This is a genomic window from Halanaerobium saccharolyticum (assembly GCF_003259895.1).
Lineage (GTDB): Bacteria > Bacillota > Halanaerobiia > Halanaerobiales > Halanaerobiaceae > Halanaerobium > Halanaerobium saccharolyticum_A.
Genome location: NZ_QLME01000002.1, coordinates 1 through 57,671 on the forward strand (window position 1 = coordinate 1; position 57,671 = coordinate 57,671).

General features: G+C 35.0%; 48 protein-coding genes and 2 pseudogenes (1 of these 50 running past the window's edge). 47 read left to right on the top strand and 3 right to left on the bottom strand.

What is annotated here, in order from left to right; all coding sequences use genetic code 11:
• The 24 genes from C7958_RS01640 to C7958_RS01755 form a co-directional block, all read left to right on the top strand.
• Window positions 1-855: IS4 family transposase (locus C7958_RS01640; RefSeq protein ID WP_111570932.1), on the top strand; the 855-nt coding region annotated here is incomplete at its 5' end.
• Between the two features lie 337 nt (window positions 856-1,192).
• Entirely contained in the window at window positions 1,193-2,590 is a 1,398-nt protein-coding gene (locus C7958_RS01645; RefSeq protein ID WP_111570933.1) for a PTS transporter subunit EIIC, read from the top strand.
• A gap of 973 nt (window positions 2,591-3,563) precedes the next feature.
• Window positions 3,564-5,456, top strand: coding sequence for an oxidoreductase (locus C7958_RS01650; RefSeq protein WP_111570934.1), 1,893 nt, complete (start codon window positions 3,564-3,566; stop codon window positions 5,454-5,456).
• 235 nt (window positions 5,457-5,691) lie between these two features.
• Window positions 5,692-7,146: a glycoside hydrolase family 1 protein gene (locus C7958_RS01655; protein ID WP_111570935.1), complete on the top strand. Its 1,455-nt coding sequence runs from the start codon at window positions 5,692-5,694 to the stop codon at window positions 7,144-7,146.
• A 298-nt stretch (window positions 7,147-7,444) separates the two neighbouring features.
• Window positions 7,445-8,794, top strand: coding sequence for an alpha/beta hydrolase-fold protein (locus C7958_RS01660; RefSeq protein WP_111570936.1), 1,350 nt, complete (start codon window positions 7,445-7,447; stop codon window positions 8,792-8,794).
• A gap of 33 nt (window positions 8,795-8,827) precedes the next feature.
• Window positions 8,828-11,875 (top strand): glycoside hydrolase family 3 N-terminal domain-containing protein, encoded by a 3,048-nt coding sequence (locus tag C7958_RS01665; protein WP_111570937.1) that lies wholly within the window; start codon window positions 8,828-8,830, stop codon window positions 11,873-11,875.
• A gap of 189 nt (window positions 11,876-12,064) precedes the next feature.
• Complete coding sequence (locus C7958_RS01670; protein ID WP_111570938.1) at window positions 12,065-13,039, top strand: Rpn family recombination-promoting nuclease/putative transposase; 975 nt, start codon at window positions 12,065-12,067, stop codon at window positions 13,037-13,039.
• A 209-nt stretch (window positions 13,040-13,248) separates the two neighbouring features.
• Window positions 13,249-14,241 carry an aldo/keto reductase gene (locus tag C7958_RS01675; RefSeq protein ID WP_111570939.1) on the top strand — a complete coding sequence of 331 codons (993 nt, stop codon included), beginning with the start codon at window positions 13,249-13,251 and terminating at the stop codon, window positions 14,239-14,241.
• A gap of 223 nt (window positions 14,242-14,464) precedes the next feature.
• A complete protein-coding gene (hisZ, locus tag C7958_RS01680; protein WP_111570940.1) occupies window positions 14,465-15,730 on the top strand; it encodes an ATP phosphoribosyltransferase regulatory subunit in 1,266 nt (421 codons plus the stop codon).
• Window positions 15,730-16,371, top strand: coding sequence for an ATP phosphoribosyltransferase (gene hisG / locus C7958_RS01685; protein ID WP_111570941.1), 642 nt, complete (start codon window positions 15,730-15,732; stop codon window positions 16,369-16,371). The genes hisZ and hisG overlap by 1 nt, the downstream gene beginning before the upstream one ends.
• On the top strand, window positions 16,364-17,665 hold the full coding sequence (hisD, locus tag C7958_RS01690; protein ID WP_111570942.1) for a histidinol dehydrogenase: 1,302 nt from the start codon (window positions 16,364-16,366) through the stop codon (window positions 17,663-17,665). Before hisG ends, hisD begins: the two co-directional genes overlap by 8 nt.
• A gap of 52 nt (window positions 17,666-17,717) precedes the next feature.
• Window positions 17,718-18,824, top strand: a complete 1,107-nt coding sequence (hisC, locus tag C7958_RS01695) for a histidinol-phosphate transaminase (protein ID WP_111570943.1) — start codon at window positions 17,718-17,720, stop codon at window positions 18,822-18,824.
• A 12-nt stretch (window positions 18,825-18,836) separates the two neighbouring features.
• Window positions 18,837-19,424 (top strand): imidazoleglycerol-phosphate dehydratase HisB, encoded by a 588-nt coding sequence (hisB, locus tag C7958_RS01700; RefSeq protein WP_111570944.1) that lies wholly within the window; start codon window positions 18,837-18,839, stop codon window positions 19,422-19,424.
• The gene (hisH, locus tag C7958_RS01705; RefSeq protein ID WP_111570945.1) at window positions 19,425-20,030 is read left to right on the top strand and encodes an imidazole glycerol phosphate synthase subunit HisH; all 606 of its coding nucleotides are present in this window, start codon (window positions 19,425-19,427) and stop codon (window positions 20,028-20,030) included.
• A complete protein-coding gene (hisA, locus tag C7958_RS01710) occupies window positions 20,031-20,759 on the top strand; it encodes a 1-(5-phosphoribosyl)-5-[(5-phosphoribosylamino)methylideneamino]imidazole-4-carboxamide isomerase (protein ID WP_111570946.1) in 729 nt (242 codons plus the stop codon).
• Entirely contained in the window at window positions 20,752-21,528 is a 777-nt protein-coding gene (hisF, locus tag C7958_RS01715; protein ID WP_111570947.1) for an imidazole glycerol phosphate synthase subunit HisF, read from the top strand. Before hisA ends, hisF begins: the two co-directional genes overlap by 8 nt.
• A gap of 69 nt (window positions 21,529-21,597) precedes the next feature.
• Complete coding sequence (gene hisIE / locus C7958_RS01720; protein WP_375669742.1) at window positions 21,598-22,230, top strand: bifunctional phosphoribosyl-AMP cyclohydrolase/phosphoribosyl-ATP diphosphatase HisIE; 633 nt, start codon at window positions 21,598-21,600, stop codon at window positions 22,228-22,230.
• Window positions 22,231-22,401: 171 nt separating this feature from the next.
• Window positions 22,402-23,901, top strand: a complete 1,500-nt coding sequence (locus C7958_RS01725; protein ID WP_111570949.1) for a GGDEF domain-containing protein — start codon at window positions 22,402-22,404, stop codon at window positions 23,899-23,901.
• 143 nt (window positions 23,902-24,044) lie between these two features.
• On the top strand, window positions 24,045-24,530 hold the full coding sequence (tsaA, locus tag C7958_RS01730) for a tRNA (N6-threonylcarbamoyladenosine(37)-N6)-methyltransferase TrmO (RefSeq protein WP_111570950.1): 486 nt from the start codon (window positions 24,045-24,047) through the stop codon (window positions 24,528-24,530).
• 152 nt (window positions 24,531-24,682) lie between these two features.
• On the top strand, window positions 24,683-26,125 hold the full coding sequence (locus tag C7958_RS01735; RefSeq protein ID WP_111570951.1) for a menaquinone biosynthesis decarboxylase: 1,443 nt from the start codon (window positions 24,683-24,685) through the stop codon (window positions 26,123-26,125).
• Window positions 26,112-26,975: a UbiA-like polyprenyltransferase gene (locus tag C7958_RS01740; RefSeq protein ID WP_111570952.1), complete on the top strand. Its 864-nt coding sequence runs from the start codon at window positions 26,112-26,114 to the stop codon at window positions 26,973-26,975. Before C7958_RS01735 ends, C7958_RS01740 begins: the two co-directional genes overlap by 14 nt.
• A 31-nt stretch (window positions 26,976-27,006) precedes the next feature.
• Entirely contained in the window at window positions 27,007-27,615 is a 609-nt protein-coding gene (locus C7958_RS01745; RefSeq protein WP_111570953.1) for a UbiX family flavin prenyltransferase, read from the top strand.
• Between the two features lie 39 nt (window positions 27,616-27,654).
• Window positions 27,655-28,569 (top strand): ABC transporter substrate-binding protein, encoded by a 915-nt coding sequence (locus C7958_RS01750; RefSeq protein ID WP_111570954.1) that lies wholly within the window; start codon window positions 27,655-27,657, stop codon window positions 28,567-28,569.
• A 282-nt stretch (window positions 28,570-28,851) separates the two neighbouring features.
• Window positions 28,852-29,472, top strand: coding sequence for an ABC transporter permease (locus C7958_RS01755; RefSeq protein WP_243834214.1), 621 nt, complete (start codon window positions 28,852-28,854; stop codon window positions 29,470-29,472).
• Window positions 29,473-29,856: 384 nt separating this feature from the next.
• Here C7958_RS01755 and larE read toward each other — a convergent pair whose 3' ends face one another.
• A complete protein-coding gene (gene larE / locus C7958_RS01765; protein WP_111570955.1) occupies window positions 29,857-30,672 on the bottom strand; it encodes an ATP-dependent sacrificial sulfur transferase LarE in 816 nt (271 codons plus the stop codon).
• Window positions 30,673-30,935: 263 nt separating this feature from the next.
• Between larE and C7958_RS01770 the strand changes: the two genes are divergently transcribed.
• The 15 genes and pseudogenes from C7958_RS01770 to C7958_RS01840 all read left to right on the top strand — a co-directional run bounded on the left by C7958_RS01770 (window position 30,936) and on the right by C7958_RS01840 (window position 48,100).
• Complete coding sequence (locus C7958_RS01770) at window positions 30,936-31,895, top strand: NAD-dependent epimerase/dehydratase family protein (protein WP_111570956.1); 960 nt, start codon at window positions 30,936-30,938, stop codon at window positions 31,893-31,895.
• Window positions 31,896-32,051: 156 nt separating this feature from the next.
• A complete protein-coding gene (locus C7958_RS01775; RefSeq protein ID WP_111570957.1) occupies window positions 32,052-34,784 on the top strand; it encodes a sigma 54-interacting transcriptional regulator in 2,733 nt (910 codons plus the stop codon).
• Between the two features lie 291 nt (window positions 34,785-35,075).
• On the top strand, window positions 35,076-35,384 hold the full coding sequence (locus C7958_RS01780; protein WP_111570958.1) for a PTS sugar transporter subunit IIB: 309 nt from the start codon (window positions 35,076-35,078) through the stop codon (window positions 35,382-35,384).
• A gap of 22 nt (window positions 35,385-35,406) precedes the next feature.
• Window positions 35,407-36,735 (top strand): PTS sugar transporter subunit IIC, encoded by a 1,329-nt coding sequence (locus C7958_RS01785; RefSeq protein WP_111570959.1) that lies wholly within the window; start codon window positions 35,407-35,409, stop codon window positions 36,733-36,735.
• Between the two features lie 20 nt (window positions 36,736-36,755).
• Complete coding sequence (locus C7958_RS01790; RefSeq protein ID WP_111570960.1) at window positions 36,756-38,216, top strand: sulfatase-like hydrolase/transferase; 1,461 nt, start codon at window positions 36,756-36,758, stop codon at window positions 38,214-38,216.
• 90 nt (window positions 38,217-38,306) lie between these two features.
• Window positions 38,307-38,633 carry a PTS lactose/cellobiose transporter subunit IIA gene (locus C7958_RS01795; RefSeq protein WP_111570961.1) on the top strand — a complete coding sequence of 109 codons (327 nt, stop codon included), beginning with the start codon at window positions 38,307-38,309 and terminating at the stop codon, window positions 38,631-38,633.
• 44 nt (window positions 38,634-38,677) lie between these two features.
• On the top strand, window positions 38,678-38,932 hold the full coding sequence (locus C7958_RS01800; protein WP_166668436.1) for an HPr family phosphocarrier protein: 255 nt from the start codon (window positions 38,678-38,680) through the stop codon (window positions 38,930-38,932).
• A 39-nt stretch (window positions 38,933-38,971) separates the two neighbouring features.
• Entirely contained in the window at window positions 38,972-40,423 is a 1,452-nt protein-coding gene (locus C7958_RS01805) for a glycoside hydrolase family 1 protein (RefSeq protein WP_111570962.1), read from the top strand.
• A 56-nt stretch (window positions 40,424-40,479) separates the two neighbouring features.
• Window positions 40,480-41,892 (top strand): glycoside hydrolase family 1 protein, encoded by a 1,413-nt coding sequence (locus C7958_RS01810; RefSeq protein ID WP_111570963.1) that lies wholly within the window; start codon window positions 40,480-40,482, stop codon window positions 41,890-41,892.
• Window positions 41,893-42,115: 223 nt separating this feature from the next.
• Entirely contained in the window at window positions 42,116-42,301 is a 186-nt protein-coding gene (locus C7958_RS16045; RefSeq protein WP_111570964.1) for an RNA polymerase factor sigma-54, read from the top strand.
• A gap of 36 nt (window positions 42,302-42,337) precedes the next feature.
• Entirely contained in the window at window positions 42,338-43,993 is a 1,656-nt protein-coding gene (locus tag C7958_RS01820) for a SulP family inorganic anion transporter (RefSeq protein ID WP_243834215.1), read from the top strand.
• A gap of 55 nt (window positions 43,994-44,048) precedes the next feature.
• Window positions 44,049-45,290 (top strand): anaerobic sulfatase maturase, encoded by a 1,242-nt coding sequence (locus C7958_RS01825; RefSeq protein ID WP_111570965.1) that lies wholly within the window; start codon window positions 44,049-44,051, stop codon window positions 45,288-45,290.
• A 44-nt stretch (window positions 45,291-45,334) separates the two neighbouring features.
• Window positions 45,335-45,904, top strand: a pseudogene (locus tag C7958_RS15855) (alpha-amylase family glycosyl hydrolase); the annotation flags it as partial.
• Window positions 45,894-46,280, top strand: coding sequence for an alpha-amylase family glycosyl hydrolase (locus C7958_RS16195; RefSeq protein ID WP_446189079.1), 387 nt, complete (start codon window positions 45,894-45,896; stop codon window positions 46,278-46,280). The pseudogene C7958_RS15855 and the gene C7958_RS16195, both read left to right, overlap by 11 nt.
• Before the next feature lie 119 nt (window positions 46,281-46,399).
• Window positions 46,400-48,100 (top strand): AAA family ATPase, encoded by a 1,701-nt coding sequence (locus C7958_RS01840; RefSeq protein ID WP_111570968.1) that lies wholly within the window; start codon window positions 46,400-46,402, stop codon window positions 48,098-48,100.
• A gap of 51 nt (window positions 48,101-48,151) precedes the next feature.
• Here the strand turns inward: C7958_RS01840 and C7958_RS01845 are convergent, their stop codons facing one another.
• Window positions 48,152-49,288 carry a hypothetical protein gene (locus C7958_RS01845; RefSeq protein WP_243834217.1) on the bottom strand — a complete coding sequence of 379 codons (1,137 nt, stop codon included), beginning with the start codon at window positions 49,286-49,288 and terminating at the stop codon, window positions 48,152-48,154.
• 491 nt (window positions 49,289-49,779) lie between these two features.
• Between C7958_RS01845 and C7958_RS16055 the strand changes: the two are divergent.
• The 3 genes and pseudogenes from C7958_RS16055 to C7958_RS01860 all read left to right on the top strand — a co-directional run.
• A pseudogene (locus C7958_RS16055) lies at window positions 49,780-50,065 on the top strand (alkaline phosphatase); the annotation flags it as partial.
• A gap of 156 nt (window positions 50,066-50,221) precedes the next feature.
• Window positions 50,222-51,085, top strand: coding sequence for an alkaline phosphatase (locus C7958_RS01855; protein ID WP_347877259.1), 864 nt, complete (start codon window positions 50,222-50,224; stop codon window positions 51,083-51,085).
• Window positions 51,086-51,184: 99 nt separating this feature from the next.
• Window positions 51,185-52,381, top strand: coding sequence for a YibE/F family protein (locus C7958_RS01860; RefSeq protein WP_111570972.1), 1,197 nt, complete (start codon window positions 51,185-51,187; stop codon window positions 52,379-52,381).
• Window positions 52,382-52,394: 13 nt separating this feature from the next.
• Here C7958_RS01860 and C7958_RS01865 read toward each other — a convergent pair whose 3' ends face one another.
• On the bottom strand, window positions 52,395-53,540 hold the full coding sequence (locus C7958_RS01865; protein ID WP_111570973.1) for a PQQ-dependent sugar dehydrogenase: 1,146 nt from the start codon (window positions 53,538-53,540) through the stop codon (window positions 52,395-52,397).
• 197 nt (window positions 53,541-53,737) lie between these two features.
• Between C7958_RS01865 and C7958_RS01870 the strand changes: the two genes are divergently transcribed.
• From C7958_RS01870 to C7958_RS01890, 5 genes are all read left to right on the top strand, one after another.
• Window positions 53,738-54,730, top strand: a complete 993-nt coding sequence (locus tag C7958_RS01870; protein ID WP_111570974.1) for a GGDEF domain-containing protein — start codon at window positions 53,738-53,740, stop codon at window positions 54,728-54,730.
• Window positions 54,708-55,292 carry an HD-GYP domain-containing protein gene (locus C7958_RS01875; RefSeq protein ID WP_111570975.1) on the top strand — a complete coding sequence of 195 codons (585 nt, stop codon included), beginning with the start codon at window positions 54,708-54,710 and terminating at the stop codon, window positions 55,290-55,292. The genes C7958_RS01870 and C7958_RS01875 overlap by 23 nt, the downstream gene beginning before the upstream one ends.
• 172 nt (window positions 55,293-55,464) lie before the next feature.
• A complete protein-coding gene (locus tag C7958_RS01880; protein ID WP_111570976.1) occupies window positions 55,465-56,055 on the top strand; it encodes a TetR/AcrR family transcriptional regulator in 591 nt (196 codons plus the stop codon).
• 16 nt (window positions 56,056-56,071) lie between these two features.
• Complete coding sequence (locus C7958_RS01885) at window positions 56,072-56,842, top strand: outer membrane lipoprotein-sorting protein (protein ID WP_111570977.1); 771 nt, start codon at window positions 56,072-56,074, stop codon at window positions 56,840-56,842.
• Window positions 56,843-56,880: 38 nt separating this feature from the next.
• On the top strand, window positions 56,881-57,671 hold the 5' portion of the coding sequence (locus C7958_RS01890; protein ID WP_111570978.1) for a DUF1302 family protein. It continues 304 nt past the right edge of the window; 791 of the gene's 1,095 nt are visible here — the first part of the coding sequence; it begins with the start codon at window positions 56,881-56,883; its stop codon lies beyond the right edge, outside the window.

Sequence of the window (57,671 nt, forward strand, 5' to 3'; positions counted from 1 at the left end):
ATGGCTTTAAGTAATTATCCCTGGGCTGATTTTAGATCAACAAAAGCAGGAATTAAAATACATACTCTCATCATTTATGATGGAGATATTATGCCTGATAAAGTTGAGATCACTCCCGCTAAAGGTGCAGATAAAACTAAAATGGATAACTTAATTGTTCAGGATAAAAACACTCTCCATGTCTTTGACAGGGCCTATGTTGACTATCAGAGTTTTGACAATTACTGTGATGCCGGTATTCTCTTTTTATCAAGGCTCAAAAGTAATGCTAAAATTGAGGTTCTAAAATCTAAAACTGTAATTGTTGATGGCCAGGAAGTTAAAGATTCGATTGTTCTTTTAGGTGACAAAAAACAGGACAAACAGATGGAGAATATCTTGAGAATCTTAGAAATACCTGACAGAGAAAACCATGGCAGTACAATTAGATTAATTACAAACGACTTTGAACATTCTGCAGCATTAATCAGCAGATACTACAGAGATCGCTGGCAGATAGAGATTTTCTTTAAGTGGATCAAACAGCATCTACATGTTAAAGTCTTTTATGGACACAGTGAGAATGCTGTTAAATCACAGATATTTACTGCTTTAATCAGCTTTGTATTACTTACTCTCTTAAAAAGAGAAGCCAATACAGATAAGAGTTTATTTAAGGTGCTTAAATATTTTAAAGCCTGTAAGTTTGAGAGTCTAAAAGCTTTTATCAGAAAGATAAATCGACCACCATCACGCACTTCTAAAGGTCGCAGGGTGATAGATTACGAAAAAATCTATCAGTTAACCGAAAGGCAGGTGATGGCAGGAGATACAGAACTTTTATATTCAACAGAATTCAATCCAGTAATTCTGTAACAAGAACAAATATATTATGGTAAAATGTGGATAAAGGCTATCTCTTAATACTCCATTATCTCTTTTTCAAAAAAAAGGATAGGGTAGTGACTGAATATTCTGTAGATAGTATACTTTACCAATAACTCAAATTTGACAATGCTTAAATATTTTTATGCAATGCTAGTGAAATTTTTTCTTAAAGAACAAAGTCAACAAGAGAATGAAAAAACAAATATATTGATAGGGCAAAACTTAAAAGTGGAGTAAGTATAAACTATATCAAAAGACAAAATGGAGTATAAATTATTTGGTTTAATTAGTTTCTATAATTTAGAATAACACAAGGGGGATTAAGATGAATTATAAAGATACAGGAAAAAGAATTATTAAAGCAATTGGTGGAACAAAAAATGTGAAATCTATAAGTTATTGTGCGACCAGATTACGCTTTAAATTATATGATAACAGTAAAGTTGATATACAATCTCTGGAAGAAGATGATTCAGTTTTAGGAATACGTGAAACAAAAGAAACTTTACAGATTGTAATAGGTACAGAAGTAGGCGAAGTGTATCAGGGAATTGTTGATGAAACCGAACTATTTGGTGAGGGCAGTCTTGAAGATGATAAAGAGATAGATGATGCTGATAAAATGGGCAGTAAAAGTGAGAAGTCTTTATTTGACAAATTTCTAGCAACTATTTCGGCTATATTTACTCCCTATATTCCCGTGCTGGCGACTGCAGGAATTATCAAGGGTTTAATTGCAATTGCAAATAACATAGGGATTTTATCGGCAGAAAGTTCAACTTATGCTATTTTATCTGCTGCTGGAAATTCTTTGATTTATTTTTTTCCAATTTTACTAGCATTTACTGCTGCCAAGGAATTTGAAGCTAACCCCTATACTGGTGCTGTTATAGCAGCTGCTTTAATGGAACCAAATATTACAGGAATTGTAGAGACTGGTAAAGAGATAACATTTTTGGGTATTCCTTTTACTGCAATGAGCTTTGCTTCAACAGTTATACCGGTTATTTTAGCAATGTATGGTTATGCTTATCTGGAAAATTTTTTAAAAAAACATTTACCTAAATCGATGAAGTTTATATTTATTCCTTTAATTTCGTTGTTAGTTATGGTTCCTCTGACATTAATGGTAATTGGTCCAATTGGAGGTGTATTGGCAAACGGGGTTGCTTTTGTTTATAAATATTTAATTGAAACTAACTTAGTGTTAACAGGAGTTATTTTTGGAGCATTTTTCATATTTGTAATCATGACAGGTATGCACTGGGTAGTACTTCCATTAGAACTTCAATATTTAGCAGAACATGGTTATGAATATACCTTAGCCACAGGCGGTTTAGGAAACTATGCTCTGCTGGGTATATGTTTTGCTGTCTGGTTAACAACTGAAAATAATAAGTTGAAGAGTGTAGCGGGCTCGGCTGCTTTTGTTAACTTTCTATCTGGAGTTACTGAACCGGGAATTTATGGCGTGCTTTTTAAAAAGAAAAAATATTTTATTGCCTTAATTGCTGGTGGTGCTCTGGGAGGATTGGTAAGTGGTCTTCTGAATGTCTATGTGACAGCGTTTGCTTTTTCAGGATTATTCGGATTCCCTGCATTTATGGCAAGTCCAAAAATTGTCGGGTATGTGATTAGTATAGTAGTTTCATTTTCAGTAGCTTTTGGTTTAACCTATTTCATGGATAGGAGAGAAAATAAAAAAGCAGAAAAAGAAGTTTAGTTTACCTAAATAGTAAGTGGCTAAACTAAGGATACCATGGTATCTTTAAGGCGTTTGCTTATTATGAAAATTGTTTAAATTGGAATATAATAGGAGGTTGTTTATGTTAGGTTATAAATAATCACTTATCCGTTTTTCTTTTGACTTCTTCAGGATATTTAGTAGGCATGATATTTTCCTCCAATTTAATTTGGTATTATCTTATTATATCATGTCCGAGAAAAAACTGTTTAATTAATTATACCCGATCCAAACACTGGAGCTATTTACTACAGCTGTACTAAAAATTAAGGAAGAAGAAAATAGAGAGCAAGTTATTTATCCGGTTGCACCTCATTAGTTTGTTGCCAGTACAAAAGCTAAAATTGGGACACAGTATTAATATTAATTACGATTTTAAGATAGAATTTGTGCTTTTGTATACTTCAACTTATCCTAATGCACTTGGCCTAAAGGATGTCCTGGCAGCTAAAAAGCAATGGTAACAGAGTATTTCTTTGCCGATGCACTGGTAAGGGGATACTATCCTGAATATCAAAAAAAATAAATTTAAAAGAAATTAATATTGACATAGAGCCAGATGATCTGAAGATAATTCAGAAAGACACAGTTTATTATATTGGATTTATTATATGAGTCTGGTAGTAATAGCAGAAAAAGATAAGGGAGAAAAAAGCCAAGGTGATACGCTAGAAGGTAAAAATATCTTTATTTAGACTCTTCAGAATGAGGGTGGTAGATTAAATAAGAATATTTTTGTCAAATATATATGATAGATATTAAATACCTTTATTTTGTGTGGAAAATGGTCTTGGTGCTGTAGATAAAATATAAGAAGATTATTTGTGTTGATAAAGATAATGATGGTAATGGAACCTTAAATAGATACCGTAAAGATAGTTTTTACTGGTATAAAAATATTATTGCCAATAAGGAAGAAGATTTGAATTGAAAAGGAGAGTGAGATTTAATAATGAAATACCCTAATTTATTTAAACCTATTAAAATAAATGGGCTTATGCTTAAAAATAGAATTATTGCCACACCTACAGGTGCTTATAATAATGATGATAAAGCCTTGGGTGGGGCAGGACTGGTAATTACTGAAGGTGTTTTTGTAGAACCGGGTAAGTCGAGCTGGTCAAGTGCAGATGATCCCTATGCTTTCGCCAAGTATGAAGTGGAAGGCACCAGAGAAAAATTAATAACTGCCCGCCAAGCAGGTTCCAAAGCTTCACTGGAAATAGCTCATGCTGGACAATATGCCAGAGTTAAAGATTATGCTGTAGGACCGACAGGGTTTGTTCGTGATGATGGTACTGAAGTGATTTCTATGGATGAAAGAATGATGGAAGAAACATTAGAATGGTATGGTAAAACAGCCTGGAATGCAAAGGATATAGGTTATGATATGATTTTTATGCACTTTGGCCATGGCTGGCTGCCGGCACAATTTCTTTCACCACTGTTTAATAAAAGAAGTGATGAATATGGTGGTAGTCTGGAAAACAGAGCCAGATTTCCCCGGAAAATACTTGAACGTGTCAGGGAGGTTGTTGGACCTGATTTTCCTATAGATATGCGAATTAGTGCTTATGAGTGGGTGGAAGGCTCTATTGAGTTTCAGGATGTAGTTGAATTTATCAAAATGGTAGAGCCTCTTATTGACACTGTACAAATTTCTGCAGGACTGGATATTAATCTTGAAGGCAATGTTCATGCATCAACAACAATCTTTGAACCACATATGCCTAATGTTGACTGGGCGTCTGAGGTAAAAGAAAATGTAAATATTCCAGTGTCAGTGGTAGGAGCAATTATGACACCTGAAGAAGCAGAAGAACTGTTAGCAGATGGGAAAGTAGATATGGTTGCACTTGGTAGACCGCTTATAGCTGACCCCGACTGGCCTCAAAAGGCAATGGAAGGAAGAGCCGAAGACATTGTGCCATGTATACGCTGCCTTCAGTGTTATCATATAGCATCAAATCGTAGAAATGTAGGTTGTTCAGTAAATCCACGTTATCGTAATAAAACTAGGATTCCGCAGAAAATTAAAGAAGCTGAAAAAAGCAAAAAAGTAGTAATAGTTGGCGCGGGACCTGGCGGTCTTAAAGCAGCTCAGATAGCAGCTAAAAGAGGACATGAGGTTATTCTTTTTGAAAAGGAAAAAAAGCTTGGCGGTCTTATACGAACTTCCCACTATGAAGAATATAAAATTGATTTAAAGAGATATCTCGACTATATAATACGCCAAGTTAAAGAGTCTGATGTTAATATAAGAACTGGCGTAGAAGTAACCCCCGAAATGGTTAAGGATATTAATCCTGATTCGCTCATTATTGCTGTAGGCTCAGAGCCTGTTATTCCTTCTATTCCTGGTGTGAATAAAGAACATGTTATTACAGCTGTTAAAGCGATATATAATTCTGAACTGATAGGTAATAAAATTGTTATTATAGGAGGAGGGAGTATTGGCTGTGAACTAGGGCTTGAATATTCCTTGCTTAAAGAACATGATGTAAGTATTATTGAAATGACTTCAGAACTGGCTGCTGGTGGAAATGATCTATATCGAATAGGTCTGCGTCAGAAAATGGACAAAGCTGATACCTTAACCCGTTTAACTGAAACAAAGTGCCAAGAAATAACAGAGGATGGTGTAATTGTTGAAGAAAAGGGTTCTAATGAACGATTTATTGAGGCTGATACGGTAATTTTAGCAGTAGGATTAAAACCTGATAAGAAAGCAGCTGAAGCCTTTTATGGTATTACACCTGACACGGCAATGATAGGTGACTGTGAGAGGGCTCGCACAGTTATGGAAGCTACACTTGAAGGTTGTTCAATTGCTCTAAATTTATGATTATGGAATATAAATAAGGAGTCTGGTTTTCAAACTTTTATTAGTATCCTATACAATGAAAGGTTTTGTAAACATGATTAATGGAGTTATTGCACTTGTAATTTCACTTCTAGTTTCCTTTTCTTTAAGTTATGTCTTATTTAAACCGTAGCAGAAAGGGGAACAGGTTAAAAAGCAGGAAGAAAAGTTAGCAGAGTCTGTATAAGAAAATAATATAATAAGAAGGGTGATTAAGATGACAATATTACCAGATGATTTTATGTGGGGAGGAGCAGTTGCAGCCAATCAGTGTGAAGGTGCCTGGGATGAAGATGGTAAGGGCATTTCTATTTCTGATGTCTGTACCGGCGGCTCTCACGAACAATCAAAAAGAATTACCAGAGAAATCGAAGAGGATACTTTTTATCCTTCACATGAGGCTATAGATTTTTATCACCGCTATAAGGAAGATATTGCGCTAATGGCGGAGATGGGCTTTGAGGTTTTTCGTTTTTCCATTGCCTGGACCAGAATCTTTCCGACCGGAATGGAAGAGGAGCCAAATGAAGCCGGTCTGGAATTTTATGATCAAGTAATTGATGAATGTTTAAAACATGATATTGAACCTTTAATAACAATTTCTCATTATGAGATGCCCTTTGCCCTGACTGAAAAATATAATGGCTGGGCAGCGAGAGAGTTAATTGATTTATATGTTAAATACGCAGAGACATTGTTTAAAAGATATAGGGGCAAGGTTAAATACTGGCTGACCTTTAATGAAATTAATTCAGGCACAATGCCCATGGGAGGATTTTTATCACTGGGAATCTTAAATGAAGAAACGACTGATTTTACCGATCAGGTAGATGAACCGCAGTTAAGATTTCAGGGCTTACACCATCAGTTTATAGCTAGTGCTCTGGCAGTAAAGGCAGGTCACAAGATTGATCCTGATTATCAGATTGGAAGTATGAACATTCAGGCAACCTTCTATCCCAGAACCTGTAATCCTGATGATATAATTGAAACTCAAAAGAGAGATCAAATAGTAAACTATTTCTGCGGCGATGTTCAGGTAAAAGGAGAATATCCCTTTTATATTGACCGCTACTTTAAAGAAAATGAGATAGAAGTAGAAATGGAAGAGAGAGATCTTGAAATTTTAAAGGAAGGAACAGTAGATTATTATACTTTCAGCTATTATATGTCCAACTGTGTGACTGCAGATCCAGACCAGGATCAGAGCAGTGGTAATATAATTGGAGGAGTGGAAAACCCCTATCTTGATTCCAGCGACTGGGGCTGGCAGATTGATCCTAAAGGTTTAAGATATACCTTAAATTATTTATATGACCGTTATCAAATACCACTTATGGTGGTCGAAAATGGTCTGGGAGCCAGAGATGAGGTAGAAGAGGACGGCAGTATCAATGATGATTACAGAATTGACTATCTGCGCCGCCATATTGAACAGATGAAAGAAGCAGTTAAAGATGGTGTAGATCTTAAAGCATATACCCCCTGGGGCTGTATTGATCTGGTTAGTGCATCCACCGGAGAGATGAGAAAAAGATATGGTTTTATTTATGTTGACAAACATGATGATGGTTCAGGAACTTTAGAAAGAAAACCTAAGCAGAGTTTTTACTGGTACCAGAATGTTATAGAGTCCAACGGAGAAGAATTAGAGATTGAAAATAAAAAATAAATAAAGATCATTAAATTAACTGCACAAAAAAGAATATAAAGGATGATTTCTCTTCGGTTTAATAATGGAGAGAGATCATCTAAACTTTTTAAATATCACTTTATTTTGTTTTGATTATTCAAAATATTTGCTATATAATGTTAATTAAGAAAAGGAAAATATTCCTAATATAGATAATAATAATTTATACTAATAATATATTTAGATATTTATTATTTTCAAAAATGTTTAATTTGAAAGGGGGAGTATCTCTGCTGTTGTCGTGAACTATGACTAAAACTCAAAGGAGGAGAAGTAAATGAAAAAATTAATTAGTTTTTTTATTGTTCTTGTCTTAATTTTTGGGGGGATGGCAGCTGTTCAGGCAGAAAGTCACAATTATTACAATCGAGTCGATAAGGTATTTGATTGGGGAACAAGTACAACTAAAGTAATAATTAATCTCGGAGAAACAATAAATAATGAAATGGTTGATTGGAATACTTTTGAGGTTCATGTAAAAAGATCTGATCCGAGATTAGAAGATTCATTTTTAGAAGAGGGCCAGCGAAAAATTGAAGCGGCTTATGTTTCAGATTCAAAAGGAGAAAAGTTGGATTCAGGAGAATTTCTAACTTTAGAATTAGAAGTTGGACCAGGATTAAGTCTGGATTCCGCTCTTAATTATATTTCTGATCAGGGTGGGAATAATTGGATTGATGTTAAATACACAATTTCTCAGCTAAAAGATATTGAAGCTGAAACCGGAACTTTAAGTGGAATTGAGATTACAGAGTTAAATAAGATTTTTAGACCTCAGATAGAAAAATTTGTTACTGGCTCTTCATTTTATAATGATTCAATTAATGGTGAGATTGATTTAACCTATGCAGCTTATGAACCTGAAGTTAAAGATATGACTAAAAAGCCCTTGATAGTCTGGCTTCATGGTGGAGGTGAAGGAGGAACTGACTCAACGATTCCTCTAGCAGCAAATAAATCTGTTAATTTTGCTGCTGAAGAAATACAGGATATTTATGATGGTGCTTATGTACTTGTTCCACAAACACCAACCAGATGGATGCATCCAGGAGCTAAGGAAAGAGATTTTGAACATCTGCCTCCCGACTCAGATGAAAATGGTAGGCCGTATACCTCCAAGTATACTAAAGCGCTGATGGACCTAATTGAAAACTATGTAAAATCAAATATGGGGATTGATAGAGATAGAATCTATGTTGGTGGTTGTTCCAATGGTGGTTTTATTACAGTAAGACTTGGTATTGATTATCCAGGTTATTTTGCAGCTCTATACCCCGTATGTCATGGAATGACTTATGAATACTTAACTGACGAAGATATTAATAAATTAGTAGATCAGAATATCTGGTTTGTTTCAGCTGCAACTGATAGTGTCCTTCCTGCTCCCAGTTTTACTATTCCACTCTATGACAGGTTAATAAAAGAAGGGGCTCAAAATGTTCATTTATCTTATCCCAAAAGAGTAATAGATACTTCCGGAAAACATCTAACTGAGAATGGTAAACCATATGAATATAATGGTCACTGGTCCTGGATTTATGTTTATAATAATGATCTGAGTAATGAAATCAATGGAAAAACTACCTATATTCAAAACTGGCTGGCTAACCAGGAATTAGAAGATTAAAATCCTGAATCTTAAATAGAGGAGAGTGTCGTTATGAGAACAAATAGTAAATTAATTTTGATATTTTTTATTTTAGCTGTACTGGTTTTTGTCTGGATGAATAACTCACTGGCTCAGGATTCTGAATACAAAATCACCTTTTATACATCTGGTCTGGAAATAGATAGTAAAATTGTTCAGAGAAATCAAACAATAGAATTACCGGATCCACCCGAAAGAGAGGGTTATGTTTTTGCCGGTTGGTATACTTCCGAATCAGAAGAACAGTATAATGCTTTTGATCCGACTCAAGAAATAAATAGTGATTTAAATCTTTATGCCCAGTGGATTGCAGAAGACCATGTAAATATAATAGAAAGTACTTCAGCAGACAAGACTGTTGAATTAGGATATTCTGATTCTTCAGGAATAGAGATTAGAAGCATGGATGATAATTCTATTGTGGAAGCAGAGGAGTTAGAAACCGGGACTCTGGACTATCCAGTTTATAAGGACCTAAATAAAAATGGAAAACTTGATCCGTATGAGGACTGGCGGTTGAGTGTAGATGAACGTACTGCTGATTTAGCTTCGCAAATGAGCTATCAAGAAATTGCAGGATTAATGTTATACAGCAGCCATCAAACTAGCTGGGAAAACTCTATGCCGACTCAAGCTCAGGTGACTTTTCTGGCTAATGATGATCTCAGACATGTTTTAATGGCAGGAGAAGTACCGGCAGAAGTTGCAGCTCCCTGGAACAATAATATTCAGGCTATTTCTGAAAAATTGGGACTTGGAATTCCCGCAAATAATAGTTCTGATCCCCGCCACAGTGCAGCAGTTGGGGTTGAATATTATTCTGACAATACAGGAACTATTTCACTCTGGCCAAATTCTTTAGGTCTGGCAGCAACCTTTGATCCAGAATTAGTCAAAGAATTTGCTCAGATAGCATCAAAAGAGTATAGGGCACTCGGTATTTCAACTGCTTTATCACCTCAGATTGATATAGCAACAGAACCCCGCTGGAATCGTACAAATGGAACCTTTGGTGAAGATCCAAAACTCGCTGCAGATATGACTGAAGCTTATGTAAGTGGTTTTCAGGGTACATTTGCTGATGGCGAATTAACAGGCTGGGGATATGACAGTGTAAATGCAATGATGAAACACTGGCCTGGTGGAGGAGCTGGTGAAGGTGGACGTGATGCTCACAGTGATTTTGGTAAGTATTCTGTTTTCCCGGGCAATAATTTTGATGCCCATACCATTCCTTTTGTTGATGGAGGATTAGTCGGAGAAAATGGTGATACTACAATGGCCACTGCAGTAATGCCTTATTACACCATTTCTTATAATGTCGATCCATCCGGTAAGGACTTATCCAACGCCTATTCTGAATATATAATTAGTGATTTATTAAGGGATAAGTATAATTTTGATGGAGTAATCTGTACTGACTGGGGTGTTGATGGTGGCCGGGGTTGGGGACCTGCGATAGAACCACTGGACACTGCCGCCAGATCAAAATTGTTGATAGAAGCAGGAGTCAATCAGTTTGGTGGTCGAAACACTTCCCGCTATATTTTAGAAGCAGTAGAATTAGCTGAAGAAGAAGGAACCGAAGAGGAATTTAGAGATCATATGGAATTTGCAGCAGTTAGACTCTTAAAAAATATCTTTAGAACAGGTTTGTTTGAAAATCCATATCTTGATGAAAAAGAATCTTCAGATTTAGTGGGTAATGAGGAATTTGTAGAAAAAGGCTATGAAGCTCAACTTAAATCAATTATAATGCTCAAAAATAAAAATGATTTACTACCTTTAGCAGAAGACACAGCAATATATATTCCGCAACATGAAGGGGAATATATTTTTAAAGGAGCAGAAAATGATTTTACTGTAGTTGACTCTTCTGAGGAAGCTGATCTTGCTGTAGTAACAATGAATAGTCCCCAGAGTCCAATTGAACCACCGATTGGCTGGGCAATGTTTGGCGGTGGCTGGTCACCGGGTGAAAAGGCTCCATATGATTTTGAAGAATACCCCTATGATCATGGATATTATCCTTTAACTTTACAGTACAGTGAATATACAGCTGTAGAAGCCCGAGATGTTTCAATAGCTGGAGATTACAGAAATATAACAGAAATTGAAGGAACAGCAAGCAGTAAATACTTAAATCGAAGTTATAAAAACAGAAAGATGACAGCCACTAACTTCGGCCAGTACCAGCAGCTCTTAGATACCAAAAAGGCTATGGGAGATAAACCTGTAATTACTGTGATTAATTTGGATAATCCAATGATATTTAAAGAAGTTGATCCCCTGGCTGATGCTATTTTACTCCGCTTTACTGCCAGTGATAATGCTGTTTTAGACATTCTAAGTGGTAGAGAAGAACCATCTGGATTATTACCACTGCAGATGCCGGAAGATATGGCAGAGGTTGAAAACCAGGCTGAAGACTTACCAAGAGATATGGAAGTCTATCAGGATTCGGCAGGCAATTATTATGATTTTGCCTTTGGTCTGGATTGGGATGGAGTAATTGATGATCACCGGGTAGAAAAATATCGTCGCGAACCTCTGAAAAAACCTCAAACAGCTGAAAATAGCAACACTACAGCTGATTATGTTACAGTAGAAACTAAGACTCTACCAATGGGACAGTTGGGTAGTGAGTATTCTGCTAAAATAAAAACTAAAGAGCCTGCAAATTTAGAATTGATTAGTGGTGATCTACCGGCTGGATTTGAATTTGAGAATGGAGTGCTTGCAGGAACTCCAGTTGAGAAAACTGATAAGTATGGTGAGCAGCTCAAGCTAAGGGCTGCAGCGGCTGGCAAATTGGATAGAGTATTTAGAATAACTCTGGTAGTTAACGAAACAGGTCCTGTTAATCTGGCTGATCCGAATCAGCTTTCTATCTTAATTAATCTTGCTCAGGCAGAAAATGCAGGCAACTACACAGATCAGGAATGGGAAGAATTAAATGAAGCTCTAAGAAATGCTAAAGCAGTTTATCAAAATGCAGCTGAATTAGAACAAGTTGATCTTGATAGAGCAGCTGAAAGGCTGGAAAGAATAATTAAATAGAAATCAATAAAAATATAAAACATTTAAAAAGCTCCAATTACTCAGTTAAAGTAGTTGGAGCTTTTTAGAGTTAAAAAAACAATTAATAATATTGCTATAATTTACAAATAATGGTATAATATTTATATTATCATTGAACTTGATCGTTAAGTTATGGTAAAATATAAATAGAGAGATGGAGGAAATATATTGGATGTTATAAAAAGTCCACATGATTCTCTTTTTAAAAGAACTCTTGGTGATAAAAAAGTAGCAGTAGATTTTCTAGAAAACTACCTATCAGATAATATTTTAAAAGAAATTGATTTAACAGATATTAAGATAGCTAAAGATAGTTTTATAGATAAAGATTTAGCAGAAAGTTTTTCTGATATTTTATATAATGTAAGTATCGATGGCAAAGACGGGTTTATTTATCTATTATTTGAACATAAAAGCTATTTTGATAAAATGACTCCAATCCAGATGCTGGGCTATATTACAGATATCTGGGAGCTTTATGATAATCAGACTAAAAATGAAAGACTGCCACCTATTATACCGATTCTTATTTACCATGGAAAAAGAAAATGGAATTATGGCAGCAGATTATCTGGGTTAGTTGAAGAGACTTCAGAGGCTATTTCAGATTATATACCTGATCATAAGTACTTACTTTATGATTTTTCCAAATACTCTGATGCAGAGATAAAGGGTCAGATCAAGTTAAGATTATTTTTGAAATTAATATCGCATATTTTTGATGATAATTTTGATAATGGGCTGCGGGAAGTTCTGCCGTTATTAATTGAACTAAGAGAAAAAACAACTGGACTTGAATATATTGAAACCGTTGTGAATTATATTTTAAATACAGGAGAGGAAATTTCTTTAAATGAGTTGGAGCAAAAATCAAAAAACATTTCAACTGAAGGGAGTGCTGTAATTATGACTATAGCAGAAAAGATTTATCATGATGGCAAAGAAGAAGGTAGAGAAGAAGGAAAAATCGAAAATATGCATGAGATGATTGAATTTGCACTTGAGTTGAAATTTGGACTGAAAAGCAAGGATATTATAGAGGATATAAAGGAGATAAATGATTACAATAAATTAGAAGAGATTAAGCATGCTATACGAAATCATGATTCTTTAGAAGAATTTACTGCTAGTTTAAATTTTTAATTTGATAGATTTAGAATTTGCTTTTATAAAATAAAAAACAACATAGTTGGAAAATTATTTAAAACAATAATAACTTCTATTATTAAAGGCGGTTGCTTAATGCAGCTGCTTTTTTCATTATTAAAATTAAGTTTTAAGAATTATTTGTAATCATCTTTCAGATTAAATATAATAATAATAGAAAGTACACAATCCGGGAGGGATAAATAATGGAATATAAAACTATTGGCAAAACAGGTGTAGAGGTTTCTCCACTCTGTTTTGGAACGATGTCCTTTGGTGGAATTGCTGATGAAAATATGTCGCGTAAGATGTTTAAGGAAGCACGTGATCGGGGTATTAATTTTTTTGATTCTGCGGATGTATATAATGAAGGCCGCTCTGAAGAACTACTGGGTAAGTTTATGCAGGAACATAAATGTCGGGATCAGCTGGTTATTACTTCAAAGGTCTTTGGGAAAACGGCGGAAGATGTTAATGCAAAAGGACTTTCTCGCCGTCATATTAAACTGGGAGTAGAAGCCAGTTTAAGAAGATTGAAGACTGACTGGATTGACTTCTATTTTGTCCACAGCTTTGATTCGAAAACAGATATGCTGCAGACTTTAAAAGCAATGGATGATCTGGTTAAAGAAGGCAAGATTCTGTATCCGGCAGTCAGCAACTGGGCAGCCTGGCAGATAGAAATGGCGCTCGGTATTTCTCGTCAGGAGAGTCTGGCCCGTTTCGAGTTGATCCAGCCGATGTATAATCTGGTTAAAAGACAGGCAGAAGTTGAAATTTTACCGATGGCTGTAGCAGAAAACATGGGTGTTATTTCTTATAGTCCCCTTGGTGGTGGACTATTAACCGGTAAGTATGGAAAAGATAAGCGGCCTGATAAAGGTAGACTGGTAGAAAGAGAAGATTATGCAACCCGTTATGGTTTAAAACAGTATTATCAAATAGCAGAGGATTTTAGCAATCACGCTCGAGAAAGAGGTGTTGATCCGGCATCATTAGCAGTTGCCTGGGTAGAGTCCAATCCTGCGATCACTGCTCCAATTATCGGAGCCCGCAACCTGGAACAGCTTAAGGGTTCTCTGGGAGCACTGGATATTGAGATGACTGAGGAATGGAGAAAAGAAATAACTGAACTCTCAATTACTCCGCCGCCGGCAACAGATAGATTAGAAGAACAGAAGAATATAAATTATTTTTAAAGCAATTTAGAGGTCTGTCAGAAGCTTTTTTTCTGATAGGCCTTTTCTAATTTTAATTTCACTGCAAATAGTGTTAAAATTAAGATAGTATAAGAAATTTGTATATAGTATAAGAAATTTCCAAAATAACTTGACAGCTACGGATTATATAATTATAATAGATACAACGCTTTAATACTTTAACATGGTAAAGAACTAAAATAATAAGTGGGAGGCAAAATAAATGAATGCATTTGTAGAAGGTGTCAGAGATATTTTACCGGCAGAACTGCGGAAAAGAAGAGCTATCTATCAGACAATCAGGGAGGTTTTTGAAGCCAATGCCTATCGAGAGGTTATTACCCCAACTCTTGAGTCGTTAGAATTGTATGCAGGTATAGAAGGGCTGGTTGATAAAAGCGAGATGTTTAAAGTAGTTGATGACAAAGGTCAAATTTTAGTTTTAAGACCGGATCTGACAATGCCGATCGCACGACTGGCAGCAAGTCGTTTTCAGGATAGTCCCCGACCACTTAAATTTTCCTATTTAAGTTCGGCTTTTCAGTCAAAAAATTCTCAGAGTTTAAGCCTCAAGGAAAAAACTCAGGCTGGAGTTGAATTGATCGGTTCAGATGGTTTAGAATCTGATTTAGAAATGATCCTGCTTTTAATTAAAACAATGCAGAAAGTTGGAGTTGAAGAACCACTGGTAGATATCGGTCATGCTGATTTAATCAACGAAATTTTTGCGGATTTAAACATTGCGGAAACTGAAAAAAGCGAACTGCGCCAGCTGCTGGCAGCTAAAAATAAGGTTGGAATCAAAAACTATATTAAAGATATTGAACTGACAGAGGATGCAGCAGAGGTTTTATTAAGACTGCCTTCACTCTTTGGTGCTCCCAAAAAAGTGGTTAAAGAATTGGAAAAAATGCCTTTATCAACGGAGACCAAAGATGCTTTAAAGACTTTAGAAAAGTTATTTAATAAACTGGAAGAATTTGAAGCTCTTAAATATATTACCTTTGATCCCATGCTGATTTCCCGTCACGGCTATTATACCGGCCTGATATTTAAAGGCTATGCTAAAGGATACAGCAACCTGCTGGCAAGTGGCGGACGCTATGATAATCTGACAGAAAAATTTGGTGTTGAAGAACCTGCCGTCGGCTTTGCTCTGGAAATAGAAAACCTGCTTGACTATTTAAATCGAACAGAAAATTTCAGTGAAGATCTGGAAAAAAGATTTTTGATTTCCTATCAGCAGGATAAGGACTTTAAACTTGCCTATGAACTGGCGGAAGATTTGCGGAATGCAGGTTTTGTGACAGAAGTATATAACGGTGCCGGCAGAGAATACCTGGATTTTCAGCAGATAGATTTTGTGATTTCTCTGCAGGCTGATCAGCTGGAGTTAAAACAGTATGGCGGTTCCAGTGCAGAAATTGAAAGAAATCAGAAGGAAGCATTAGAGTACCTGATTTTAAATAAAATAGAGGAGTGGGAATAATGGAGAATCTCTGTATTGCCATGGCCAAAGGAAGGCTGGCAAAAAAAGCAGTCAGGCTCTTCCGGAAGGCCGGATATGACTTACCCGAAAATATGCTTAAATCACGCAAATTGATTTTTGAAATAGAAAGCGAAAAATTTGAAATTATTTTAGTTAAGCCAGCAGACGTACCGATTTATGTGGAATATGGGACTGCTGATCTGGGAATTGTGGGCAAGGATACCTTACTGGAAGAAAATCGTGATCTTTACGAAGTTCTAGATTTAGATTACGGAGTCTGTGAGTTTGCTCTGGCTGGACTGCCTGATCGAAAAGATACATTACTGGAGCGTAAGGTAGCCACTAAATATCCTGATTTTACCCGCCGTTATTTCCGCAAAAAGGGAGAACCGGTTGAGATTATTAAATTAAATGGTTCAATTGAGCTTGCCCCTCTGACCGGTCTGGCAGATACCATTCTGGATATTGTAGAAACCGGCAGAACATTAAAAGAAAATGGGCTGGTAGTCTATGAGAGTATTAGAGACCTGTCTGCGCGTCTGGTGGTTAACAAGGTAAGTATGAAAACCAGGCAGGAGGAGATTGCTTCTATTATTGAAGCTCTGGATCAAGTATTAAATGGAGATGATAATGATGCTTAATATAAAAAGGATTAAAGATGGCCGAAAAAATGTGGATCAGGTTAAAAAGATGCTGGATAGTCGTTCTGGTGATAATCTGGCTCAATATCGAGAAATAGCAGCAGGAATTTTAAAAAATGTTCAAAAAAATGGTGACCTCGCAGTTTTAGAATATACTTCGCGTTTTGATGGAGTTAAATTTGAAGCTTCAGAACTGGAGGTAAGTGGAGAAGAAATTGAGGCTGCACTTAAAGAAGTGGATGAGGATTTTAAAGAAGCTCTAAAAAACGCAGCTGCTAATATAGAAGACTTTCATGCTGAGCAAAAGGACAGATCCTGGCAGAAGCAGAAAAAACCGGGGATTATCACCGGTCAGGTCTGCAGGCCGCTAAAAAGAGCAGGAGTTTATGTACCTGGAGGTAGAGCAGCTTATCCATCTTCAGTTTTAATGACAGTTATCCCGGCCAAAGTGGCGGGAGTTGAAGAAATCATAATGCTGACCCCACCTGATAAGGAAGGAAAGGTGAGCCCTGTTATCCTGGCAGCAGCTGAGATTGCAGGTGTTGATCGAATCTTCAAGATTGGTGGGGCTCAGGCCGTAGCTGCAGCAGCCTATGGAACCGAAACTGTGCCGGGTGTTGATATTATTGTTGGTCCGGGTAATATTTATGTTTCAATGGCTAAAGAATTAGTTTTTGGCCAGGTAAAAATTGATATGATTGCTGGACCCAGTGAAATTTTAATTATGGCAGAAAAAGATTCCAATCCGGCCTATATTGCAGCTGATTTAATGAGTCAGGCTGAACATGATCCCCTGGCTTCTTCAATTTTAGTTACCGATGCCCCGGAGCTGATCGGGAAGGTAGAGAAAGAATTAGAAAAACAGATTGAAAAAATGAGCAAAAAAGAAATCATCAAGGAATCACTGGAAGAATTCGGACTGATGATTGAGGTTGAAGACCAGGAAGCAGCAGTGGAAATGATCAATCTGGTTGCTCCCGAACACCTGGAGCTGGCAGTTAAAAATCCATTTGAGCTGCTGCCGGCAGTAGAAAATGCAGGCTCCATTTTTTTAGGAGAATATACTCCGGAGCCAGTTGGAGATTATTATGCAGGTCCAAACCATGTCCTGCCTACAAATTCAACTGCCAGATTCTTTTCACCTTTATCAGTACGGGATTTCGTCAAATATTCTGGTTTTATCTACTACAGCAGAGAGGCACTTAAAGAAGCAAGTGATGATGTGATCTGTCTGGCAGAAGGTGAGGGTCTTGATGCCCACGCTAATTCAGTTAGAATTAGAAATGAAAACTAAAGTAGTTTAAAGCTAAATGTAGATTTAGTATTTTAAGCTGAAGGAGGAAAAAATGAGCAGTAATAATTTAAATAACAAAGAGCAAATCTTAAAAGAACAGCTGCGGCCCGAAGTTAGAGCGATTTCTCCCTACCATGGGGAAGAAGATGACTTCGAGGTAAAAATCAACCTTTCAGGAAATGAATCCCCCTTTGATCTGCCGCAGGAGATTAAGGATAAATTTAAAAAAGAATTTGATCAACATGATATCAACCGCTATCCGGAAATTTATTCGGAACGCTTACATCAGACCCTGGCTGATTATTTAAGCAGAGAGCTGAATAAGGAAGTCAGGAATGAAGAAGTATTAGTCGGCAACGGCTCAGATGAAATACTGGATATTTTAATTCGATGTTTTGTTGAACCAGGAGATGTTGTGCTTTCCCAGACCCCTACTTTTTCGATGTATAAATATTTTACTGAGTTAAGTGGTGGTAGTTACGAGGAGCTGCCGCTGACTGAAGACTTTGATTATCAGAATATCAAGAATAAAATTGATGAATTAGATCCCAAAATTATCTTTTTCTGTTCTCCCAATAATCCAACCGGTGAGGTGCTGGAGAGGGAAATGATTTTAAAAGTGGCTGAATATTTTACTGGCCCGGTGCTGGTGGATGAGGCTTATGCAGATTTTAATGAGCTTGATTTAATGCCTGATGTCAGTGATTATCCCAATCTAGCAGTGACCCGGACTTTCTCCAAGGCCTTTGGACTGGCAGGAATCCGTTTTGGTTATTTATATGGGAATCAGATACTGGTTGAGGAATTGAAAAAAGTATTGAAGCCATACAATTTAAACTCCTTAACAGATATTCTGGCCTGTTTAATTCTGGATAATGATGATATTATAAAAGAAAGAATTAAATTTATTAAAAAAGAACGGCAGAAGCTTTATCAGAAATTGAATCAGTATCAAAAATGGCAGCTTTATCCTTCGATGGCTAATTTTCTTTACATAGAGGGCGAAAAAACTGTGGAGTTTAAAAATATTTTAAATCAGCGGGGGATTAAGATCAGGTCCTTTAATAGTGAACCGCCAGCAATTAGAATTACTGTTGGTAGTGAAGAAGAAAATGAAGCAGTTTTAGAGGCTTTTGCAGAATTTAAAGAGAAAAATTAGGAGTGATTTATAATGAGTAAAGATCGGGTAGCAGTTGAGCAGCGAAAAACCAATGAAACTGAAATTATTGCCAGTGTAAATCTGGATGGAAAAGGCAGAAGTGAGATCACAACAGGGATTGGGTTTTTCAATCATATGCTGGATCAAATTTCCCGTCACGGCAGCATTGATCTTGAGCTTTCTGTTAAAGGAGATCTCCAAATTGATCAGCACCATACAGTAGAAGACACCGGGATTGCTCTGGGTAAGGCTTTTGCCAGAGCTCTGGGAGATAAAAAAGGAATTAGCCGTTTCAGCAGTGCCCTGGTTCCTCTGGATGAAACTTTAGTCAGAGCAGTTGTTGATATCAGCGGCCGCCCCTATCTATACACTGACTTACCCTTTACAAGAGAAATGGTTGGAGACTTCCCGGCGGAGATGGTAGTTGAGTTTATGCGGGCCTTTGCCTTTAATGCAGGGATTACCCTTCATTTAGAAATTTTACATGGTGAAAACTGTCACCATCAGATTGAGGCAGTTTTTAAAGCTCTGGCCAGAGCTCTAAAAGATGCAGTAAAAATCGAGTCAGATCAAATTCCTTCCACAAAGGGTGTGCTGTAAATGATCGCGATAATAGATTATGGAGCAGGAAATTTAAACAGTATTCAGAAGGCACTGGAGTTTGTGGGGGAAGAGACAGTTATTTTAGAAAAAGCTGAGCAAAAAGATTTAGATAAATATTCAGGTCTGGTTTTACCGGGAGTAGGCGCTTTTCCGGGGGCAATGAAGAGGTTGAAGCAGGGAAATTTCGTTAATTTTATTGAAAAATTTGTAGCTACAGGCAAACCTTTTTTAGGAGTCTGTCTGGGGATGCAGCTCTTATTTGAGTGGGGATTTGAGGATCAAAAGACTGCAGGTCTGGGTCTGCTCAAAGGTAATATTGTCAGGATGGAGACAGAATACAAGATTCCTCATATGGGGTGGAACCAGCTGCAGATAATTAAAAATGATCCTTTATTTAATGGTCTGCCGGAAAATTCTCATTTTTATTTTGTTCATTCCTATCTGTTAGGTGAGCTGACCGATGATGTACTGGCCACAGTTGGTTATGGAACTACAGTACCAGCAGTGGTCAGAAAAGATAATGTAATTGGATTTCAGTTTCATCCCGAAAAAAGTGGAGATAATGGGATTAAACTTTTAGAGAATTTTAGGGAGCTGTTATAGATGATAGTATTACCGGCAATCGATTTAAAAGCAGGTGAGGTAGTCCGGCTCAAGCAGGGAGATTTTGAACGCAAAACTGTTTACAGCCAGAATCCTTTAGAAACTGCAGAAGACTTTGCAGCTAAAGGAGCAGAATGGCTGCATTTAGTTGATCTCGATGGTGCTTCTGCAGGTGAAAGTAAAAACTTTAACGTAATTAAAAAAATTGCAGCCGAGACTGAGCTTAAAATACAGACTGGAGGCGGAATTCGCAAAAAAGAAGATGTAAAACGCCTGCTGGAGCTGGGAGTTAAGCGGGCAATCATTGGGACTCTGGCAGTTAAAGATCCGGAAACCCTGTCAGAAATACTCAAAGAATTTGGAGCCGAAAGTATTTTAGTCAGCATTGATGCCCGGGATGGTAAAGTGGCCACTTCAGGCTGGCTGGAAGCAAGCGAAAGAGATATGCTTGATTTTGCTAAAGAAATGGAAGCTCTGGGGGTCAAGTATATTTTATATACAGATATCGGTCGGGACGGGATGCTCAGCGGTCCTGATCTGGAAGGATTACAGAAATTAAAATCTGAGACTGAGCTTAATATCATTGCCTCCGGGGGGATCAGCTCCAATCAGGATTTATATGATCTGGCAGCTAAAGATTTTTACGGAGCAATCACCGGTCAGGCAATTTATCAGGATAAGGTTGATTTAGAAGAAGTATTAAAAAAGCTGGGTGAAGATAATGCTTAAAAAAAGAATTATTCCCTGCCTGGATATTAAAGATGGTAGAGTAGTTAAAGGAGTAAATTTTGTTGGTTTAAGAGATGCCGGGGATCCGGTAGAATCTGCCAAGGAATATAATGATCTGGGGGCAGATGAACTTGTCTTTCTAGATATAACTGCCACCACAGAAAAACGTAAAACTTTAGCTCAGCTGGTGGAAAAAGTTGCTGCTCAAGTCTTTATTCCGCTGACAGTTGGTGGTGGAATCAGAACAGTAAAGGATATGCAGTTTATTTTAAGAGCAGGAGCTGATAAGGTTTCTGTAAATTCAGCCGCGGTCAAAAATCCGAAACTGGTACATCAAGGAGCACTTAAGTTTGGCTCCCAGTGTATTGTCGGAGCAGTTGATGCAGCCAAAAGAGAATCAGGAGCAGGCTGGGAAATCTTTATTCATGGAGGCAGTAAAGAGACTGGAATTGACCTGATCGAATGGGTTAAAGAACTGGAAGAACTGGGAGCAGGAGAGATTCTTTTGACCAGTATTAATTCTGATGGTACCAAAGATGGCTTTGATCTGGAGATGTTAAAAGCTGTGACAGCTGCAGTTAATATTCCGGTTATTGCCTCAGGTGGTGCCGGCAGCATCCAGCACTTTGTAGATGTTTTTAAAGAAACCGGAGCCGATGCGGCACTGGCGGCCTCGATTTTTCACTTTGGAGAAATTGCAATTAGAGATGTCAAAACTGAACTGGAAAAAGCAGAGATACCGGTCAGAATTGAAGATAAGAAAGGATAGGGTGATCTAGTGCTCAAAATTATAGATAAATTAGATGAGATTAATTTTAAATATAATGAACAGGGTTTAATGCCTGCGGTTGTTCAGGATTTTCAGAGCAGAGAGGTTCTGATGGTGGCCTATGTAAATGAAGAGTCACTTAATTTGAGTCTGGAAAAGAGAGAAACAGTATTTTACAGCCGTTCTCGCCAGGAATTATGGCATAAGGGAGAAACTTCTGGTAACACTCAGGAGATTAAAGAAATTTATTATGACTGTGATCAGGATACAATATTATTTATGGTTGATCCTGCTGGACCGGCCTGTCATACAGGTGAAAATTCCTGTTTTTATCGTAAAATTGCAGAGGATACTGATTTAAAAGCCGAAAAGATGATGAAAATGGAGCAGGAGGCTCAGCAGATAGAAACCGAATTTGAAACAGAAAAAGTTGTAGATTTTCTATATGATTTAATTTTAAGCCGGAAGCAAGAAATGCCCGAAGGCTCATATACCACCTATCTTTTTGAAGAGGGTATAGATAAGATTTTAAAGAAAGTGGGAGAAGAATCAGCCGAGGTGATTATTGCCTCCAAAAACGAGCCAGAAGAAGAGTTAGTTTATGAAACAGCAGATCTGGTTTATCACATGCTGGTTTTGCTGGTCGAAAGAGGAATTAATCCCGACCAGATAAGAAAAGAGTTGAAAAAGAGACATAAATAGATAGATTACCTTAGGTACCAGGTATCTAAATCGGTTTTTTGTACCTGGCACCTAAAAATATATCTAAATATCAAAGGCGGTTCTGGTTCTCAGGGCTGTCTTTTTTCTGTCTCTATGGTATAATATAGGAAAATACTATCGTTAACAGTTGTTCTCAGGGGGGTCAGACAGATGGAAAAGATGTTTAATAAATTTAAGTATATAATAATAATTTTATTGGCTTTGATCATGATTTATATTTTTTCAGGGCAATATTCAAACGTCAAAGAAGTAGTGGAAGATAAATATAACAGTCGGCAGCAGTTAGTAGAGAAAAATATTTTGCAGACTGTAAATTATATTAATAATGCCTACAAAATTGTAGAGCAGCAGTTAAATCAGGAGATGAGAGATTACTCAGAGCAGATGGTGGAAAAATACAGAGAAGAACCAGATGTTATGAACTGGAATTTAGCTGAACTACAGCAGCAGTTTCCTGGTTATGATATTTATATCATTGATCAGAGTTTAAAAATTATTAAAACTACATATCAAGAAGATCTGGGACTTGATTTTTCTAGATTCAGCAGTTTTGCTTCTGTCTTAAGAAATCGAATGAATGGAAATGAATTTGAAGTTGATCGAATTGATCTATCGACTCAGGCTGGAGAAATAAAAAAATACAGTTATATGCCCAGCCCTGATCATCAATATTTATTTGAATTAAGTGTCAGTATTGAAGATCAATATCCCTCTTTTCAGAGTTTAAATTTATTTAAAGATGCGACTGCTTTAACTTCGGAATATGAGATGGTAGAAGATATTTCTTTTTACAGTGTGGAACCTCTAAATTATGATGTTGCCAAAATTAGAAATAGCAAAAAGCCCTATATAAACCCGGATGTACCAGAATTTGAAGAAGAATTAGCCCGGCAGACCGTTATTAATAATTCCAGACAGGAGGATACAGCTAAGATAGAGGGAACGCAGTACCGATATCGGTTTTTTCCTGCTTTGGTAAGTGATGCAGAAAATGAGCAGGGCTGGAATTCTTATGTGGTAGGGATTGTTTATAATGAGCAGATAATGAGAGATGAAATCAGCAGTCACCGCCGCTTATTTGCAGTTAATATTGTCTTACTGGCAGCATTGTTTGCCAGCTTTATCGCAGTTGTGGTTTACTTATTAAGAAAATTTGAACACCAGGCCTATCATGATAAATTAACCGGTCTGGCAAATAGAAAATATTTTGTAGAAGAGTTCAAGAAGCTTAAGGAAGCAGCTGATTCTTCTGGTAATAATATTGGAGTCGTTTTTATAGATATTGATAAATTTAAAGAAATTAATGATAATTATGGTCATGATATAGGAGATAGAGTTTTAGAAAATATTGCCTCCAGAATGGAAAACAATTTGAAGGAAACAGATATTACTGCCAGAATGGGTGGAGATGAATTTGTAGTTGCTCTGGCTGATTTGAATTCTAAAACTAAGATAATCAAAGTAGTAAAGAGACTAATAAAAGAGCTAAAAAAGCCACTTATTATTGATGGAGAAGAGATTGTTATTGGGGTCAGTGCAGGTCTAAGTTTTTATCCCGATGATAGTAAAGAACTAGAAAAACTTATCAAAAATGCTGATGCAGCAATGTATAAGGCAAAAAGAAAAGATACTGATATAGAAAGTAATTAAAATTTATTATTAAAATTCTATGGCGCAGGGAGTACAAAATATTCTATACTCTCTGTCCATATTTTTTTACCCTACTATTTAAGAATATAATAAACTAAATAATTAAATACTAATTTAGATTAATCAAAAGGGGAGGGAAAGAAATGGAGATAACATATAAAGCAATAGGAAAAATTAGGTCACCATTTAAGGGCCCTGAAGGAACTCCTATTCAGCCAACAGCCGCAGGGTCTGCTGCGGGGAAGATAGAATTATTACCTGAATATCAGGAAGGACTCAAAGATCTGGAAGGCTTTTCTCATTTAATATTATTGTATCACTGTCATCAGGCCGGAAAAGCTGCTTTAACAGCAAAACCATTTATGGAAGATAAAAAGCATGGGATTTTTTCTATTAGAGCACCCAGCCGTCCCAATTCAATCGGACTTTCGATTGTTCGTCTGGAAAAAATTGAAAATAACATTTTACATATCAAGGATCTTGATATTCTGGATAAAACTCCACTACTTGATATTAAGCCCTATGTACCAGAATTTGATAGAAGAAAAGATGTTAAAATTGGCTGGATGGAAACAAATATCAATAAACTTTCTTCTCTCAAAGATGATGGTAGATTTGCTGATAAGTAAGATTTGATTTTATCTAAATATATTCTGGCGGTTATAGGAAGAGGGAAATAGATGGAGGAAAAGCAAATTTTGTATAGAAGTAAATATATAAGTGAAAAAAATATCATAAAGAATGTTTTATCAAATAATTTTAAAAATAAGGAGTAATCAATATGAGTTATGAAAGTCTGAGGGAATTTATTGAAGTGCTTGCTGAAAATGATGAATTAATTAGAATCACAGCTGAAGTTGATTCTGATCTAGAAATAACTGAAATAGTTGATAGGGTGGTAAAAAATGATGGTCCGGCACTGCTATTTGAAAATGTTAAGGATTCCGAGATGCCGGTTTTAATTAATGCTTTTGGTTCCTACAAAAGAATGGAGCTGGCCCTGGGTGTAGATAATTTAAATCAAATTGGCAGTAGAATAGAAGCTTATCTGAATACTCCGGTCCCCGAAAATTTTATTGATAAACTAAAGACACTGCCTCTTTTAAAAGAACTTAGTGATTTTTTTCCTGTGACAGTAAAAAGTGCTCCCTGCCAGGAAGTAGTAAAAAAAGATGTTGATTTATCAGAGCTTCCAGTTTTAAAGTGCTGGCCAGAAGACGGGGGAAAGTTTTTTACTCTGCCCCTTGTTTTTACTAAAAATATAATAAGCGGTCAGCAGAATATGGGAATGTATAGAATGCAGGTTTATGATAAAAGCACTACGGGAATGCACTGGCATATTCATAAAGATGGTGCAGCTAATTATAGAGATTATTTAAATGAAAACAAAAAAATGGAAGTTGCTGTTGCTATTGGAGCTGACCCGGCAACTATCTATTCTTCAACAGCACCACTTCCATCCCAGATTGATGAGATGTTATTTTCAGGATTTTTAAGAAAAAAACCTGTTGAAATGGTAAAATGTAAAACAGTTGATTTAAAAGTTCCTGCAAATGCTGAAATTATTCTTGAAGGTTATGTTGACCCAGAAGAATTAAGAAAAGAGGGTCCTTTTGGAGACCATACGGGATACTATTCTTTAGCAGATGACTATCCTGTTTTTCATGTTGAAACAATTACCCACCGCAGAGATCCAGTTTATAATGCAACAATTGTTGGTAAACCACCTATGGAAGACTGTTTTATTGCAAAGGCAACAGAACGTATTTTCCTTCCTCTTCTAAAGATGACTCTGCCGGAAGTTGTGGACATGAATTTACCTCTGGAAGGTGTTTTTCATAATTGTGCTATTATATCTATTAATAAAAGTTATCCCGGGCAGGCAAAAAAAGTAATGCATGCTCTCTGGGGAATGGGGCAGATGATGTATACTAAGATGATCATTATAGTGGATAAAGATGTTGATGTTCAGGATTTATCAACAGTTGCCTGGAAAGTATTTAATAATATTGATGCTGGCAGAGATGTTGTAATAGTAGAAGGTCCGCTTGATGCGCTGGATCACGCTTCTCCTAGAGCTAAAATTGGCAATAAAATGGGGATTGATGCCACAAAATCCTGGGCAGAAGAAGGCCACAGCAGAGAATGGCCGCCAGAAATTGAAATGAGTGAAAAGATTAAAGATCTGGTTGATCAGAGGTGGAATGAGTATGGGATCAACTAAAAAAAAGATTAAAAACTATTCTTCACTTGTCATGTTTGAGCATACTATTTTTGCGCTTCCCTTTGCTTATTTTTCTTTATTTCTGGCTTCAGGAGGATTGCCAACTTTCCATAATTTTTTCTGGATAACGATTGCTATGATTGGAGCCCGAAATGGTGCTAATTCCTGGAATAGAGTTGCAGATTATAAAATTGATAAATCAAATCCGCGCACAAAAAACAGAGAAATTCCTGCCGGAAAAGTAAAGAAAAAAGAAGCAGTGCTCTTAACAATTTTTTGCTTTATTTTGCTCTTAACTGCTGCACTTAATTTAGATCCTTTAGCAATTAAGTTAATGCCGCTGGCGGTTATCTTTATCTGTTTTTATTCTTATACTAAACGCTTTACATGGACCTGTCATTTGATCCTGGGGGCATCAGTTGCTCTGGCACCTCTGGGAACCTGGATTGCAGTGCGGGGTGATCTAACTGCAGGGGCAGTAATGCTGGCTTCGATTCATGCTTTATGGGTAGCAGGATTTGATATTATATATGCCACTCAGGATTATGATTTTGACAGAGATAATGATATCAACTCTATTCCTGCTAAATTTGGCATTAAAAAGGGCCTTGAAATTGCCAGAGGATTACACTTTTTGGCTGTTATTATAATGTTTTCTCTGCCATATTTTTTTCCAGTCCTAGCTTTGATTTATTTGTCAGGTGTTTTTTTAGTAACCCTGCTTTTAATATATGAACATCAGATTGTAAATCCTAACGACCTGAGCCAGGTAACGATTGCTTCCTACAGCATTAATCAGATAATAAGTCCGCTTCTATTTCTGGCAGGAGCAGCAGATATTTTAATTTAAACTCGCAAAAAGTATTGAGGAGGAAAATTCTATGGAAAAAATACTGACAGTTATTACTGGAGCCAGTGGTGCCCTTTATGCTAAAAAATTTATCGAGATAATAAATAAGTTGGATAAAAAACAGACAATAATCATCAGCAATCCGGGCAAAGAGGTTTTAAAACATGAGCTTAACGATAAATTTCCTCGGGGAAATGAAGAAATATTAAGCTTTATCAAAGCAGAGTGGGATCTGCCCCGGCCTAATCTTTTAGAAATAGCTGCTGTAGACAGTTTTAATTCACCGGTGGCAAGTGGTTCAAATGCAGCTGATTTTATGGTTGTAATACCATGTACTATGGGAAGTGCTGCCCGTTTTGCTCAGGGTATATCGACAAATCTAATTGAGAGAACTTTCGATGTAATGTTAAAAGAAAAAAAGAAGATTATAATTGTTCCCAGAGAATGTCCTTTAAATCAGATTCATCTGGAAAATTTATTAAAATTGAGTCAGCTGGGTGTAGACATTATTCCAGCAATGCCGGCCTTTTACCAAAAGCCTGAGTCTATTTCTGATTTGGGAGATTTTTTAGTAGGAAGAGTCCTGGATCATCTTGGCATTAAACATTCTCTTTATAAAAAGTGGAATGGATCTAAATAGATTTTAGTCGTATAAATAAATACTAGGAGGAATAAAAAAATGAAAAAAAGTTTAAAAGTTAGTCTTGTTATTCTTGTTTTGTTAATTGTGTGTACTTTTCCGGCAGCTGCAGCTTTAAAAGTGGGGATTCTCCCTGATGCAGATTCAATACCACTTATAGTAGCCGAAGAAGAGGGGCTTTTTGCTGAAAGTGGTTTAGAAATAGAGATTGTTAGTTTTAATAATCCTATTGAGAGAGATAGTGCCATACAGGCAAATGCAATAGATGGAGCAATTTCTGATGTTCTGTCGATTTTATTTTTTGTTGATAATGGGCAAAATGTCAAAATAACTTCTCTGACAAATGGAAGATATGTTCTACTATCTGGAAAAAATACTGAGATAAGAGATTACGAAGATTTGAAAAATGTTGAAATAGCAATTTCTTCAAATACAATTATTGAGTACATAACTGATAGGCTGGTAAAAACAAATGGTTTAGAAGATGAAGAAATTGCAAAGGTTGCTATCCCTAAAATTCCGGTAAGACTTCAGATGCTGGAGGCCGGAAAAGTTAAAGCAGCCTGTTTACCTGAACCCCTGGCAAGTGTTTTAATTAAAAATGGAGCAAATAAGATTGGAGAAAGTACTGAACTGGGTGAGGCTCCAGGGATAATGCTGTTTAAAGAGCAGGCAATAGAAAAGAAAGAAAAGGAAATAGAAGCTTTTTATACTGCCTATTTAAAAGCGGTAGAGCTGCTAAATGAAGATTCCGATCAGTATCGTGACTTACTGATTGAAAAAGCTGGATTTCCGGAAAAAATAAAAGAAAGTTTTGTATATCCCGAATATGATAAACCTCATTTACCACAAAAAAACACTGTTGATCTGGTTATAGACTGGATGGAAAGAAAAGATTTAGTCGAAGGGGAATATAAATTTCAGGATATTATTGAAAGTAGATTTGTAGAATAATTTTCTTTATTTAAAGTGGAAGTAATAAATTGACTAAAATTATTAAAAGAATTGATTTGGCGAATAAAGCTGGTGATAGAATGAAAGTCTGCTCGCAAACTTCGTGGGCTTGTCCCGAGGAGGGTCAAAATTATCAAAACATCAATTAAATATATATTATCAATACTTATAATAATATTTTTCTGGCTTTTAGCTGCTTTAGTAACTAAGACCCAGATTATACCTCTACCTGCTTCAGTATTTAAATCATTAATAAAATTAAGAGTAGAGTTATCCATTCATATGCTGGCCAGCCTGCGAAGAATTGTTTTTGGGGTAGGCAGTGCTTTTATTGTTGCAGTTCCCGCCGGGTTGATGATTGGTAGATTTAAAGTTCTAGACAGCTATCTTGCTCCTTTTATTTATCTGGCTTATCCAATCCCCAAGATTGCCTTTCTGCCAATAGTTCTATTGTTTTTTGGACTTGGGGATCTGGCCAAAGTTTTTTTGATAGCTCTGATAGTCTTTTTTCAGATCCTGGTTCATACGCGTGATGCAGCCAAATCTATAGATCAAAAACTAATATTATCTGTTAAATCATTAGGGGTCTCAAAGGTACAGCTGTTCTGGCACCTTATTTTACCTGCCTCACTGCCTAGAATATTTACAGCTATCCGGATAAGTTTAGGCACTGCTGTAGCCGTTTTATTTTTCACGGAAACTTTTGCTACTTCTGAGGGTCTTGGCTTTTTTATAATGGATGCCTGGACAAGAGTTAATTATAGTGAAATGTTTGCAGGAATTATGGCATTAAGTTTTTTAGGCCTTATTTTATTTCTGATAATTGATTTTATCGAGAGGCTTGTCTGTCCCTGGATCTTTCTGGAAGAGAAAAAGAATAAGGAATTAACTAAGAAGAAATGATACCTGTCCCTGCGGCAGTGGTAAGAAATATAAAAAGTGCTGTTTATAAAATTATTTTAAATATTTAGCTTAAAATTGTAGTTTGTTTACTTTCTTTATTAATTTAATCCTCTATAATGTAGTTACAAATACATCTAATAATTTTATAAGACAATAAGAAAGGATGATATTTATGAAGAAAGTAACAAAAAGAGTAGCTGGAGCTGGTGCAGCGGTGGGAACTGCTGTGGCCTATGGATCATTGTTAGTTAACACCTGGTCCTAGAATATTGTTATTTAAATAAAAACTTAGCTCGAGAAAAATTGCCCGGGCTAAGTTTATTTTTTTGCAAAAAAGTTTATAAAAGCTAGAAATGTTTAAACCACAGCTGTCTAGAGTAAGCTTTATTGATCCAGAACTTCATTCATACTGCCGCTTCTGTAGCCCTCTAAATCAAGAGTGATATAAGTATAACCAATTTCTTTAAATTTAGAGACAATCTTTTCTTTTTTACTTAGCATCAGAGGCAGGTCCCCGGGCAGCACTTCAATTCTGGCTGTGTTTTGATCATGATGTCTGACTCTGAATTGACTGATTTCCTGATTGCGCATAAATCTTTCCGCCTGATCTACCATTTCTAATTTCTCAACAGTAATTTGATCACCATAAGGAAAACGAGAGGAAAGACAGGCAAAAGCTGGCTTATTCCAGGTCGGTAAATCATATTCCTTAGATAAAGCTCTAATGTCATCTTTTGTCATTTCAGATTCTTTAAGAGGACTTTTCACTTCCATTTCTCTGGCTGCCTGCATACCCGGGCGGTAATCATGAAGATGATCATCATAGTTTGAGCCATCTAAGACATAATTATATCCCTTTTGTTCAGCTACCTTTATAACTTCTGAAAAAAGCTCTTTTTTGCAGTAATAACATCTTTTTTGATCATTTTTGACGAAATTTTCATTATCTAATTCAGTAGTATGTATTAAATGATGCCGGGCTCCGATCTCAAGCGCAAGTTTTTTTGCTTCCTCTTCTTCTTCAGAAGGATAGGTTTCTGCACAGGATGTTACAGCAAGTACATTTTCCTTCCCCAGAACTTCTACAGCTGCTTTTAGTAAGAAAGTACTGTCCACGCCTCCAGAAAAGGCGATAGCAGCAGATCCCATTTCTTTTAATATTTCTTTTAGTTTTGAAAATTTATTTTTCAGTTCTTCCAATTTAAATGACCTCCATAAAGTACTTTTTTAATAACTCTGATTTAATAATTATGATGACCAGTCCCAAATAAAACCGAATAAATCTATAAAGATTAAACTAAAGATATCATATTTAAACTGATTTTGTCAAAGTACTGTTTGCTTTGGTCAGACACAGATTAATAAATTCAGCAGCTGAATCCTGCAGAAGCTAAAGCAGGAATCTTAATTTTTACCTTTAATTATAAATTAGCAGCACAAAAATTGAGGGAGGGATAAAATTCATGAAAACTGTAGTTATTGGTGGTAGTGGTCATATTGGTTCATATTTAGTACCAGAATTAGTTAAGGCCGGACATCAGGTTGTAAATATTTCTCGAGGTCAGAGCCAGCCTTATCTTGATGATAGTGCCTGGAATAGGGTTGAACAGGTTAATCTGGATCGGGATCAGGAAGCTGATTTTGAAGCAGAAATTGCAGCGATGAATGCTGACATTATTGTTGATTTAATTAATTTCAAGCCCGAGGATACTAAGAGAATGGTTGATGCTTTAAAGGGCACAAAGTTATCACATTATTTATTTTGCTCATCTATCTGGGCTCACGGTAGGACTGAGCTGCTTGCAGCTGATCCAAATACGATTAAAAAAGAAGCTCTGGATGATTATGGCTTAAATAAGTTTCAGAGTGAACAGTATTTAAAAGAAGAGTATCGGAGAAATGATTTTCCGGCAACAATAATTATGCCGGGACAGATTTCAGGTCCAGGCTGGTTGATTATCAGTCCCTTTGGCAATATAGACCCGGAAGTATTTGAAAAGATTGCTCGAGGAGAAAAGATTTATCTGCCCAACTTTGGCATGGAAACTCTGCATCATGTCCATGCTGCTGATGTTGCTCAGATGTTTTTTAAAGCTATTAACCACAGAAATCAGGCATTAGGTGAAAGCTTCCATGCTGTTGCTGAAGATTCTTTTACCTTATATGGTTATGCAAAGGCAATGTACGGATTCTTTGATCAAAAAGCAGATATTGAATTCTTGGACTGGGGAAAGTGGTGTGATTATATAGATGATGAAGAACAGACTGAACAGAGTTATTATCATCTTGCCAGAAGTGGTTTTTTCTCCATTGAAAATGCTAAAAAGTTAATCGATTATCAGCCCCAGTATTCGACAAGGAAGACCGTTGAAATAAGTATTGAAAGCTATCTTGATCGAGGTGTTATTGATATTGAAAAATAGTTTATAATCAATTATCCATATTTAATGTTCTTAAATTTCTTGTGTAATCCTAGTGATTATTTATATAAAAAGAGAATTATTTAAGCTTTTTTGAATTCAAATTCTTGTTTATTATAATTATTTTATAAAATTTTAATTACAGGATGTGATAGATTAATGAATAAGAAAGAAGAGATTTTTGAAATTTCTATGAAATTAGCAGATAGTAATCAAGATAAAGGTTTAACTGCTAGGGTAATTGCTAAAGAAGCAAATATTTCACGTTCTAATGCAAGTCGTTACTTAAATGAGCTTGTTAAAGACGGTAAAATGAGAAAAATTAAAGGGAGACCAGTTAAATATCAGATAATAAAAAGTAATAATGATAATGTAAAGAAAATTGATAAAATTATCGGAGCGGAAAGCAGTTTGAGGATTTCTGTTCAGCAGGCTAAAGCAGCAATATTATATCCTCCGGATGGACTGCATACACTTTTACTCGGGGAAACTGGAGTTGGCAAGTCATTTTTTGCAAAATTAATGTATAATTTTGCTGTTGAAGAATCAGTGCTGAAATCAGGTGCTCCTTTTGTCCAATTTAATTGTGCGGATTATGCGGATAATCCGCAGCTTTTAATGGGACAGCTTTTTGGAGTAAAAAAAGGAGCATATACCGGGGCCAATAAAGATTCAAACGGATTATTAAAAAATGCAGATGGAGGAATGTTATTCTTAGATGAAGTACATCGATTACCTCCACAGGGCCAGGAAATGTTATTTACCTTTATAGATAACGGATTTTTTAGGATGTTAGGAGATACTGATAAAACTATCGAAGCAGATGTAAAGATTGTTGCTGCTACCACAGAGTCTCCCGGGTCGTATTTATTAAAGACTTTTCAAAGAAGAATACCTATGGTTATAGAATTACCTGCACTATCAGAAAGAACTCTGGAAGAAAGATATAAATTAATCGAGAGTTTTATTAAAAATGAAGAAAAAAGAGTTGGTCAGGAAATTTTAATGTATAAAAATGCTTTAAAATCATTTTTATTATATGACTGCAAAAATAATATTGGGCAATTAAAAAGTGATATTCAGCTGGCCTGCGCAAAGTCGTTTTTAAATTATAAATCAAAAAACAATCAGAAAATTGACCTACTTAAAATTGGTCAGGAAGAATTACCACACCATGTCAAAAAAGGAATTATGAACTTGCCAGATAAAAGAAAAGAATTAGATGATATTATTAAAAATAAAAGCAATCTAATATCTTTTAGTAATGATATTAATATTAATAATAATCAGGCAAGAAAACCTGCGAAAATAGCAGATAAAAATTATATGTTTTATGATGTAATAGAAGAAAAGATTTCTGTTTTAGAAGAAAATGGATTAAATAAAAATGAAATAAGTGAGATTTTAAATATTGATATAGAAAAACATTTTAAAAATTATATTGGCGACTTGCCAAAAAATTTCAAAAAGAGTAAGATAGATAAGATAGTTGGGGAAGAAATAGTAAGTTTGGTTGAAGAAATATTTAAATTGGCTGAAAATAGACTAAATAGAAGTTATGATGAAAAAATATATTATGGACTTGCTCTTCATTTAAAAAGGAGTATTGCAAGAATAAAAAACGGGGAAAAGATTTATCATCCAAATTTAGATGAAATAAGATCAGATCACTCCCAGGAATTTATTACTGCAATGGAAATTGCTTCAATGATTGATGAGAAATTTTCTTTAAAAACACCACTTGATGAAATTGGTTATTTAAGTATGTTTCTTACTGAAAAGCCCTATAACTATGGTAAAAATGATTTAAAAAAAGTTGGCATTTTAGTAATAATGCATGGTAGAGCTGCTGCAACAAGCATGACAGAAGTAGTTAATAATTTAATTGGAGAGCAGCATGCTGAAGCTATTGATATGCCGCTGGCAATGAATCCTCAAGAGGCATATCAGCAGGCAAAGGATAAAGTAGTAGATTTAAATAATGGTGGCGGGGTCTTAATAATGGTTGATATGGGTTCTTTAAGCAGTTTTGGAGAAATGATTGAAGAAGAAACCGGAGTAAAGACAAAAACGATTACAATGAGCAGTACGCCTACTATTTTAGAAGCTTCAAGAAAAGCAGTTTTGGGTGATGAACTAGAAGATATAATATATTCAGTTGAAGAAATTGGAAAAGAAAGTTATCAGCAAAAATTTGAAAAGTCTCTGAGTTTTGGAGAAAAAGAAAAAATAATAGATAAAAAACATAAAAAGAGATTAGCTGTTGTTACTGCCTGTTTTACAGGAGATGGAGCAGCAGTGAAGTTAAAAGATTTACTGGAAGAAGAATTAGAACTTGATAGAAATTTTAGTTTGATAACTTTACAATTAATGAATAAAGATGATTTAAAAAAAGAGATAAAAGAGCTTAAAAGCAAATACAAAGTATTAGCTGTTGTTGGTACAATAAATTTTGATATAAAAGATATTCAATACTTTTCAGCTGCAGATATTTTTACAGGTGATGCGATTAATAAATTAAAGAAATTAATTGATAGAGAAGAAATGTATCAGGAGATGAAAAAATCATTAATTGATCAATTTAAATATCTTGATAGTTTTAAGATTGTAGAAGAATTAAGAGACATAATTAGTAGAATTGAAAATAAATTAAATAAAGATATTGATTCTGGAATTGAACTTGGAATTTTACTGCATATGGCATATATGATCGAAAATGTTTTAGCAGGTGGAGAAAATAATAAATTTAAAAACATAGAGGAATATAGTAAAAAAAATAGAGTTAATCTGGAATTATTAAAAGGAATAGTAAATGATATTGAAGTGACATATAATATTGAGATAGATAAAAATGAACTTGCTTATATATTAGAAATGTTTCAAAATAATTAAAAATAAAGCTTTCGATAAGTGTGCAATTATAATTGCACACTATTTTTTTTGTGCTATTTTAGAATTTGAATAAAAAACTTAAAAAAATATTTATTTTTAGATTCCTATTGTGACAGTCTTTATAAAATAAATATAAAAAAATAAAGAAAAAATATAAAAAAAGGATGTTCTGGCATAGATAATGCATTTATATATAAGTGAGTCAAAAAAATGAAGGGAGGTTTAAACAAGAGTTTTTGTTCATTTAGAATAAAATGATAATCGATATTAAAAAAATTAAGGGGGATAATTATGAATATTTTATTAGTATGTGCTGCAGGAATGTCAACAAGTCTGGTTGTTAATAAGATGAAAAAAGCGTTAACTGAAGAAGAAAAAAACTGGACAATTGAGGCTCAGCCAGTTGATTCTCTAGAAGAAGTGATTGATGATTATGATGTTATTCTATTAGGACCTCAAATTAAGTATAAAGCAGATGAAATCAATAAAATTGGAGATGAATACAATACACCTGTTGGAGTTGTTGATTCTAAAGATTATGGTATGGGTAAGGGAAGAAATATTCTTAATCAAGCAATTAAATTAAAAGAAAACTATTAAAAACAAAAGGGGGATTATTATAATGGGTTTTTTTGAAAAAATGCAGGGATTTGTAGAAAATAAATTTGCTCCAATAGCTAATAAAGTTAGTAATCAAAGGCATGTTACGGCAATAAAAAAAGGTCTTATTACTACGTTGCCATTAACAATAATTGGTGGTGTTGCTTTAATCTTGGCAGTTCCTCCAGTTGATACAGAAATAATTCAACCAACTAATTTCTTTAATAGATTTTTACTTATGTGGAAAAGTTGGGCCACTGCTAATAATTCTATGTTAATGACACCATATAATTTATCTTTAGGTTTATTGGGGCTTTTTGTAGTAATAGGAGTTTCATATTTTTTATCAGAAAAATATGAGATAAACAAAATATCTGGCGTTATTACTTCGCTATTCACATTTTTGGTAGTTGCTGCTCCAACTCAAGCTGATAATCCAGCTGGTTTTATCTCAAGCAATTATTTAGATGCAAAAGGTATGTTTTCAGGAATAATCATTGCCATTATTACTGTGGAAATAACAAAATTTCTGCTAGAAAAAAATATAAAAATTAAAATGCCTGATGAAGTTCCTCCTATGGTAGCAGCTCCATTTGAAGCATTAATTCCAATAATAGTAAACGTTGTAGTGTTTATGTCATTAAATAGTCTGGTATTGTCATTATTAAATATGTCTATTCCAGAAATTTCTTTGAAAATTTTTGAACCTATTGTGATAGCATCTAATACTTTACCTGGTGTTTTATTAGTAATAATAGTTATAAATTTTCTCTGGTTCTTTGGTATACATGGAGGAGCGGTAGCTAATAGTGTGATTGTTCCAATTATTACAGCAAATGTTGCAGCGAATGCAGAAGCAGTTGCTCAAGGAGCAGCAATGCCCTATATTTTTTCAGGTAGATTTGTAAATCTTTTTGCAAATCTTGGTGGTTCAGGTGCTGCTTTGTCATTAGCGTTAGCAATGATTATTGTAGCTAAATCAAGCCATCTCAAGTCAGTTTCAAAAGTAGGTTTAGTACCCGCATTTTTTGGAATTAGTGAACCATTAGTTTTTTCAACTCCAATGATTATGAATCCCATGATCTTTTTTCCGATGGTTTTTGTTCCCATAATAAATGCCTCAATTACTTATTTTACTATGTCTACAGGTTTAGTTGGAAAAATATATGTTAATGTCCCATTTACGACTCCAGGTCCTTTTGGTTCATTTTTATCAACTATGGATTGGAGAGCGGCAGTTTTATGGTTTGTTTTAATAACAATTGATGTGATTATTTATATGCCTTTTGTTAAAGGGTATGATAAACAAATGTTAGAAGAAGAACAAGTTAGTGAGGTAGAAGCAGCTTAATAAAGAGGGGAGTCACAAAAATGAGTAAACCAAATTTAGTAATATTTATTGCTGATCAGATGAGAGCAGATTCTTTATCTCATTTGGGTAATAAGGCTTCTAAAACACCAAATTTAGATAAAATAGTTCAGGAAGATGGAGTTTCATTTAAAAACAATTATTGTCAGAATACTGTTTGTGTTCCCAGTCGTTCAAGTTTTCTAACTGGTTGGTATCCACATACTAAAGGTCATCGAACAATGCACTATTTATTAGAAGAAGATGATCCCATGCTTTTAAAAACACTAAAAAATAATGGATATAATGTTCAGTGGATTGGCAGAAACGATGTAATTCCTGCTGATAAAAGTTTAGATGATTATTGCAACTCATATTATAGTGGGTATGATAAAGTTAGTGAGGAAGAAAGGAAAAAATCTAGCAAGTGGAAAGAAAAATATCGGGGAGAAAACGACAGTGAAAGTTTTTATTCGTTTTTAGCTGGTAAAAGTGATAAAAATATTCCTTTTGTTCAGTATGATTGGAATTGTATAAATCGAGCTTTAAATTTTATAGATAATTATAATGATGAGCAGCCATTCTGTATATATATATCTTTGATTTTCCCCCATCCACCTTATGGTGCAGAAGAACCCTGGTATAGTTTAATTGACAGAAATAAAGTGAGATCTCCGAGACCAGTACCAGAGGATTGGGATCAAAAAGCCTCAATGTTAAAAGGTATATATGACCGTCAAAATCTGAAAAACTGGAATGAAGATAGATTTAAAGAATTAAGAGCTGTATATCTTGGTATGGTAGCACGAGTAGATCACCATTTTGGGATGCTTGTTAATAAGCTTAAAGAAAAAGAGTTATATAATAATACCTCTATGATATTTTTTGCTGATCATGGTGATTACACTGGGGATTATGGTATAGTAGAGAAAAGTCAAAACACATTTGAAGATCCTGTTAGTAATGTACCATTAATTATCAAACCACATAAAGGAATTAAGGTGAAACCGAGGGTTACAAAATCTTTAAGTGAACTAGTTGATTTATCTGCAACTGTTGCTGATTTAACAAATATTGAATTAGAACATATACAATTTGGTGAATCTGTAGTGCCTGTACTCGAAGGAGAAGAAAAGCATAAAGATGCTGTTTTTGCTGAAGGTGGCAGAATACATGGAGAAACTCAGGCTATGGAAAAAGGACATGGTCCTGAATCAGAATATTGGCCACGCTTAAATACTCAGGAACAAGAAGGTCCTGAGCATACAAAAGCTGTTATGATAAGAATGGGTAAATTAAAATATATAGAAAGACTTTATGAAAAAAATGAACTATATAATTTAGAAAGTGATCCAGATGAATTAAATAACTTAATATGTAGTGAAGATTATCAAGATCAAATTATTAAATTCAAAGCAAGATTATTGAAGTTTTATATGGAAACAGCTGACTATGTACCAGATAGAAAAGACAAAAGATATTAATATAAATGTTATACTGTAGTAATAAGATTATTATTATTTATAAGGGCTACAGTATAACTATAATCATTCTAAAATTTAGGAGAGATTAAGATGACAAATGAAGAAATTATATTTAAAATAATAACGGAAGCGGGAGACGCTAAATCCTTGGCATTTGAGGCGCTCAAAGAAGCTAGAAAAGGTGACTTTAAAAAAGCGAGAAAAAAATTAAAAAAAGCAAATAAAAACTTTAATAATGCACATGATGTTCAAACTGATTTAATATCTAAAGAGGCAAATGGGCAAAAGAATGAAGTTAGTATCCTTATGGTTCATGCTCAAGATCATCTTACTAGTGCAACCCTTGCTAAAGATTTAATAAAAGAAATGGTAAAAATGCAGGAAGAAATATTTAACTTAAAGGAAAACAAACAATAATTTAAGTGAGATTGGTAAAGTATATGTAAAAAAAGAAAAAAGTAATGATTGAAAATAGAACAGGTCTTCACGCAAGACCGGCCTCTCAGTTCGTACAGAAAGTAGGAAAGTTTAGTTCAGAAATTAAAGTCATTTTTAAAGACAAAGAAGTAAACGCAAAAAGTATTATGGGATTAATGAGTCTCGGAATAGGAAAAGGAAATGAAATAACTGTTAAAGCAGAGGGTAGTGATGCTGATGAAGCAGTAGAAGAACTTATTGATTTTATAGAAGTTGAACTATTAAAAGAAGATAAGTAAAATTTTATAAAAAATGGTTTAATAAGAAAGGTGATTAATATGTCAGTTTTACCAGAAAATTTTATGTGGGGAGGCGCTGTTGCAGCCAATCAGTGTGAAGGTGCCTGGGAGGAAGATGGTAAGGGTATTTCTATTTCTGATGTCTGCACTGGTGGATCTCACAAACAGTCAAAAAGAATTACCAGAGAAATTGAAGAAGATACTTTTTATCCGTCACATGAGGCTATAGATTTTTATCACCGCTATCAAGAAGACATTGCTTTAATGGCAGAAATGGGCTTTGATGTTTTTCGTTTTTCCATTGCCTGGACCAGAATCTTTCCGACCGGAATGGAAGAGGAGCCAAATGAAGCCGGTCTGGAATTTTATGATCAGGTAATTGATGAATGTTTAAAACATGATATTGAACCTTTAATAACAATTTCTCATTATGAGATGCCTTTTGCTCTAACTGAAAAATATAATGGCTGGGCCTCCAGAGAATTAATCGACTTATATGTTAAATATGCTAAAACCTTATTTAAAAGATATAAAGGAAAGGTTAAGTACTGGTTGACCTTTAATGAAATCAATGCAGGAACAATGCCGATGGGAGGATTTTTATCACTGGGAATTTTAAATGAAGAAACAACCGATTTTACAGATCAGGTAGATGATCCGCAGCTGAGATTTCAGGGCTTACACTATCAGTTTGTCGCCAGTGCTCTGGCAGTAAAGGCAGGTCATGAGATTGACCCCGATTATCAGATCGGAAGTATGAACATCCAGGCAACTTTTTATCCCAGAACCTGTAATCCTGATGATATTATTGAAACGCAAAAGCAAGATCAGGTAGTTAATTATTTCTGTGGTGATGTGCAGGTTAAGGGGGAATATCCCTTCTATATAGACCGTTACTTTGACGAAAATGATATTGAAATTGAGATAAAAGATAGAGATTTAGAGATTTTAAAGGAAGGAACAGTAGATTATTATACTTTCAGTTATTATATGTCCAACTGTGTGACTGCCGATTCTGACAAAGATCAGAGCAGTGGTAATATAATTGGTGGAGTAGAAAACCCCTATCTTGATTCCAGTGATTGGGGCTGGCAGATTGATCCCAAAGGTCTAAGATATACACTAAATTATCTCTATGACCGCTACCAGATTCCATTAATGGTGGTAGAAAACGGACTGGGAGCCAAAGATGAGGTAGGAGAAGACGGCAGCATCAATGATGATTACCGAATTGATTATCTGCGCCGCCATATTGAACAGATGAAAGAAGCAGTTAAAGATGGTGTGGATTTACAGGCTTACACTCCCTGGGGTTGTATTGATCTTGTCAGTGCTTCAACCGGTGAGATGAGAAAACGTTATGGTTTTATATATGTAGATAAACATGATGATGGTTCAGGTACCTTAGAGAGAAAACCAAAGCAGAGTTTTTACTGGTATCAGAATGTTATTGAATCAAATGGAGAAAAATTAAGAATAGAAGATAAGTAATTTGATTTAAAAAATATTAGATTTGACTTAACGTATTTTATTTCAGGAGGGATGAAATGATTCATAATGAATTAAAGGATTTTCCGGAAAATTTTCTCTGGGGAGCTTCCACTTCAGCTTATCAGGTTGAGGGAGCTTGGAATGAAGATGGTAAAGGACTATCAGTGATGGATGTTGGTAATCACCCGGATGATGTAACAGATTTTAAAGTTTGCAGTGACCACTATCATCACTATAAAGAAGATATAGCCTTAATGGCAGAAATGGGTTTTAAAACTTATAGATTTTCAATAGCTTGGACCAGAATTATTCCAGAAGGAACTGGTGATGTTAATCAAAAAGGGATAGATTTCTATAATAATTTGATTGATGAACTATTAAAACATGATATTGAGCCTCTAGTTACAATGTATCATTTTGATTTACCACTTGCTTTACAGAAAAAAGGCGGTTGGGAAAACAGAGGAACAGTTGATGCCTTTGTGAATTATGCTGAAGTCTTATTTAATGAGTATGGTGATCGGGTTAAATATTGGTTGACAATTAATGAACAGAATATGATGATACTTCATGGAAATGCTTTAGGGCTGTTAGAAGGTGATCCGGAAAATGTAAAAAAAGGTTTATATCAATCCAATCACCATATGCTAGTAGCTCAATCTAAAGTTTTTGATCTTTGTCATCAGAAAGTTGAAGATGGAAAGATCGGTCCTGCTCCAAATATTTCAACTGTATATCCTGCATCTTCTAAACCGGAAGATATACTGGCAGCCAATAATTATTCTGCTATTAGAAATTGGCTTTATTTAGATGCTGCTATTTTTGGAAGATATAATGCAACTGCCTGGAGCTTTATGGAAGAAAAGGGCATAACTCCAGAAATTAAAGAAGGAGATATGGAAATTTTGAAGTCTGGGAATCCTGATTTTATTGCTTTTAATTATTATACAAGTGCCTCAGTAGAAGGAGATTTTGAAAATCAGGATAAAGCAAGTAACTTTAATGGAGATCAGCAGGTTGTGGATAATGAGGCTGGATTATACAGACGTTATCAGAATGAGTATCTTGAAAAAACAGAGTTTGGCTGGGAAATTGATCCTGTTGGATTTAGAACAACTTTAAGAGAAATATACAGCAGATATAATTTACCCTTAATTGTTACAGAAAATGGCCTAGGAGCTTATGATAAATTGGAAGAAGAGGATACAGTTAATGATGATTATAGAATTAAATATTTAAGAAAACATATTAAACAGGCACAACTTGCAATTAGTGATGGAGTTGAATTGTTTGGCTTCTGTCCCTGGTCAGCAATAGATTTAGTTAGTACTCATCAGGGAATTAATAAACGTTATGGTTTCATTTATGTTAATCGTGATGAATTTGATTTAAAAGATATGCGTAGAATAAGAAAAAAGAGTTTTTATTGGTATAAAGATGTTATCAAAAGCAATGGAAAGAAATTATAAATTAGAAATCTGGAGATTGGACTAAATATGCTAAGTTATATAAAATATATTTAAGGAAATCTCCTGCTTGAAAAATTGAGTGATAGTGTATTTAAAGATGATAAATCAAAGGTGGAAAATTTTTATCAGGTAGCTTTAATGAAAAAGGTGGGCTTTCTATTGAAGCAGTAATTATTGTAAATTTTTTTATTTCCCAAAAAAAAGATAAATTAAATACTAAAAAATAGCAAAAGCTATTGTAGATAAACAAAAATATTTTTTTGATAAAGGTCTAAAACATATTTATATTATGACTATGAAGGAAATACCTCAAAAGCTCGGAATGCACGAATCCACCGTTAGTAGGGCAACCACAGCTAAATATAAAAAAAAGATTGGTCTCAATAATTCTAGAAATAGAAAAGCATAAAATTTATAATTCAGAATATAAGGGAGCATAAATGCTTTGATTTTAAAAAATATATTTAATAATTATAAAAATGATATGATAAGCGGGCTGACAACTGCTACAATTGCTCTACCCCAAAACATGGCCTATGCTTTGATCCTTGGCATAAATCCAATTTATGGAATTTATGCCTCCATTTTTTCGATGCTTACTGCCTCTATTTTTAATTTCTCATCATATGTGATTGTCGGACCAACGAATATGATGGCCGTTGCTCTGTTTAGTAGTTTAAGTAATTTCCAGGGTGAAAATTATCTGCAGACTATATTTTTAACTACATTTTTAATCGGACTCTTTCAATTTTTACTCGTCAGTTTTAATTTAAGCGAATTAATCAAATATGTATCCCATCCAGTAATTGTTGCTCTTTCCCATGGAGCTGCTGTTTTAATTCTTTTTTCCCAGATCGAAAATTTTACCGGAGTCAACGTTTCAGGCTCAAATGTCATCACCAAAGGCTGGCGGTTTATTAAAAATTTAGAACAGATTAATTTTATTAATCTCGGAGTTGGATTTTTAACTCTAATTTTAATCTACCTAATTCCACAAATCAAAAAAGAGCTGCCTGAATATCTGCTGACAGTTATTATTATGACAATCTTTACGGCAGTAAGTGGGCTTAACAGTTCAATTTCTTTAGTTGGAGAAATTCCAAAAAGAATTATTGATTTTAATTTAATTAACTTTGACTGGCATCTAGTCGGTCAGCTTTATAGCAAGGCTTTTTCAATAGCTCTTTTAGGACTGATCCAGACAATGGCTGTCCTCCAGGCAATTTCTTTAAAAACTGATGAGGAACCTGATTTTGACCGAGAATTTAGAAGCCAGGGAATCAGCAATATGGTTATTTCATTTTTTAGTGCCTTTGCTATTTCAGCTTCTTTTTCCAACACCTTTGCTAACTTAAGCGCTGGCGCCAGACACAGAATCTCTCAGTTTTTCTGTGCCCTTTCGATTATAATTTTTATTTTGTTTTTTAGACCACTTTTAGCCTACATTCCAGTAGCTGTGCTGGCTGGTCTGGTTATCGCTGCTGCAGCGGGAATTGCGGATTTTAAAGAAGTTATTAAAAATATGAAAACCACCAAAGGAGATGCTTTAATTTTCTGGTCAACTTTTACCGCCACAATTGTACTGCCCAACCTTGACCAGGCAATCTATTTTGGAGTTATGGTCTCACTGGTTGTTGTTTTACAGATTTCTAAAAAAGCAGATATCGAAATGCTCTATTATGATAAAAAAGAAGGAGATCAGGGATATCATCTCCACCATGCTCATCATGAGGAAGCAGATGAATCTGAGATTTCTGCTAAACAGGCAAGAGTAGTCGACCTCAAAGGAGCTGTTCATTTTAGTGCTGCTGATGATTTAAAAGATCAGCTGGAAGAATTTTTTGCTAAAGACACAGATTTTATTATTCGTTTTCGCAATGTAAGGAGAATTGACATCACAATCATTGGAGTTTTAGAAGAATTTATTGATCAGGTTCAGGCCAGTGGTGGTGAGGTAATGCTTACCGGAGTCAATGAAAAGATTCTTAAGATGTTTAGGAAGATTGGTCTGGCTGATAAAGTTGGCGAAAATAATATTTATTTGCCAGAGACTGAATATTTTGCAGCCACCAATAAAGCTTTAAATTATTCTAATAATTAAAAGAATAAATATATGTAGTTAAATAATGAAAGACAATTATGGGAGTTTGATTTTTATGAAAGTGAAAAAACAACATTTCAATCTAATGGCTTTTCCAGCAGGTCCGGTCTGCAACTTAGACTGTGAATACTGCTATTACCTAAAAAAGACAGAACTTTATCCGGAAAAAAGCGATTTTCAGATGTCAGAAGGAACTTTGGAGGAATATATCAAACAATATATAGAAGCTCAGGCCGGTCCGGTAGTTAATTTTGGTTGGCAGGGAGGAGAACCTACCTTAAGAGGGCTAGATTTCTTCAAAAAAGCAGTTGAGTTACAAAAGAAATATGCTCCAGATAGTTGGAAAATAGAAAACTCAATCCAGACCAATGCAGTTTTAATAGATGACCAGTGGGCTGAGTTTTTAAAAGAGAACAACTTTTTAGTTGGAGTAAGTCTTGATGGCCCAGCAGAGCTGCATAATAGATACAGAAAAGATAAAGAGAGTAAGGGCACTCATCAAAAAGTAATGGCAGGAATTGAAAAGCTGAAAGAATATGAAGTGGTATATAATATTTTAGCAGTAGTAAATGATCTGAACACTAAAAACCCGAAAGAAGTTTATCAATTTTTTAAAGAAATTGGAACTGATTTTATTCAGTTTATCCCTATTGTTGAGCAGGATCAGGATGGAAATATAATATCTCGTTCGGTGGGCTCAAAAGAATATGGTAAATTTTTAATAGGAGTTTTCAATGAATGGATTGATGATCTGGGAGATATTTATGTCCAGATATTTGAAGAAGCTTTATCAGCCTGGGCTGGTTTTGGAGCTAACTTATGTGTTTTTAGTGAGGAATGTGGCAAAGGACCAGTAATGGAGTATAATGGAGATCTATATGCCTGTGATCATTTTGTTGAGTCAGAATTCAAACTTGGTAATATTAATGATAAAAGTATTTTAGAGATGATGAATTCTGAACAACAAAAGCAATTTGGAAAAGCAAAAAAGAAAAAGTTAAATAAAAAGTGCTTGGAATGTGAGTACTTATTTTTCTGTAATGGAGGTTGTCCTAAAAACAGAATAGTTGATACAGGTGATGATTATAAGCTGAATTATCTCTGTGAGGGTTATAAGTTGTTTTTTAACTATGTTAATCCTTTTATGAAAAAGTTAGCTCAGATGGTCAAGCAGAGAAAATCACCATCAGTAATGAAAAAAGAAATGCAGAATCTATATCAGGAAAAATGGAATGCAGGCAGAAATGATCCCTGTCCCTGTGGAAGTGGGAAGAAGTATAAGAAGTGCTGTTTGTAAAGAAATGATGCAAATAACAAAAAATCTGAATAATCACTTGACAAATGGAAAAAAAGTGGTGGCATGACAAAATGATTTATCAGGTTTATCTTAAAAGCTTTAATGACAGCAATAGAGATGGAATCGGTGATGTTCCTGGTATAATAGAAAAGTTTGATTATTTAAATAAGCTGGGAATTGATATTATCTGGCTCAGTCCGGTATACAGTTCCCCCATGAAGGATAACGGCTATGATATAGATGATTATTATTCAATTGGTGATGAGTTTGGAACAACGGCTGAGATGGAAAAATTAATCGCTGAAGCAAAAAAGAGAGACTGGTATATCTGGAAAGATCCGAAAGAAAATAGTAATCCCCCAACAAACTGGCGCTCTGTTTTTGGCGGCTCTGCCGGGAGCTATGATCAGCAGACTGGTCAGTATTATCTTCATACTTTTGCTGAAGAACAGCCGGATTTAAACTGGGAGAATAAAGAGCTAAGACAGGAATTACACAAAATGGTTAACTGGTGGCTGGATAGAGGTCTGGCAGGCTTTAGAGTCGATGCAATTAGTTTTATTAAAAAGAATGAGTACAAAGATTTAAAGCCTGATGAAGATGATGGTCTGGCTTAAAGTTAATCCCAATTATAAAGAAGTTAATGTCGAAAAAGTACTGGCTGATCCTGATTCGTTATTTTATTTTTATCAGAAGTTGATCAAACTGCGCCAGGAAAGCATTTATGCAGAAACTCTAATAGATGGAAGCTATCAGCAACTGCTAGAGGAAAATCAGGATTCAATGGCCTATTTTAGAATCGGATCTGAGAAAAAAGTACTGGTTATTGCCAATTTTAGAAGTGAAAAAATTAATTTAGAACTGAATTATCAAATAAGAAAGTTAATTTTAAGCAATTATACTGACGGCGAAGGAAGGTTAAAAGCAGCTCAAGGTAAGATTAATTATATATTTAGACCTTTTGAGACCCTGGTTCTGGAAGTTGAATAAAGTTAAGTACTCTTTTTATCTTAAAATATTGGTCAAAAGTCATTTTTCTTTTAACTTTCATTTACCCTGGCGATAATATATAATAAAAGTAAGCAAAAAGAAAAAGGAGGCTGCTTAATATGGCCAGGATACCATATGGAGTCAGTAGTTTTTCGCGTCTGCAAAAAGATAATTATATCTATATTGATAAAACAAAATATATTGAGACATTAGAAAGTTATGGTGAACCATATATATTTTTCTTAAGACCGAGAAGATTTGGCAAGACACTTTTTCTATCAACCCTGGAGAATTACTATGATATTCAGGAAAAAGAAAATTTTGATCGGCTTTTTGGAGACTTATATATTGGCCAGAACACGACCGAGCTTGCCAATAACTATTATATACTTAAATTTGATTTTTCTGGTGTTACTACCAATTCAAAGTCTGAGATGAAGAGACTATTTGCTCAAAAAGTTAAAAAAGGCATTAAATCATTTGTTGATAAATATGATTTTGATATAAATATTTCCGAGTCTGAAGAAGCAGCCGGCATAATTCATGATTTTAATATGGAAATTGCTAACAAAATTAGGCATCAGGAAAGAAAAATTTATTTATTAATAGATGAGTATGATCATTTTGCCAATGATATTTTAGGAAAAGATCCAGATGAGTTCCAGGAAATTGTTGGTCAAACGGGATCTATTAGAATATTTTTTGAAGCTATAAAAGAAGCAACAGCCGATGGTATTATATCCCGAATTTTTGTTACCGGTGTCAGTCCAATTACTTTAGATAGTATGACCAGTGGTTTTAACATAGCTAAAAATAAGACTATGGACAGCAATTTAAATACAATGATGGGCTTTACTGAAAAAGAAGCTCGCTATTTAATAAAAGAAACTATGCCTGGCTATGATTTTGATTCAATGCTTCAGAGATTAAAAGAATACTATGATGGCTATTTATTTACACATCGAGCTAATGAGCGAGTTTTTAATACAGATATGCTTTTATATTATGTCAGTGAATATTTAATTGACAATACTGAGCCTTCAGAGCTGATTGACAGCAATATTTCCAGTGATTATTCCAAACTGCAGAATCTTTTCAGTCTTAAAGATAGAAAACAGAATTATGAAATCTTAGAAGACATTCTGGCCGGGAATGATCAGAGGGGTAAGGTAACAGTAGAATTTAATCTGCAGCGGAGATTTAGCAAAAAGGATTTTTTGTCTTTATTATTTTACCTTGGATTTTTAACCATTGCTCGGGAAGAAGACGGCTTTATCTATTTTAGAGTTCCCAATTATGCGGTTAAGGAAATCTATTTTGATTATTTCAATTCCATAATCAGCGAAGAAACTTTATTTGATTCCCTGGAAATTGAGGCGTCAGTCGTAGAAATCCTAAAAAATGGAGATATCAAGCCGTTTATTGAGAAAGTCGAAGCTACTCTGGCTGCACTTTCTAACAGGGATTATATTAAATTTGATGAAAAATATATTAAGATTTTAATTTTTTCTTATCTAAATCTGACCCAACTTTCGATAGTCAAAAGTGAGTATGAGGTAGAAGAAGGATATCTGGATTTAGCTTTGTTGAGAAGAAATAAGAAAAAAGGTAATTTTGATGCCCTAATAGAGCTTAAATATATCAAAGCTGCTGATTACAGAGAAAAAGGAGAAGCTTTAGTTGAACAAAAATTAAACGAGGCTTCGGAACAGTTGGAACGTTACGGCAGAGCAGCAGAATTTAAAGATAGAAAAGATCTAAAAAAATGGGCGCTGGTCTTTACCGGTACGGATGCAGCTGCAGTAAAAGTAATTAAATAAAATTTAAGCCTTCTTAACTTATTTTAAAGTTAAAGAAGGCTTTTTATTATCTTAAAGCACATTATTCGCAAAATATTCAACTGCCTGAATCACAGCCATTTTCTTAACTTTATCATTTTTAATTTTTTCTGATTTATAAAGTCCCAGTGCACAGTAGAGGCCGGTATAGTAATGTGGATTCCAGTGTGGATTATAATATTCAGCAAACAGTTGATGCAGATGACTGACAGTTTCTTTATAATTCTCAGCAAGATTATAGAAGAGAAAATCCAGTTCCTTCTGATAACTTTTCAGAGAAAAATTATCTTTAAACTGCTGATAATTTTCTGCGATTTGAGTTTTTTCTTGATTGTTTTCAGCAAGTTCCAGTCGTTTTTGCTCAATTTTTTTACTGCCAAAGTAATTTTCTAGAATACTGTAGGGTGGAAGCTGCTGATAAAATGAGCTGTCTTCCAGCATAAAGAAGGTATAATTGGTTATCATATGGTGCAGATTAACTATGCCGCTGCCGGAGGTGGCTTTTAGCCCTAATTCCTCTAACTCTTCCTGAGAAGGTTTTTGGCGTTTTTGCTGATCAGAATTATATTTACCCTGGTAGCTGTAGCGGCAGAGATACATTATATAACTTAAAACACCGGTTGCTGAAACATCTTTGTGATGATTAACTAAATCTCTCATAACTGGGAAAAAACAGCTTACACTGTGGCCCAGACTATCCGGAATTCTTTCCATACCAAGGTTTATAAGATATTCTTTTAGCTGCTCAGGTTGATGTTCCAGAATTCCAAGCGCATAATAAAATGCATTATGGGAGTTTCCATTATTTATTTCCTCGCCCAGTTTACTATAAGTCCTCTGGTTAACTTCTTTTTCCTTATAACCGTTGCTGTCTGCTTCAAGATTAATAAAATGTCTTTCGGATAATCCAAGTAGCACAACCCTGGCAATCTCCAGTTCTGCTTCTCTGGAAAAATATTTCTTCTGTGAAAGTTCCCTCAGAAAAAGACTCATTTTAACAAAATGAAAAGATCCATAACGCAGGCTGCATTCCATCAGCATTAACGGCAATAAATCTTCAATCAGTGAGGCCAGAAAAAAACTGTTATCAGTTTCTAACTCTTTGAGATATTTTTCAAATTCTTCCTGTTGATGATTAACTACTGCTTTTTTGAGTTGAGACTTCATCATTTATTCCCCCTTAAAATCATTTCCTCTTTTTTAATTTTATCACATTTCAGATCAAGATTAAATTCTAACTAATTTTTACAGTCTAAAACCACTCCTATTGTGTTATTCTAGATTTTAAAACTAGCTGCCTTCATATTTTCTTCTAACCACCCGATTAATCAGTTAAGAAAATTATTTATGAAAGCTAATAATTTTACATTTAATTAATCTTTTTGTAACTTAAGCTTCATAATTATAGTTTATAATACAGATGAGAAGTGAAAAGTTAAGCATTCAGCTGTGAGTAATTCCTCTTTTAGTAAAAAAAGACTTTAAAAAGTCATTACATATATCTGCAATAAAATATTAAGGAGGAGATTAATTAAATGAAGTTTACAAAAAGATTAGTTTTATTTACTTCGGTGTTGATGATCGGACTAATTTTATCTACGGCTGTTATTGCTTTTGCAGATGATGGGGCAAAATACGTATTTATGTTTATTGGTGATGGAATGGCTAACTCTCAAATTAGTGCTGCTGAGGCTTTTATGTCTGCCAGGAAAGGTGAAATTGGACAGAACAGACTTAATTTCACCACTTTTCCGGCTCAGGGAATGCAGACAACCTATGCAGCAGATAGATTTTGCGGCTGCAGCGACATCGATGTCTTCAGGAATTAAGACAAATATTGGATATGTGGGAGTAAATTCAGAAAGTAAAGCTGTTAAGACTATTGCGGAATTGGCTAAAGAAAATGGGAAAAAGGTAGGAATAGTTTCTTCTGTTACTATTGATCATGCTACCCCGGCCTCTTATTATGCCCATATTCCAGATCGAGGCGAATATTATAAAATTGGTCAGCAGATGGCAGATTCTGGTTTTGATTATATAGCCGGTGGTAAACCTAGAGTTGATAAAACTCCAGAGGGACAATTAACTATTCCGGAGCTGATGATGGAAAAAGGTTGGCTAACTATCAATGCAGATAAAGATCCAGCTCAATTCTTAAGTTTAAAAAAAGGAGAATCAAAGCCAGTTTTTGCATATCAAGCCGGTTTTGCGAGTGGAGCTTTTGAATATGAGATAGATCGCCAGGAAGATGATTTAGACTTAGCGGACTTTACCCGTAAAGGTATTGAAGTTCTGGATAATGCCAATGGATTTTTTATGATGGTAGAAGGTGGGAAAATTGATTGGGCTGGTCATGCTAATGATGCTGTGACTAATATATATGATACGATAGCTTTTGATAAAGCAATTTTGGAGGCAGTTAAATTTTATAATCAGCATCCAGATGAGACTTTAATTGTTGTAACTGGAGACCACGAGTGTGGTGGACTTACTTTAGGCTGGTCGGGAACAGGTTATGATTCGGCATTTGAAATATTTTCAGGCCAAACTGTATCCTTTGAGTGGTTTGATCATAATGTACTTAAGCCTTATAAAAATACAGTAGACCAGGCAACAGCAGATATTGCTGATCTTGAAACTGAAATAGAAAAGTATTTTGGCTTGTCTAACTTTAGTGAACGAGAACAGGAACTATTAGAAAGAGCATTTGTCAGAACTATAGAAGAGGAAAAAGAAAGATCAGACGACGAAGAATCATATATTCTTTATGGCGGTTATGAGCCATTGACTGTTACTTTAACCCATATTTTAAATAATCGAGCAGGATTAAGCTGGACAAGTTATAGTCATACAGGTGTTCCGGCACCAATCTATGCTCAGGGCAAAAACCATGAACTTTTTAATGGTTATTATGATAATATTGATATTTATCATAAATTAGTTCAGGCAGCCAATCTAATAAATTAATTAAATTAGAGAAAAAATATAATTTAGAATGTTTTTTTAGTATCCCGTATTTTATTAATACGGGATACTTATTATTTTAATCAGAATGGGGGAATTGTTATGAAATTTAGTTGGAATGATTTTAAAAAATCACATTATCTAGAAACTGGCGATTTAATATTAGTACTTTTGGTTATAATATCAATAGTTTTATTACTTTTTCTGCCCCTAAAACAATTAATATTAGGAGCTTCAGCTGACACCCCTAAAATAGCAGCTGCCGATAATACTGTACGGGTAAAAGCAAGTGTTATAGCTGTGGATAATTCTAATTTACATCAATCTGGAATTGTTAAGACAGGAGAACAATATTTTAAAGCAAAAATCGAAACAGGATCTTATGAAGGAGAAAATATAAAGGTTGTAAATTATCTATCTGGTGCAATGCAGTTGGACACTGTTTTTGAGAGTGGAGATCAAGCTTTAATAACACTTAGAAAAGATGAAAATGATAGAATTTCTAGTGCTACAGCGGTTGATCATTATCGAATAGAAATAGAATTAATACTGCTTTTAATTTTTGCCTTATTACTAATTATATTTGCTGGACTTACCGGTTTAAAAGCTGCACTTTCTTTTGTTTTTACAGGTGTTGTGGTCTGGAGAGTTTTACTGCCTGCATTTTTAGGTGGCTGGAATCCTGTAATAATTGCTTTTATTATAGTAAGTGTGATAACTTTTGTGATCATATTTTTAATTGGAGGAATATCGCTAAGAGGAATAGTTGCTTATCTGGGTTCAATGTCAGGAGTAGCGTTAACTGCTTTTTTTGCTCTTTATTTTGGTAAATTAATGAAAATTGAAGGAAGTGTTAAAGAATTTTCTGAAACCTTACTCTATTCAGGTTATGAACATCTGGAACTGACTTCAATATTTCTAGCAGGTATTTTTATTGCCAGTTCTGGAGCAGTAATGGATATTGCAATGGATATAGCTGCTTCAATGGCTGAGATTAAGTTGAATAGACCAACAATAAAAATCTGGCCGCATATCAAATCAGGTTTTAATATCGGTAGAGCTGTAATTGGAACTATGACTACTACTCTGTTACTTGCGTACTCTGGAAGCTATACAACACTTTTGTTGGTATTAATGGCTCAGGGGACACCAACTATGAATATAATGAACTTAAGATATGTCTCAGCTGAATTTTTAAATACTGTAGTTGGAAGTTTTGGTTTAGTACTTGTTGCACCAATAACAGCAGTAATTGGAGGTTTAATATATTCAAACTGGCATCCACCTGAACATAAATAATTCTCTGAATTTTTTATTCTATCTTAAATCTCAAAATCTTATCATCATTCTCGCGTGGACGACCTCTGCCATCTCGATTATTAGTTAGAAAGTAAAGATAACCATCCGGGCCAACCACAGCAGTTCTAATCCTGCCGTAAATAGAACCATTGGCATCACGGAATAGATGTTCTATTTTATCAACTTCAAAATTATCATTATCTCTGCTAATTCCAATTCTAACTAGAGACTCACTGCCTAAAGTTCCGACATATAAATCTCCGTGATAAAAAGTCATTCCAGAAGGTGGCACAGTGTTTTCCCACATAATGAGTGGATTGGCATATTCTCCATCTTCAAAATAACCAATTTTGTCCGGCCAGCCAAAATTGCTTCCTGCTTCAACAACTTTGATTCGATCCTTTGCTCTTAAACCTTCTTCACCGGAAGGGCCATGGTCAGAAATAAAGAGATCTTCTGTTTCTGAATGCCAGTCAATTCCCTGGGGATTGCGGTGACCCAAACTGTAGACAGGGGAGTTTCCAAATGGATTATCATCCGGAATATTTCCTGCAGCTGTCAGGCGCAGAATTTTTCCTCCCAGATTGTCTAAATCCTGAGCGATTTCACGGGTAAAGGTTTCTCCAGTTGTAATATAGAGCATTTCATCGGGTCCAAAAGCAATGCGGCCTCCATTATGGTTGTTTCCTGCTGGAATCTGATCGATGATAATTTCTTCTTCAACTGCCTGATCACCCTGATCAGTAAATCTGGAAACTCTGTTATATAGTTCACCGTTACTGCTGGTGTAGGTATACATCAGATAAATATATGGGGTTTCCGGAAAATCGGGGTGATGTGCCATTCCCATTAAACCGCCCTCTCCCCGAGAATCAATGTCTAAGTCCAGGTAACTTTGATCCTGCAGTGAGCCGTCTTCAACCAGCAGAACTCTGCCATCTCTTTCGGTAATTAAGGCTCGATTACTTTCCGGCAGAAAAACTAGTTCCCAGGGAACATCAAGATTTTCCAGCCAGCTTTCAACTTTAATAGCTTCTGGTTGCCGAACGAATTCCGTTTCTACATTTTGTGGAAATTCTCCAACTCTAATTTGAGCCTGTACTGACACTGATAAAGTGAGAATTAGAATTATGATTATAAAAAACACTTTCTTTTTCATATCTATTACCTCCAGGTTTTTGTGATTTATCAATACAAAATTTCTTCTACTTATAATTATATTGTTTATAGGAGTTAATTTCTAAAAAGCGTTTAACATTTTCAGGAGATTATTTACAGACTGTTAATTTCTAATTTACACTATCGTAATAATAGGGTGATATGATTTATTTAAGAAAATATAAGGAGGTGAGATAAATGAAACCAGTTAAAATTGGGGATATTTGTAGAGAAAATAGAGGAGTGACAGTGCCAATTTCAGTCCGAACTAAAAATCTGGTGGATATTTTTAATCTGAAAAATATTCAAAGTATAGTAGTTCTAGAGGCTGAAAAGGCAGCCGGTCTGGTTATGAGAGATAAGCTTTTTTATCGCCTGGGCAGCAGATTTGGCTATAATCTTTATATGCAGAAAAATGTAAAAGCAGTTATGGATAGTAAGCCGCTGATTATAGATTTTGATGAGTCAGTTCTTAAAGTGTCAAAAATAGCGATGAGGCGTTCACAGGAAAAAATTTATGATTCAATTATAATTACTAAAAACAATAAATACTACGGCATTATGTCGATTAAAGACTTATTAATAGAAGTTTCAGAATTAAAGATTAAAACTGCCAGAAATGCTAATCCTTTAACTGGTTTGCCGGGTAACTTAACCATTGAGTCCGAAATTAAAGAAAAGATAAAAATTGGAGAAAAGTTTTCTGTTCTTTATCTGGATCTTGATAATTTTAAAGCCTATAATGACAGCTATGGTTATCATAAAGGAGATGAGGTTATTAATTACACTGCGGAAGTACTTAATAACTGTGCTCAAAAAATGATGACAGATACATTTGTTGGACATATTGGCGGAGATGATTTTGTAATTATCACTGCTGCTGTAGATGATGAATATCTGGCAGAGTTGATTATAGAGAAATTTGACAGAGGAATTATTAATTTTTTTAAAAACAAGGATTTACTAAGGGGATATATAGTTTGTCTTGATCGGCAGCATCAGATAGTTAATACTCCTCTGACTTCAATTTCAATTGCGATAGTTTCGAATAGTGATGGAAAGTTAGAAAATCATCTAGAAATTAGTGACCGGGCTGCAGAATTAAAGAAAAAAGCAAAAGAAATGTCGGGGAGTAATTTTATTAAAGACAGGAGGATGGAAAAGACAAATGGAGAGTTTGAGTTATGCTAAAAACATAAATTTTGATTACAGTTATTCCAGTCTCTTGAAAAAGATGATTAAGGAAGCTGATTATAATACATATTTGCACAGCCAGCGTTTAAAAATACCCGCTTTGTTACTGGGAGAAGAACTAGAGCTTGAAAAAGACGAGCTGGAGGATCTGATGCTGCTGGCTGAGCTTCATGACCTGGGAAAAATAGTTATTTCTAATGATATTTTATTCAATGATGGTCCTTTAAATGAAAGTGAGTGGCAGCAGATCAAAGAACATCCGGTCACAGGTTTTCAAATTGCCTACACTTCTTTAGATATGGTCGATATAGCGGAAGGAATACTAACTCATCATGAGTGGTGGGATGGGAGTGGTTATCCTCTGGCTTTAAAAGGAGAAGATATACCTCTGGCAGCCAGGATAATTGCCGTGGTTGACGCCTATGATGTAATGAAATATGGACGAAGTTACAAAAAGGCAATGAGTGATCAGGAAATTATCGAAGAGTTAACAGTAAGTTCCGGGATTCAGTTTGATCCACTTTTAGTAAAAATATTTATTGACATAAATTTCAGCTGATTAGGTTTTAAATGCAGTACATAGCAGTTATTTTAAATCAAGTGGCAGTTTCTTTTTTTGTGAGACTGTCTTTTTTTATTGACAAACTAACAATCGTTAGTTATAATTAAAGTATGATAGATGATAGGTATAAATTAATAATTAGCTAAGATTTTAAACTGGAGGTGAAGAAGTGGTTTCTACTAGAGAAAAAATATTAAATGAGGCATTAGAATTATTTGCAGAAAATGGCTACCATGGAACTTCAATGCGGGAGATAGCTAAAGCAGTTGGAATTAAGGGCAGCTCAATTTATAATCATTTCAGCGGCAAAGAGGAAATTTTTTCAGACCTCTTTAATTATCTAGCACCCCTGAATTTGGAATCAGCAGAATTTCAGGCTAAATTTATGGCAGCAGATGTTGATCCACTTGGACTCCTCAATTATTTTGGCAGCATTGTAATTAAAGAGATGCAGAATCAAAAGAAGGTCAAACTTTTAAAGATGATGCTTAAAGAAAATAATAATCCAATAGTTAAAAAAAGACTGCAGAGTAGAATGGAGACAAACATTAAGAGAATCTCTGCTTTTTTTGTCCACCTGCAGGAAGAAGGAAAAATTAAAAGCTATTTAGACCCAGAATTTACAGCGGAAGAATTTGTCGGGAATTTAATTTATTACAGATTGCGCTTTCTACTTTTTGAACTGGATAGTTTTGAGGAGTTAAAAACTGCTACCCAAAGGCATATCAGCTTTTTCTGGGAAAATATTAAGGCCAATTAAGAAGGAGGCAAAAAAAATGCTTAAAAAAATTACTATTTTCTTATTTATATTATTCTTTTTAATATCACAATTCAGTCTGGCTCAGGAATTAGATGGAGATCAGGTTTTAGAAAAGGTAGAAGCTTCCAGGCAGGCTAACAGTCATCAGATGAAGATGGAAATGGAATTATACAGCAGTTCTGGTGATATGAGAAGCAGAGAACTTAATAATTATCGACTTGAAGGAGAAGTTGAGAGATCTCTAATGCAGTTTACTGAACCTGCTGATATCAGCGGCACCGCCTTTTTGCTTCTGGATGATCAGTCTAATAATCAGGAAGATATGTATCTATATTTACCGGCACTGGGTTCAGTCCGGAAAATTTCGGGAAGCCAGAAAAATGGTGATTTTGTGGGCTCAGATTTAACTTATAATGATCTCAGCATTTTTAGTGGAGCTAATTTTAGAGATAATTATCAGGCAGAAATCACATCAGAAACTGAAGAAACAATTGAACTGCATCTGGAAATTACTGATCCGGATATTGACTACAGCTATGGTAAAATGTGGGTCAGAAAAGATCTCTGGCTGGCAGAGAAAATAGATTATTATGATCAGCAGGAAGAGTTATTAAAGATTATTACTCTAAGCAGCTTTGATGAAATTGATGGTAACCGTCTGGCCCGCCGAATAGAGGTAGAAAATGTTCAAAGGGGAAGCAGAACAATTCTAAAACTTTTAGAAGTAGATTTTGATCCAGACCTCGACCCTAATATTTTTACAACTCGTTATCTCCAGCGCCAGTAAGTTAATTAGTCTGTAGAATTTAGAGGAGGTAAGCAATAATGAAAAATATTATTCCAAAAAACAAACTAAATAATTTGCTTTCTATTCCAGTTTTGACTTTAATTTTAAGCCTTATCCTTACATTTAATCTGAGTGCAGCTTCCTCCAGCGGAGAATTGAGCACTTCTGTAATTTATGAACAGGAAGCGGAACGGTGGCAGGATCAGAGCCTGCTGGAATTGGACTTTCAGCAGGATTTGAGTGCGAATTTAAACTATTATTTAGAAGGCGCTTTAACTTTAGAAAGCTATTATCAGCAGGACCAAAAAGAAAGGGAAATTGATTTTGAATTTAAAGAAGCCTATTTAAATTATTATACAGACAGGGTTGACTGGAGGCTGGGAAGACAGAACTTTAGCTGGGGAAGTTCCTATAATATTAATCCACTTAATTATTTTAATCCAATTGATCAGGGTGCAATTGACCCTTTTGAAAGCAGGGAGTCAGTTGATGGGATCAGAGCCGACTATTATCCTAATTTTAATTGGCAGCTGACAGGAGTTTTAACTCAGCATGCAGAAATTGATGAGCTCCAATCTGCAGTCCAGCTGATCCGCAGACGTTGGCAGGGTTATGATTTTGCTGCTTCTGTTTTCAGCGGCAATAGTCTGCAGTCGGTTCCAGCGGGAAGAAATTTTTATCCGGAAGTTAATAAAATTGGATTTGATTTTAAGGGAGATTTCAGCAGTAAAAATATAGGGCTTTTTTCCGAGGTTGTCTACAGTGATTATCAGGATTCCAGGCTGGAAAATACAAATGAAATAATCATCGGTCTGGATTATAAATTTGA

Coding starts and splice junctions, on each gene's coding strand:
- hisG (WP_111570941.1), top strand. CDS start 15,730: ATGGAGAATCTCTGTATTGCCATGGCCAAAGGAAGGCTGGCAAAAAAA.
- hisA (WP_111570946.1), top strand. CDS start 20,031: ATGATAGTATTACCGGCAATCGATTTAAAAGCAGGTGAGGTAGTCCGG.
- C7958_RS01825 (WP_111570965.1), top strand. CDS start 44,049: ATGAAAGTGAAAAAACAACATTTCAATCTAATGGCTTTTCCAGCAGGT.
- C7958_RS01675 (WP_111570939.1), top strand. CDS start 13,249: ATGGAATATAAAACTATTGGCAAAACAGGTGTAGAGGTTTCTCCACTC.
- C7958_RS01750 (WP_111570954.1), top strand. CDS start 27,655: ATGAAAAAAAGTTTAAAAGTTAGTCTTGTTATTCTTGTTTTGTTAATT.
- C7958_RS01805 (WP_111570962.1), top strand. CDS start 38,972: ATGTCAGTTTTACCAGAAAATTTTATGTGGGGAGGCGCTGTTGCAGCC.
- C7958_RS01755 (WP_243834214.1), top strand. CDS start 28,852: ATGCTGGCCAGCCTGCGAAGAATTGTTTTTGGGGTAGGCAGTGCTTTT.
- C7958_RS01810 (WP_111570963.1), top strand. CDS start 40,480: ATGATTCATAATGAATTAAAGGATTTTCCGGAAAATTTTCTCTGGGGA.
- C7958_RS01775 (WP_111570957.1), top strand. CDS start 32,052: ATGAATAAGAAAGAAGAGATTTTTGAAATTTCTATGAAATTAGCAGAT.
- hisB (WP_111570944.1), top strand. CDS start 18,837: ATGAGTAAAGATCGGGTAGCAGTTGAGCAGCGAAAAACCAATGAAACT.
- tsaA (WP_111570950.1), top strand. CDS start 24,045: ATGGAGATAACATATAAAGCAATAGGAAAAATTAGGTCACCATTTAAG.
- C7958_RS01650 (WP_111570934.1), top strand. CDS start 3,564: ATGAAATACCCTAATTTATTTAAACCTATTAAAATAAATGGGCTTATG.
- C7958_RS01785 (WP_111570959.1), top strand. CDS start 35,407: ATGGGTTTTTTTGAAAAAATGCAGGGATTTGTAGAAAATAAATTTGCT.
- C7958_RS01745 (WP_111570953.1), top strand. CDS start 27,007: ATGGAAAAAATACTGACAGTTATTACTGGAGCCAGTGGTGCCCTTTAT.
- hisC (WP_111570943.1), top strand. CDS start 17,718: ATGAGCAGTAATAATTTAAATAACAAAGAGCAAATCTTAAAAGAACAG.
- C7958_RS01665 (WP_111570937.1), top strand. CDS start 8,828: ATGAGAACAAATAGTAAATTAATTTTGATATTTTTTATTTTAGCTGTA.
- C7958_RS01800 (WP_166668436.1), top strand. CDS start 38,678: ATGATTGAAAATAGAACAGGTCTTCACGCAAGACCGGCCTCTCAGTTC.
- C7958_RS01725 (WP_111570949.1), top strand. CDS start 22,402: ATGGAAAAGATGTTTAATAAATTTAAGTATATAATAATAATTTTATTG.
- C7958_RS01790 (WP_111570960.1), top strand. CDS start 36,756: ATGAGTAAACCAAATTTAGTAATATTTATTGCTGATCAGATGAGAGCA.
- C7958_RS01645 (WP_111570933.1), top strand. CDS start 1,193: ATGAATTATAAAGATACAGGAAAAAGAATTATTAAAGCAATTGGTGGA.
- C7958_RS01875 (WP_111570975.1), top strand. CDS start 54,708: ATGGAGAGTTTGAGTTATGCTAAAAACATAAATTTTGATTACAGTTAT.
- C7958_RS01840 (WP_111570968.1), top strand. CDS start 46,400: ATGGCCAGGATACCATATGGAGTCAGTAGTTTTTCGCGTCTGCAAAAA.
- hisZ (WP_111570940.1), top strand. CDS start 14,465: ATGAATGCATTTGTAGAAGGTGTCAGAGATATTTTACCGGCAGAACTG.
- C7958_RS01845 (WP_243834217.1), bottom strand. CDS start 49,288: ATGATGAAGTCTCAACTCAAAAAAGCAGTAGTTAATCATCAACAGGAA.
- C7958_RS01870 (WP_111570974.1), top strand. CDS start 53,738: ATGAAACCAGTTAAAATTGGGGATATTTGTAGAGAAAATAGAGGAGTG.
- C7958_RS01660 (WP_111570936.1), top strand. CDS start 7,445: ATGAAAAAATTAATTAGTTTTTTTATTGTTCTTGTCTTAATTTTTGGG.
- C7958_RS16195 (WP_446189079.1), top strand. CDS start 45,894: ATGGTCTGGCTTAAAGTTAATCCCAATTATAAAGAAGTTAATGTCGAA.
- C7958_RS01855 (WP_347877259.1), top strand. CDS start 50,222: ATGGAAAAAGGTTGGCTAACTATCAATGCAGATAAAGATCCAGCTCAA.
- C7958_RS01780 (WP_111570958.1), top strand. CDS start 35,076: ATGAATATTTTATTAGTATGTGCTGCAGGAATGTCAACAAGTCTGGTT.
- C7958_RS01885 (WP_111570977.1), top strand. CDS start 56,072: ATGCTTAAAAAAATTACTATTTTCTTATTTATATTATTCTTTTTAATA.
- C7958_RS01865 (WP_111570973.1), bottom strand. CDS start 53,540: ATGAAAAAGAAAGTGTTTTTTATAATCATAATTCTAATTCTCACTTTA.
- hisH (WP_111570945.1), top strand. CDS start 19,425: ATGATCGCGATAATAGATTATGGAGCAGGAAATTTAAACAGTATTCAG.
- C7958_RS01770 (WP_111570956.1), top strand. CDS start 30,936: ATGAAAACTGTAGTTATTGGTGGTAGTGGTCATATTGGTTCATATTTA.
- C7958_RS01740 (WP_111570952.1), top strand. CDS start 26,112: ATGGGATCAACTAAAAAAAAGATTAAAAACTATTCTTCACTTGTCATG.
- C7958_RS01795 (WP_111570961.1), top strand. CDS start 38,307: ATGACAAATGAAGAAATTATATTTAAAATAATAACGGAAGCGGGAGAC.
- C7958_RS01655 (WP_111570935.1), top strand. CDS start 5,692: ATGACAATATTACCAGATGATTTTATGTGGGGAGGAGCAGTTGCAGCC.
- hisF (WP_111570947.1), top strand. CDS start 20,752: ATGCTTAAAAAAAGAATTATTCCCTGCCTGGATATTAAAGATGGTAGA.
- hisD (WP_111570942.1), top strand. CDS start 16,364: ATGCTTAATATAAAAAGGATTAAAGATGGCCGAAAAAATGTGGATCAG.
- hisIE (WP_375669742.1), top strand. CDS start 21,598: ATGCCTGCGGTTGTTCAGGATTTTCAGAGCAGAGAGGTTCTGATGGTG.
- C7958_RS01860 (WP_111570972.1), top strand. CDS start 51,185: ATGAAATTTAGTTGGAATGATTTTAAAAAATCACATTATCTAGAAACT.
- C7958_RS01735 (WP_111570951.1), top strand. CDS start 24,683: ATGAGTTATGAAAGTCTGAGGGAATTTATTGAAGTGCTTGCTGAAAAT.